The sequence below is a fragment of the Streptomyces glomeratus genome, from assembly GCF_021462825.1.
Taxonomy (GTDB): Bacteria; Actinomycetota; Actinomycetes; order Streptomycetales; family Streptomycetaceae; genus Streptomyces; species Streptomyces glomeratus.
Genome location: NZ_JAKEEB010000035.1, coordinates 1 through 55,883, shown reverse-complemented (window position 1 = coordinate 55,883; position 55,883 = coordinate 1). Strand labels below are relative to the sequence as shown.

Here is a 55,883-nt window from a genome sequence, read left to right as displayed (position 1 = left end):
ACGCCCTGGTTCGTCTGGTGCAGCTCCTCACGGTGGAAGGCGACCAGCGCCTCCTGTTCCGCCAGCGTGTCGAGCACGCGCGCCGTGTCGTCGTCGGCGCCGAACAGGGCTTCGGCGAGGGCCGTCGTACGGGCGGGGACCACGGCCGTGCCGGCCCGGCCCTCCCGCTCCGTCGCCGGGGCCGAGGCCTGCCACGTCAGGTCGGCGTCGGAGCGGTCGTCCGGGTCGGGGTGGAGCGTGATCCACAGCCGGGGCCGGTCCTGCGACGGGGACGGGGCAGTGGTCGTGAGGGTCAGCCGCCAGGCCCCTCCCTTGGTGAGGCACTGCCGCAGCTGTGCGGTGAGCGCGGTGACCAGGCGGGTGCGGTCCAGGACGGGAACCCCGTGCTCGGCCGCGAGCCGCGCGGTGGCGATCCGGGCCCGGGCGGCGTCGACGACGGTGGTGATGTGCCAGGTGTGGGTCATGATTCACGATTCGGCGTTATGGGGGACAGCACGGCCACGGTGGTGTCGTCACGGACCGGCCGGGCCGAGCTGCTGGAGTCGCGCAGGATCAGAGCTGCCGTCACCCCGGGATCCAGGACCGCGGCGGGCACGTCCGGGCGCAGCGACCAGCGGCTGGGCAGCCCGTCGCTGTGCAGGACGAGGAGGCAGCCGGGGTTCCAGGGCAGTGTCTGGTGGGGGATGTGCGCGGGGCGGTGGGCGCCGACTATGCCGGGATGGGACACCAGCGGCTGCCAGTCGTCGCCGGAGCGGAGCCGGGCGCCGACATTGCCGATGCCGGAGAACTCCAGGCGCTGCGCGGCGAGGTCGAGCTGGGCGACCGCGACGGCGGCGCCCCGGGTCTCGCGCAGCGCGGTGTGCAGCGTGCCGAGCAGCTCCGGCGGCGTCAGATGAGGGCTCAGCCGCAGTTGCCGTACGGCGGCGTCGGAGGCCTCGGCCGCGCGCGGGCCGTGCCCGAGGCCGTCGGCGAGGAGCAGCGTGAGGCGCTCTCCGGAGCGTACGCAGGCCCAGGCGTCACCGGAATGACCCTCGACCAGAGGGATGTTGACTCCTCCGGCGCGCACCGGTGCCCCGGCGGGCCGGTCCCGCGGTCCGCGGCGCCGGCCGGACGAGGGACGTATCCGGGCCAGGGCCACGGTGCCCCGCCCGGGCGTGCTGTGCAGGTCGAAGTCGTCCGCCACACGCCGGCACGTGCCGAGCCCGGCACCCAGCGACGCCGTGGTCGAGAAGCCGTCCTGCAGCGCGGCCGAGAGGTCCCGGATTCCGGGGCCGTGATCGATCGTGACGATCTGCAGAGCGGACCGCTCGCGGGCCGCCTCGGCACCGGCCGGCGCGTCCACCGTCTCGAGCAGTATCTGGCCGCCGCCCGCGTGTTTGAGCAGGTTGGTGGCGAGTTCGGTGGCGACGAGCACGGCGGCTGCCGCCCGCTCCTCGCCGAACCCGGCGTGATCGCAGGCCTGCTCCACCGCCACCCGGACGTCCCGGACCCGGGTCGCGTCGTGCACGGGTACGTCCCAGATTCGGCTCATCGCGCCTCCTTGCGCGGGCGCGGCGCTCCGGCCGCCCAGCAGACGACGGTGACGCAGGTGCCATGTCCGGGCCGGGTGTCGATCGAGAACTCGTGGACCAGCCGCCGGGCTCCGCCGAGCCCCAGGCCCAGCCCGCCGCCCGAGGTGTAGCCGTCGGTGAGTGCCCGCTCGACGTCGGCGATTCCCGGCCCCGCGTCGGTGAAGGTCAGCCGCAGGCCACGGGCCCGGCCGTTGTCCAGGACGACGGACTCGACCTGTCCGCCTCCGCCGTGGACGAGTGTGTTGCGGGCGAGCTCGCTGGCCGCGGTGATCAGTTTGGTCTGTTCCACCAGGCCGAAACCGATTTCGGCAGCCGCCTGCCGCACATGCTGTCGTACCCACGCCAGATCCATGTCCGAGCGGATGGGCAGGCATGCGGCGAGTCGGCCCGATGTCTCCGTCACGCGTTCTCCCGGCGTCCTGGAACGTGGGACAGGTAACCGGACGCCCGGGTCAGCATCCGCAGGGCCTCGTCGGCGTCCAGCGCGGTGCGAAGACCCGGGAGGGTGAGCCCGAGTTCCACCAGGGTTATGGCGACCGCCGGGCGCATGCCCGCCACGACGGTCTCCGCGGCGAGCAGGCGTGTGCTCGCGGCGATCTCGGCGAACACGCGGCCCAGGAAGGAGTCGACGATCTCGACTCCGGAGACGTCGATGACGACTCCGCGCGCCGAGCGGTCGGTAATGGCCGCCGCGATGTCCTGCTGGAGCTGTTCGGCCGCCTTGTCGTGCAGTTCGCCCTGGAGTGTGACGAGCAGGACGTCACCGAGCATGAGTACGGGGACATGGGTGCCGTCCGGGATCCCGGGACCGCCGGTCACCGCGGGCCCCCGCCGGTGGCCGCCCGGTCGACGATCACGGCGCCCAGCTGGTGGAGGGCGTAGGCGAGGGCGTCGGCGAGGCTCGCGCGGGTGACGACGGAACCCAGGTCGATGCCCAGGTGCACGATGGTCTGGGCGATCGCCGGCCGGATACCGGACACGATGCACTCGGCCCCCATGAGGCGGGCGGCGGCGACCGTCTTCATCAGATGCTGGGCCACGAGGGAGTCGACGGTCGGCACGCCGGTGATGTCGAGGATCGCGTACCGCGCCTGCTGGGTGACGACGGCCTCCAGCAGGCTCTCCATCACGACCTGGCTGCGGGCGCTGTCCAGGGTGCCGATCAGCGGGACGGCGACGATGCCGGTCCAGAGCTTGATCACGGGGATGGCCACTTCGAGCAGTTGCAGGCGCTGTCGCTCGATGATGTCCTCGCCCGCGCTGAGGGCCGTCTCCATGACGACCAGGCGCAGCGTGCCGAGCAGGACGGCGAGGGTCACCTGGTGCGCTCCGGTGCCCTCCCCGTCCGCCTCGGCCAGATCGGCGGTCAGCAGCTCGCTGATGGAGGGGTGCAGCGCCGCCACCTCGTCGGCGATACGGGCGGGGGTGGCTCCCGCCCGCGCGCGGGAGGCGGCCATGCGGGCGAGCTGTTCGCGCACCCCGGCGAAGCCGGGGGCCTGGACGTCTTCGATGCGACCGGTGGCGGCCACCACGGCGAGTGCCTCCACCAGGGCGCCGGCGGCTTCCACCGTCTCGTCGCGGGAGACCGTGAACACCGTCCGGAACAGCGTCTCGTCGGCCCAGCGCTGGGAGATCTGTTCCCGGCGGCGTTGCAGGAAGTCCCCGACGACGCGCGCTGACGCTCCACGGTTCGTTGCCGACTCCTCCGTCACGTCCCTGTCTCCTTCGTACGTTTGCTCCCCCGGCTGCCAGGGAGCCACCTCGGAGAGCGCGGTTCATTGTCGCGCGACAACTGTAATCATGGGAGATCGCACCCGACACCCGCGGCCTCCCGGAAGATCGTCCAACGAATGGGGGACCCGGCCGACTGCCGTCCGTATCCGGGGCGGCGGGCGCACCGGGGCGGGAAGCCGACGCGGGCGGGAGCCTAGGAGTCCTGCTGACGCCCGAACCAGTCCAGGCACACCACGAGCGCGTCGTCCTCCGGAGCGGGCCCGCCCCGGTGGCCCGACAGCTCCCTGAGGACCGCACGGGGCACGTCGGCGGCCGGGAGCAGCCGCGTCGCCGCGATCGCCTTGGCCAGCGCCTGCTCGCCGTAGGTCTCGCCGCCCGGCGCGGCGACGCTGTAGACGCCGTCGCTGACGAAGACGAGCCGGTCGCCCGGCGCGACGGAGAACTCCTGTGCGACGTAGTCGGTCTCCTCGAACATGCCGAGGGGCAGCTGGGCCTCGAAGTCGACCCGTTCCACGGTCCGCCCGCGCAGCCGCAGCATCTGCGGGGAACCGGCGTCCACGACCTTCACCCGGCCGGTGGACAGCTCGAAGTCGAGCAGGAGCACCGACAGATAGGAGGCACCGCGGTACTGGGCGTAGACGGCCTGGTCGGCGAGGACTGCCTGGTCCTCGATGGGGACTCCGGCACGCCGGGCGTTGCGCAGCGCGTTGATGCCGAGGTTGGTCAGCAGGGAGGCCTCGATGCCCTGGCCCATGCCGTTGGTGATGTACAGCATCAGCCGGTCGGGCCCGGCGGACCAGTCGAAGTTGTCGCCGAAGATCCCGTAGGCGGGCTCCAGCTGGGCGCCGAGCGCGTACTCCGGCCGGGCGCACGACCGGCCGGGAAGCAGCTGCCACTGCATCTCGGCCGCGAGTGTCAGCCGGTCCCGGCGTCGGGCCCGGGTGTACAGGTCCGTGTCCCGTTCGGCCACGATGATCTCGTGGCCGAGGACCTCCGCGATGTCGACGAGTTCGGCAAGGGCTCCGGCAGCCGTCTCGGAGGGCAGGGTGATGGTCAGCACACCGAGCCGGTCACCGCGTACCGTCACGGGCAGATGAGCCCGGGTCAGGTCGCCGGTCTCCTCCATGACGGGGTCCTGCGCGCCGAAGGCCCGGCCGGCCGTGGAGCCGTGCATCGCCACGGGTTCGCAGGTGTCGGGCTGAGCGGAGACCGGCTGCAGGAAGGAGAGTCCGTAGTCGGCCATCAGAAGTTCGACGGACTGCGCCGCGTACTGGCCCTGCAGCACTTCCCGGAGCGCCTCCATCAGCCGGTGGGGGGCCGCGTTCCGGAGCGCCCTCTCGGCTGCGACGAAGCTGTTCACGATGTCGGATACGCCATTCTTCCACTAGTACGATTCCGGACCCACGCCCTGGACGGCTGTGTGGCCGTGCTCGTATCTATCGTTATGCGTGAGCTGTCGCCCTGGCAGGCCGACAGGATTCGAGAAGCCTGGGAGAATGCGAAGGTGATTTCCTCCGGCCCGCGTCCCGAGCCCAGCGAGGTGGCGCGTGTGACCTCTGAGGCGGCGGAGCTGCTGGAAGTCCTGTGGGGGCGCGCCTCGACGGCCCCCGTCTCGGCCTCCCAGCTGCGGGTGCTCTTCATGCTGGAGCACCACGAGGGCATCAATCTGCGCACGCTCGCCGACGCGCTGGGATCGACCCCGCCCTCGACCAGCCGGCTCTGTGACCGCCTGCAGGCCGTCGGGTACGTCGAGCGCGCGGCCAGTTCGACGAGCCGGCGCGAGCTGCGCCTGTATCTGAGTCGTCGGGGCAGGTCCTTCCTGGCCGAGCTGCGCGAACGGCGTGAGTGGGCGCTGGAGTCCGTCCTCGCCCAGATGCCGGCGGCCAAGCGGACGGCGCTCCTGCAGGGCCTGGAGGCCTTCTGCGCCGCTGCGGCGGCGCAGCTCCACGAGGAGGACGACGGAACCGGTGCGCGGACGGCCTGAGCCGCGGGCGGGCAGACGCGCCCCGCGGATGCACCGGGCGCTTGCCGCGGTCGGCCGGCGCGCGCAGCCGGCTCCGCCCACCGCAACATCCCAGTCCCCTCCGTACTTTTGATGGCCTCACTTTGTTGCCTGATGGCTACAGTTGTCAAACGGCAAGTATTGTGCCTGACAAGGGGACTGCGGGGGTGTACGCCCACGCAGGGACGCCCCCCAGCCAGGAGGCCCAGCGCCCGAGCCCGGCCCGGGACGGGTCCGGCCCGGGCCGGGTCCGCGCCCGGCCGTCGACGTCTCCGTTACGGACGGCTCAGCGCGTCGCAGGTCCCGTCGAGCGCCTCGTCCGCGTTCCGATAGGACGGCACCGTCAGGCTCACCCCCGTCAGATCGAGGATCCGCTGGACGGCCGGGGCCGGATCGATGACGCCGACCGAGCCGCCGACCTGCCGGGTCTCCTTGTAGGCCTTGAGAATGATGTTGATGCCGGACGAGTCCATGAACGGCACCGACGAGAGGTCGAGCAGCAGATGGCGACGCCCGTGGTGCAACTGGTTGGCGAGGTGATGATGCAACTCCGTCGCCGTGTCGACGTCCAGGAAACCCTTCACGATGACCAGCGCCACGTCCTCCCGGGGCATCGTCACTTCGATCGACAGGGGGGTCTGCTCAGCCGACACAATGTCCTCCCATACGTACGGCGTGCGGGGCTCGCCTACCCCGGGGCGGACCGCGGATGCACCGCGGGACACGCTCCGGAAGTGATCAACCTCTCGCCGCCGGAGCGGGGCCCCGACGGCGAGTCGGGCCGCGAGTACCCCTCAAACGCATTTCCACACCGACGGATTGAGGACGCGCGCCATGCGTACGGGACGGGGTGTGGCGCACGGGGACGGACGGGCCCCGCGGCGGCTGCCGACGGACCGACGGACCGACGGACCGGCGCACCGGCTACTGCCGGCTCCGCCCGTCTCCGTCGGCCGATCCCGTGGCGCGCGAATCCTCGGCGCCCGGCGGGCGGAGCCCCTTGGCGCCGTCCCGGACGCGCTCCAGCGACTTCGCCAGGGTGCGCAGGGAGAAACCTTCCCGCTTGTGCGGCGCCTGCCGCGGTGAGGGCAGCATCCCACCCGAGTCGCGGTAGGCCGCCAGCGCCTCGTGGGCCAGCTCGGCAGCCTCCCGGTACAGATCGCGCGACTTCGTCATGGCGTCCAGGGCCTCGGCGTAGGCGGCGAGCTGACGGCGCGCGTCGGCCAGCTCCTCCTCCAGGGTCGTCAGGTGCCATTGGGCGCGCAGTTCGGACAGCGCTTCCCCGGCGCCCTCGGGCAGTGGCCTGGGCTCCTGGGCGTAGCGGCACACGGTCTCGATGAGCTCCACCGGTTCGGAACCGTCCAGGAACACGGTGCGGACGGCGAAGTCGTCATCGCCGACACCGGGGGCGGCCGGTGCCGAGGGCAGCACCACGGCACCTCCGCGCGGTACCCGCGCGCCCAGGTCGTAGAGCGCCCAGTTGACCACCTGGAACTGCTCCGGCGCGGCCCGGTGCTCCACGATCCGGTGGCGCAGGCCCGGCGGCAGCAGCGGCGCGAGGGGACGCAGCCCGCGCTCGCCGGGGGTCATCGCCTCGTGGACGATCACGTGGATGCCCCATGAGCGACGCGCGCAGTCCCTCAGCAGGCGCCGCAGTGCACGGTCCTCCGCGGGCAGCGGGTTGATCCCACGGAAGCGCAGGCTCCCGACCACATCGTGGTCCCACGGCGTGTCGGCGTCCTCGGGCCAGAAGACGGTGGCGGGCGAAGGCCAGTGCGGTTCCCAGGGCCGGTCCGCCTCCGCCAGGAGCACCCACTCCTGTGTGCCGTCCTTCTCATGGGGTGCCTCGACGTTCAGGCGGGCCCGCACGACGACGTCGCCGCCCACGAGCCAGCGGGCCTCGAAGGCGCGGTGGGGCACATCGCCCCGGGAGCCCTCGAACTCGAGGTGGTCCTGGATGACCCCGTCGCTCTTCAGCTCCCGCAGCCGGTGCCGGACGGCGTCCTCGGCGCCCGGGCCGAGGTGGCGCCCGCGCGCCGGCCAGACGGTGTCGGGAGCCGTGACAGGGGCGGTGGGGGACTTTGCCATGAGGTCACTCTGTGTGGAATCGGGACGGATGCGCTACCCGGTGTGGTCGCGCACGTCGCGGGTCGTGGACGGGGGTGGCGGTGGTCATGATCGCTTCTTCCCACCGTATGCCCCGGTGACCGGCGTCGGCGCACCGCATCGCCGCATCGATTCACCTTCAGTCCGTGACGCACGAATCGGTCGCCTCCACAGCGGATTCGGCGGCATCGTCTTGATATTACGCTCGATTCGGTCGTACAGTCCCAGTCATCATGTGTTGCCGGACCTAGGGGTACGCCATGGACCGCGCCCGTCTGCATCAGCTCCTCGCCCGTGAGAGCGCCGAGGCCGAGCGGCGGAACCCGCGTTCGCGGGCCGCCTACGAACGCGCCGAGCATCTCTTCGGCCGGGTCCCGATGACCTGGATGAACAAGACCGCGGGCGCTTTCCCCCGCTATCTCGCCACCGCACGCGGCGCCCGGGTCACGGACATCGACGGACACGACTACATCGACTTCTGCCTCGGCGACACGGGCGCGATGGCCGGTCACTCCCCGGACGCGGTCGCCAGGGCCGTGCACCGGCGGTTCGCGGACCTGGGTGGTGCGACGGCGATGCTGCCCACGGAGGACGCCGAGTGGGTCGGCGCGGAACTCACCCGGCGCTTCGGGCTCACCCGGTGGAGTTTCTCGCTGACCGCGACCGACGCCAACCGGTGGGCGATCCGGCTCGCGCGGGCGGTGACGGGCCGCCCGAAGATCCTCGTGAACAGCTACAGCTATCACGGCAGTGTCGACGAGTCGCTGATCGTGGTGGGACCGGACGGGCGTGGCACGGCCCGCCCCGGCAACGTCGGGGCGCCCTGCGACGTCACCCTGACCAGCCGGGTCGCCGAGTTCAACGACCTGGACCAGCTCGAGGGCGAACTCGCCCACGGTGACGTGGCCGCCGTCCTCATGGAGCCTGCCCTCACCAACATCGGCATCGTGCTCCCCGAGCCCGGATACCTCGCGGGCGTAAGGGAGTTGACCCGGCGGACCGGCACCCTGCTGATCAACGACGAGACACACACCTTCTCGGCCGGCCCCGGTGGCTGCACCGCCGCCTGGAGCCTCGAACCGGACCTGCTCACCATCGGCAAGGCGATCGGCGGCGGCATCCCGGCCGGTGCCTACGGGCTGTCCGCCGAGCTGGCGGAGCGCCTGCTGGGCCGTGAGGACCTGGACCTCGTCGACATGGGCGGTGTCGGAGGCACCCTAGCGGGCAACGCGCTCTCGATGGCCGCGACCCGGGCCACCCTGGAACACGTCCTCACGGACGAGGCGTTCGCCGGAATGGCGAAGCTGTCCCGGCGTTTCGAGGCCGGCGTACGGTCGTGCATCGAACGCCGGGAGCTGCCGTGGTCGGTCAGCCGGCTCGGCGCCCGCACCGAATACCGCTTCGCGAACCCGGCGCCGCGCACGGGCACCGAGTCGGCGGCCGCCTCCGACACCGAGCTGGAGGACTACCTCCACCTCTTCCTGGCCAACCGGGGCGTGTTGCTCACGCCGTTCCACAACATGGCGCTGATGTGCCCGGCGACCACAGAGGAGGATGTCGACACCCACACCGAGGTGTTCGACGCCGCCCTGTCCGAACTGGCCGGCTGACCGGCATCGGTAGGCTGGGCGTCGACCGCCGGGAAGGAAGAGCGTGGACGAGATCGACCGGGCCATTCTGCGTGAGCTGCAGACAGACGGCCGTATCGCGTACGCCGACCTCGGTCCGCGCGTCGGTCTCTCCCCCTCGGCGGCCCGCCAGCGTCTGCAACGGCTCCTCGACACCAAGGCCGTCCAGGTCGTCGGGGTCACCGATCCCATGCGGATGGGCGGCCAGGCGATGGCCCTGCTCGGCGTCACGGTGGACGGCGATCCGCGGGCCGTGGCCGACGAGCTGGCCGCGCACCCGGAAGTGGTCTACTCGGTCCTGACGTCGGGCGGATTCGATCTGTTCGTGGAAGTCGTCTGCGCCGGGCCGCGCGAACTGCTCGACTTCGTGGGCGACGTGGTCCGGGTGACCGAGGGCGTCGAGCGCGTGCAGGCCTTCCCCTACTTCGGCATCCACACCCATCGGTTTCTCTGGAACGTGGGATAGGAACCTTTCGGCAGGGGGCCCTCCGGCTCACTCCCTCTCGCGTCTCCGGGCGTAGAGATCGTGCCAAGAAAGCGTCCACGTGGGAGGAGTTGTGCATGGTCCGTGCCTGACTGGGCACACGGCTCGAAAATCGAGAGAGAGGGCCTCGCTGTGCTCGTTCCGGATCCGAAGGTGGTCAGAGGACTGCTGACCCGGTACGCGTCCTTGCGGATCGCACTCGCCGAGAGGGAGACGCCCGAAGGGGCACGAGAACTGGAGGACGTCAGCTACACGCTGTGCGTCATGACGGGGACCCGCACCGTGGACGAGGCCGTGCAGGCCGCGGACGCACTGCTCGTCGCGGGTGCAGGGAAGGAAACCGTGCAGCAGGCGGAAACCGTGCAGCAGACGGAGGGGGAGAGCGGTCTGCCGGTGCCCGTCTGACCCGCGTCGTCGCCGCGGGCTCCGCGCCTCGCCCGCGCGTCGGCCCAGGGGCTCGGACGGTCCAGAAAGTCACCGCGCCGGAACGCTCGTGTCTCCGGCGCGGTGACTTTCGGACCGGGATCACTAAGGCAGCAGCTTGTCGAACGCCGCTCGCCCCTCGGAGGCGAGCTTGCGCTCCGCCCATGCGAGGGTGCTGGGGGTGATGTCCCTGCCCGAGGCGAGGACCAGATCCTCCGCCGTGGTCTCCGCCGGAACGTCGTGCAGCAGTTCGTCCGGCGTGGCCCGGTCATCGGATGGACGACGTGACGCGTCAGGCTGTGACGTCGACATGGTGTCTCCTATGCGAGTCGGTCCGCAGTGGTGGCACCCGTGCTCTTCGGAAGGCGGGACGCCACCTCTTCCCTCACCTTTCATCGAGATGTCGCCGCGCGCATCCCGAGAGGCGCAGAACAAGCCACGACGGGCCCTGCCTCCGGCTTTTGAGCACGAGGAGCTACGGTCCATTCACACGAGGTGACCGCGACCCCGGGCGGTCAGCCGCGGCGCGACTCCTGGGAGGCCTTGACTGCGGGGCGGGGCCGGACGATGTCGAGCACGGACATCATGCCCGCGTCCTCGTGATTCAGAATGTGACAGTGCAGAACGGTCCTGCCGGTGAAGTCGCGGAAGTGGATGCGCAGGACGACGACGCCGCGCGCGGGCACGTTCACGGTGTCGTACCAGCCGTGGGAGGGCGGATGGGCCTTCCCGTTGGTGCTCATCAGCTGCATGTCGTTGGTGGGGACGTGGAAGCTGTGGGCCTCGTCGGTGTCGTTGCGGACCGTCCACTCCTCGACCGTGCCCAGAGCGGAGGTGAAGTCGGTCCGGTGGGGGTCGTAAGCCTTGCCGTTGACGAAGAACTTCGTCCCCGCCTTGTTCTCCGTGTAGATCATGGTCTTGCGGGCCGCGATCGCGGCGTGGGTCAGGTCCTCGTGCGGGGCGAAGTCGGTCGGCAGGGTGGCCCGCGCCACGGGCATGCCACTGGTGACGACGGTCGCGAGATCGGCCCGGGGGAACTTGTTCCCGGCCTTGCCGCTGTTGTAGGGGAGGGTCTCCAGCCGTGTGGTGCCGGGACCGCCGCCCTGGACGAGCACGTCGAAGCGCGCCCCCGCCGGGATCAGCAGCGTGTCCCCGGCGTAGACCTTGCGCACCGGGATGCCGTCCTGGGCGATCACATGGAAGCGGGTGCCCGGGAGGTGGAGCCGGTAGTAGATGTTGGCGCCGATGTTGGCCAGCCGCCACAGCTGTGTCTCGCCCGGCCGGATGGTGATCACCGGATTCTGCTGGCCGTTGACGGTGCGCTGGGTGGGTGCCCCGATGCTCAGGGGACGGGTCTTGATCGAGTCGCCCTGGACCTGGAAGTCCTTGAGCGCGATCGTGTGCTCTGTGATGCCGTGCAGCGATGGCGGCAGGTACTGCTGGAGGCTGTCGACGATGAGGATGCCCGACTCTCCACCGGCGACCTGCGCGGCGGAGCGCATGGCGGCGTGTGAGTGGTACCAGTAGGTGCCGATCGGGTGGTTGCGCGGGAGCTGGTACGAGTAGTGGTACGACTGCTTGTGCTTGATGGCGACGAAGATGTCGTCCGCGGGGGGACGCGGTGAGATGTGCAGCCCGTGGGTGTGCAGATCGGTGTCCTCGTCGATGTTGTTGGTCAACGTGAGGTCGATACGGTCGCCGGGCCGTACGCGCAGGGTGGGCGGCATGTAGGCGCCGTTGTAGGTGGTGGCGTACAGCCGGCGGTTGCCGACCTGCACCTTGCGCCGTTCCACGACGATGCCGGCCTTCAGCACGCCGTCGTGGCTGACCAGTTCCGGAGGATCCTGCAGCCGTGGGCCCAGGCCCGCGGCCGCGGGGCCGTCCTGCGCCGCGGGCTCGTGCGGTCCGTCGACCGGCGCCGTCGGGGACCCGCCGGTGCAGCCGGCCAGCCAAGCCGAGGCGAGGGCCAGGCCGAGCACCGACCGGATCAGCGGAGAACGAGTAGTCGGCCCGAACACATCTCTCCCCAGACAAGCCGTGCGGCCGCGCGACGGACGCCCGGCCCGAGGGTGATGACGGTACGTTGATGGCCCGTCAGCCGGAGCGTAGGCAAGAGCACGACTCCCATCGCGCCGCCGACGCGCGGACGGTGGCGGCATCCACTCGACAGCACTACGGCGAGACCGGGGCGGTGAGGCCGAAGAGAGGCGCACGGAGCCCTGGGCGGACCCTCACGCCTTGCAGGACACGGCGTCGACCAGGGTGGCCAGCGCCGCCGCGAGGCGGATGAGCCCCGGGCCGGCGGCTCCGCCCGGCTCCGCCATATAAGTGTCGCGGCGGATCTCCACCATCAGCGCGGACACCTGCGGCCGCGTGCCGTGGAACTCCAGCGGTACGTACGCGCCCGCGAACGGGCTGTCGATGCCCGTCCCCCCGAACTCCGCGAACGCGCCCTGGGCCAGGGCGACCAGCCCGGGCGGCGTGTGGAAGGAGTCTGTGCCCAGGCAGACGGGTGGGCGGGGGCCCTGGCCGTGCAGCTCGTAGGGCAGACGTGCGGTGGGATAGGAGTGCACGTCGAGGACGACGGCACGCCCCGTGGCGGCCAGCCGCTCCGCAACCGCCGCCGTCATCGCCCGGGCGTACGGGTGGAAATAGCCACTGAGCAGCGGCTCGGGATCGGTTCCGGCCGCTCGCAGGGGCCGGCGGTGTGTGGTGCGTGTGTAGACGGCCCCCATCCCCACGGCCAGCATCTCCTCCCGCTCGTCCGGGAACCGTTCCGGGTCGACCACCAGCCGCGACAGCCGGTTGACGAACCGCCAGGGCGTGACCGTGGAGGCTTCTGCGGCAAGGGACGCGAGTTCCGCGGTGTGTGCGTCCGTGATGTGGTCCAGTTCGCGGGCCAGTTCCGGGTCGTCGAGCAGGATGTCCGCACGCACGGCGGGCGGTATCCGGCGTGCGGAGTGCGGCACATGCAGGATCACGGGCGAGTCGTCGGCACCGGGCAACAGCTCGAAGGGTGCGGCGGCGTGGGACATGGGACTCCTTCGGCACGGGGACCGGGCGACCGTACAGGCGGTGGACGAGGCGGCGTACGCGCGGTGGGGCAGGCGGCCGTACTCGTGGCGGGGCAGGTGGCCGTACACGGGTGGGGCAGGCCGCCCAAGGGTTCGTCAGCCTGCACCCTGCCCCGGGACCGCCGAGTGAGCGGGCGGATCACGGCCGTGGTCGGGTCACCGGCCGAGCGCCGCCCGTGCCGCCGCGAGTGCCTGCTCGCCGTAGCCGCGGCCGAAGAGCACCGAGTGGACCAGCAGCGGGAACAGCTGGTGCAACGGGACGCGATCCGCCCAGCCGTCGGCCAGCGGCGCCGCCTCCTGGTAGCCCTCCAGGACCCGGCCGAGATGGGGGCACCCGAAGAGATGGAGCATCGCCAGGTCGGTCTCCCGGTGACCGCCGTGCGCCGCCGGGTCGATGAGCCAGACCTGCTCGTCGGCGCCCCACAGCACATTGCCGTTCCACAGGTCGCCGTGCAGCCGGGCGGGCGGCTCGGCGGGACCGGCCAGTTCGGGCAGCCGTTCGCAGACCTCTTCGAACACGCCCGCCTCGGCGGGGCGCAGTGTGCCGTTGTCGACGGCACCCCGTAGGTAGGGCAGCACCCGGTGCTCCGCGTACCAGTGCGGCCAGTCGGTGCCGGGAACGTTCCGCAGGGGCGCCAGACCGATGAACGCGTCCTCGGGGCCGCCGGGCGGCGGCGCGCCGAACGCGGGCGCCCCGGCGGCGTGCAGTGCGGCGAGGCCGCGGCCGAAGCGGAGCGCCACGCGGGCGTTCGGCCGGCCGGGCGGAACACGGTCGGTCACCAGCCGGTGCCGGTCGTGGCCGTGCACGGAGGGGACACGGACCGCACCCGCGTCCGCGAGCCAGCGCAGCCCCGCCGCCTCGGCCCGCAGCGCGTCCGGGTCGTTGTAGGGCGCCGCTGCCCCGGCCCGGAGACGAAAAGGGGAGTGGGCGCCGACGGGCGGGGAACTCGTCAGCGTTGTGTGCGCGAGGGTTCTGCTGACCGGGTGGTTCAGCTTCCTGGAAGGTGAGGCCACCGCGGGGGACGTACTGGCCCTGCGGCGGGTCGAGGAGGTGCTGCGTCGCGAGGGCATCGACTACGACGTGGCCTGGAGCGCGGGTTTCCGGCCCTCGGCACTGCACCTGGACGAGGTGCGGCCGCCCGCGTACACGCACCTGGTCTTCGTCTGCGGTCCGTTGCACGGACCCCGGGTGGAGGAGCTGCACCAGCGGTTCGCGCACTGTGTGCGTATCGCCGTCGGGACCTCGGTCCTCGACCCCGAGGACCCGGCGGTCAGCGGATTCCACCAGGTGCTGGCGAGGGACGCGCCGGCCGCCGAGCCGGGGCCCGACCTCGCCGCCCACGCACCCGTCGAACCGGCGACGCCCGTCGTCGGGGTGATCCTCACATACGGGCAGCAGGAGTACGGGGCGAGGCGACGGCACGCTGAGGCGGCCGAGGAACTCACGGGGTGGCTGAAGGAGAAGGACTGCGCCTGCCTCGAGTTGGAGACCCGACTCGACAGCAGTGACTGGCGGCTGTGCGCCACTCCCGGCCAGGTGCAGTCCGTGCTGGCGCGAATGGACCTCGTGGTCACCGATCGGCTGCACGGGCTGGTGCTGGCGCTGCGCGGCGGGGTGCCCGCGCTGGCCGTGGACCCCGTGTCCGGCGGCGCGAAACTCACCGCCCAGGCCGAGGCCTGCGGCTGGCCCGCACTGGTGCCCGTCGACCGTCTCAGCACCCGGCGGCTCGACCACTGGTGGCACTGGTGCCTGACCTCCGGCCGGGTGGCGGCCCGGCAGGTACGCCGCGAATTCCTGGAGGATCCGGAGTCGGACAGCGCCGCCGGTCTGGTCGCGGCACTGTCCGAGCGGCCGGAGACCGCCGGGACCCGAGGAGGGCAGGTGGACCGGGGGACGACGCCTTCTCCGGGAGGCGGCCGCTGAGGCGGGGCCGCGACGCCCGACGCACGTGGAGTGTGGGCGCGCTCCGTGAACGCCCCCTGTGGCGCGGGCGCAGCCCCCGTCGGAGCATGAAAGGGACCCGCTGGGGCACTCGGCGTCCTCCCGGGAGCCCGGCCGGGCGCGGGCGCACAGGAGCCGGCGCCGTGTGCAGGCATCCTCATCGGCGGAAGGAAGAGCGCGCTCATGACGCCGACGACGTTCTCCGCGCTGTGCGGGGCACGGCCGCACCGGGGCCGTGCCCCGACGACGCCCGAACCCCGGGCTGCCGCCGGTACAGGGCCGGCCGGTGGTCCCGTATGACACGCTGTCCCCTCCCGCAGGAGCCCATGCCAGGGCCCGCCGGCTGCGCTCCTCCCGCACCCGATGGGCGGTCGTGCCGGGTCACCGTCGCGATGATCACCCGCAATCGCCTCCGGAGCGTGCTGCGCACCCTGGACCGGCTGGCCGCGCTGCCCGAGCGGCCGCCTGTCATCGTCGTGGACAACGGCTCCACCGAGGCGACCGTAGCCGCGGTGCGGGCCCACCCGCTCGGCGCACGTGTCCTGACCCCCGGGCGGAACCTGGGAGCGGTCGGCCGCAATCTCGCGGTGCGGCACGCCGCCACCCCGTACGTCGCGTTCAGTGACGACGACTCCTGGTGGGCTCCCGGTGCCCTGGAGACCGCCGCGGACCTGTTCGACGCACACCCGAGGCTGGGCCTGCTGGCGGCGCGCACCCTGGTCGGCCCGGACGGTGCCGAGGACCCGCTGAACTCCGTACTCGCGAACTCGCCGCTGCCGACCGCCGCTGACCTGCCCGGCCGCTCCGTACTGGGGTTCCTCGCCTGCGCGGCGGTGGTCCGCCGCGGGGCGTTCCTCGACGCCGGCGGCTATCACCGCGTGCTGTTCTTCGCCGGCGAGGAGACACTGCTCGCCTACGACCTGGCGGCCCGGGGCTGGGGGGTCGTGCATGTGCCCTCGGTTACGGCCCATCACCACCCCGAGCCGGGCGGGCGGCCCGGCCGCTCGGCGGTCCAGTGGCGCAACGCGGTGCTCACCGCGTGGCTGCGGCGGCCCGTCGCGGTCGCCCTGCGCCACACCGTCGACCTGGCCGCGGCGGCGGCCCGCGGCGAGCGCGGCGCCGGGGCGGCCCTGCGCGGCACGCTCGCCCGGCTACCCGCCGCCCTCAAGGAGCGGGAACCGCTGCCCGAACGCATCGAGCACGCGGCTCGCCTCCTGGACCGGGCCGCGCCATGACTGACGACGACAACCGACGACACCGACGAGCAAGGACGAGTGGAGGGCACATGAACCACGAGGCCCCCCAGCGACGCGCCAAGCCCGCCCGCGACGACGGCGCACGCCCCGGGCGCGCGCGGGAGACCCGGGCCGGTCCCGGCGACGGCCGCGCGGACCCCCGTACCACCGTCGTCGTGATCACCCGTGACCGCTGCCCCGAACTGCTGCGGACCCTGCGCATCCTGCGGGAGCTCCCGGAGCGCCCCGACGTGATCGTGACGGACAACGGGTCGGGCGACGGCACCCCGGAGGCCGTCACCCGGCAGTTCCCCGAGGTACGGCTGCTACGGCCCGGGCGCAACCTGGGCGCCGTCGGCCGCAATCTCGCGGTGCGGTGCGCGCGGACGCCCTATGTGGCGTTCTGCGATGACGACACCTGGTGGGAGCCCGGCTCGTTGTGGCGAGCGGCGGACCTCCTGGACGCCCATCCGGGCCTCGCCGCCGTGACGGCTCGTATCGTGGTCGAGCCGTCGGGGGAGGAGGACCCCGTCGTCGCGGAACTGAGTGACTCGCCCCTCACCGGTCCCGACTGGCTGCCCGGCCCCGCCCTCGGCTCGTTCCTCGCCGCCGCCACGGTGATGCGCGCCAGCGCCTTCCGGTCCGTCGGCGGCTTCCATCCGGGGCTGTGGCTGGGTGGAGAGGAGGAACTCCTCGCGACGGACCTCCTCCGCCGGGGCCACTGGCTGAGCTACGTACCCGAACTGACGATCCACCACGCGGCGTCACCGGTCCGGGACAGCACCGAACGACGCGTCCTCGGCCTGCGCAACACGCTCTGGTTCACATGGTTGCGCCGCCCCTGGCCATCGGCAGCGCGCCGCACCTGGCACCTGGCGCGTACCGTGCCCCGCGACGGGGCGTCGGTGCGGGCGTTCGGACGGGCGCTTGCGGGACTTCCCTGGGTGCTCCGGCAGCGCGATCCCGTACCGGCCGAGCTCGAGGCCCGGTTGGTGGCCCTGGAGCGGGCCCGGCGCCACTCCCCGGCTCGCAGGTACGTCGGCTGAAAGAGCGTCGGTGCCCCGCCCGCACGGCGGACGGGGCACCGGGGCCCTCGACAGCACGGCGGACGGGGCACCGAGGCCCTCAACAGCGCGGCGGCCGGGGAAGCGAGTCCCCGGCCGCCGTCTTCCCCGTCTTCGGGTCACTCGTTCTCGAATACGGCCTTGCTCACCTCGGCCGGATTCTGGAACTTCTTCTTGCCCAGGTGGGAGATGCGCTCGGTGATCTCCTTGGGCGCATGGTTCTTCTGGGCGACCTTCTCGAGTTGCCGAGTGTCGGCCGGGTACTCCGCGCCCGACAGTGCTTTCTGCAGATCGGTGGGGCTGACACCCGCCATGGCTCCTCCAGGGCGGTGAGACGGTTCGTATTCCGGTTGAGCCGGCGCCGACAAGAGCGCCGGCTCAAGCGAGTACCCGTGCCTCGCCGGGACGATGCGGAAAGAGTCAGTCGTTCTTTCCCCGGCCGGTGAGCGCGTCGCGGACCCGGTCGACGAGCCCCGCTCCGGGGGCGAGCAGCTTGTTCGCCGGCGGTGTGTCGGGCGCGGCCGGGTGCGGACGGGTCGGAGCCGTCTTCTTGGCCCTCCGCACCTTCTCGCCCAGATCGTTCAGCGCCTCGGCGGAAGCCACCTTCTGCAGCTTGGGGAAGAGGTTCTCCTCCTCGTCGGTCACATGCGCGCGGATCTCACTCATGAGCATGCCGATCAGCCGGTCGAACTCGGGATCGTCGGCCTCGTGGCTCTCCAGATCCTTCATGATCCGCTCGGCCTTGGAGTGGTCCTCGATCTCCTTGTCGGCGATGGCGTCCCCGTCGGGCAGGTACTCGCGCACCGCCGGGTAAAGGTAGGCCTCCTCGGCCACCGAGTGGCGCACGAGCTCCATGGTGACCTGGTCCGCGTGGATCTTGCGGTTCTTGTCCCCGGGCGGCAGTGCCTCGATACGGCCGAAGAGCTCCTCCACCTCCCGGTGGTCCGTCACCAGCTCGTTGACGACGTTTCCTCCGTGTCCCACGTTCCGCACCTCCGCTGCGATACGAACGGCCCTGCAACCGGGCCGACCCAGCACGCCGGGTGCCCCGGTCGGTGGCCGACTAACGGGTCGTCCCGTCAAGGCGCTCGTACGGCCGATGCGCGAGGCCGGGGACCGGCGGTGCCCCAGCCGGTCTCAGGAGCCGCGCCGGTCCTCCTCGGGGGCGGGGCGGCGCTGGAACAGGGAGTACAGCCACAGCAGGGACGGGACGAGCAGCACCGCGCCGACCGCCAGGACGCCGAGGCTCGTGCCGAGCACCGAGGGTTCGGAGGCGCTGGCGCCGATGGTGACCGACGGGGGCAGCATGGCCGGGTACTGGGCGACCCCCCAGCTCCAGAGGATGGCTGCGACGGCGGCCGCCGCCGTGACCCGCACGAACGTCATCTCGGCGCGCAGCAGCAGCACCAGACTAACCGCGCCCAGCACGGCGGACACCAGGACCACGGGCAGCGCCCGGTGCGTGAGACCGTGGAACAACTGCGGGGCGTCCGCGTGCAGAATCGCGATGCCGGCCAGGGCCACGACCCCGGTCACCACTCCGGTGGCCAGGGCCCGGTGCCGGAAGTAGGCCGCCAGATGAGCCTCGCCGGACCGGGCGGCGTCCCCGCTGAGATACACGGCCGCCAGATAGGCGCAGGTGAGGACCGCCAGCACACCGCCGAGCGCGGAGGTGGGATTGAGCCAGCCGGTGATCAGGTTCCCCTTCGCCAGGCCCGGCGGGACGCGCCCGGAGGCCACCGCTCCGGCGACCGAGCCGAGGAAGTAGGGCGTGACGACCGACGAGAGGGCGAAGCAGCCGCCGAACAGCCGCTGCTGCCACACCTCCGTGCTGACCTTGCGGAAGGCGAACGCGGCGCCGCGCGCGATGATCCCGAGGGCGGTCAGGGTCAGCGGGATGTACAGGGTGGACATCACGGCCGCGAACACGGGGGAGAAGCCCGTCCACAGCAGGACCACGACGAAGATCAGCCACACGTGGTTGGCTTCCCAGACCGGGCCGATGCTGTGCTCGATGAGCCGGCGGGGCGCCCTGCCGCGCTCGCTGCCTCCGGCGAGAAGGTCCCACAGGCCCGCCCCGAAGTCGGCGCCCCCGAAGAGGGCGTAGCAGGTCACACCGATCCACATGACGGCCAGCGTCGTGTCGGCGAGCATCAGCGTCCCCCTGTCTCGGTGGTGCGGGCCGATCCGGTGGTGCCGGTGGTGGGGCGGACGGATCCGGTGGGGCGGACGGGCCCGGTGGGGGAGTGGTCAGACAACGGGGTACTCCTCCACATCGCTCTCCTGGGGCGCGACGGGGACGGGCCGGTCCCGCGTCAGCCGGCGGAGCACGTACACCGTGCCGACGGTCATCAGCGCATAGACGGCGACGACCAGCCACAGGCCGGTCGCCAGTCCCGGAGCGACGTTCACGGCGTCGCGAACGCGCAGCAGGCCCCACACCACCCACGGCTGACGCCCCTCCTCGGTGACCGTCCAGCCGCACTCGAGGGCCACGACCGCCGCGGGGCCGGTGAGGGCGCCGAGCGCCAGGAAGACCCGCAGTGGACGGCCCGTGCCCTCCAGCCACGGGCCGGGGCGGCGCCTGTGGCGCAGCGCGAGCACGAGCAGCCACACGCCGACCGTGAGCAGGAACATGCCGCAGCCGACCATCAGGTCGAAGGCGAGGTGAACCCCTGTGACGGGAGGCCGGTCACCGGGCGGCACCCGTTCGAGCCCCTGGATCACCGTGTCCGGGCTGAATCCGACCAGCAGGGACAGCCCGTTGGGAATCTCCAGCCCGTACCGCAGGCCGTTCTTGCCGGCGATGCCGCCCAGGGTCAGCGGGACATGGCTTCCGGTGCGGTAGACCCCTTCCATCGCGGCGAGTTTCACCGGCTGGTAGTGGGCGACGAAGCGGGCGGCCCAGTCCCCGACGACCAGCTGGGCGGGGGTGACGATCGCGCCCAGGGCCAGGGGAACGGTGAAGCCCAGGCGGTGGTAGCGGTCCCGGCGGCCACGCAGCAGCGCGACCGCGTACACGCTGCAGGTCAGGAAGCACGCCACCATCAGCGCCGCCAGGATCATGTGCGTGGTCTGCGGCGGTGTCGCCGGGTTGAACATGGCCGCCCACGGATCCACGTGGACGACCCTGCCGCCGCGCACGGTGAAGCCCCGGGGCTGGTTCATCCAGGCGTTCGCCGAGACGACGAAGAAGGCCGACGCCACTCCGGCGACGACGATCGGCACGCCCGTGAGCAGGTGCAGGCGATGAGGCAGCCGGTCCCACGCGTACAGGTAGATGCCCAGGAAGATCGCCTCGATGAAGAAGGCGATGCCTTCCAGGGCGAACGGCAGCCCGATCACCTGACCGTAGATGCCCATCAGACCCGGCCACAGCAGACCCAGCTCGAAACTGAGGATCGTGCCCGACACCGCGCCGACGGCGAAGAGCACTCCCATGGCCCGGGCCCACCGGCGCGCCAGCAGCCGGCACGAGGGGTCCTGGGTGTGCCCGCCCCACCACTCCATGATCAAGGTCAGCAGGGGAAGTCCGACACCGAGGCAGGCCAGCACGATGTGCCAGGCGAGGGAGAAACCCATCTGGGCCCGAGCGGCGTCCAGGTCGCCCGGGCTGGCGCCGCCGGCGGTGGCGGTCAGTGCTCGCGGCAGCACGGTGACCGGTTCCATCGGACACTTCCTCTCTCACCCGGTGCCACCGACCGACGGCAGCCCTGACACGGTTGCCCTTCTCGCGGTCCGAAGCGCGGCGCGCCGCGCGTGACCTGTCGGTTTTCCCCGCAAACGGAGCATCACCGGAGGCAGCCGGGCCGCCGTACCTCCGCGGGGGCGGCGAGGGAAGGAGCCCGGACGGGCGGGTGGGCGCAGGTGGCGCGGGTACTCGACGGGTCCCGCGTCCACCCGCGGACACGCCGCGGAGAAAGGGATGAGGCGCGATGAGCGACGCACGGACCGACGGCGCGGCCGCCCCCCGGGCCCGCCGGACCCGGACCGACCTGCTGGGCATCTACCTCAACGACCACCTGGCCGGCTCCACCGTCGGGACCCGCCGTGCCGCGTACCTGGCCAGGTCGTTGCGCGGCTCGCCGTTCGGAGCGTCGCTGCAGCCGATCGCGGACGAGATCGCGGAGGACCGCGAGGCCCTGCTCGAGAGCATGAGGAGACTCGGCGTCCCGGCGCGCCGCTACAAGGTCTGGACGGCAGCCACGGTCGAGCTGGCGGGGCGCCTGAAGCCCAACGGCCGTCTCGTCGGCCGCTCCCCGCTCACCTCATTGGCCGAACTGGAGCTGCTCCGGCTGGGAGTCGAGGGGAAGGCAGCCGGATGGCGGACGCTGCGCCGGGTCGCGGAGAGTGACGGACGCCTCGACCCGGCGCAGCTCGACGACCTCGTCGCACGGGCCGAAAGGCAGCTGAGCACGCTGGAGCACCTGCGTATGCGGCAGTCGCAGGAGACGTTCCTGGCCACCTGACACGCCCCGGAGGAGACACGGATGAGCGAGAGCACACCCTCCCAGGCGGAGGGCGAGCGGTTCCCCGACGAGATGGGCGACGCCGACCAGCCGCCACGCACCGAGGGAGAGGACGACGAGGCCGAGGAGGAGGATGTCGGCCCCACGACGGACGACGCCCGGGGGTGAGGAGTACCACGGGGGCACACGTAAGGACATGCCGCGGTGAGTGCTCCCGGGAGAACCGGCCCAAGAGGGACACCACCGACGACGTGGTCCTGAAGCCGGCGGACGAACAGCGAGGGCGGCAAACCGGTGCTGCCGCAGTACCTGTGTGAGGCACCCAAGCCGCCGATCCAGGAGGAACAGGAGGAACCGGAGGGCTGAGCCACGGCGGTCGGCCGGCCCCTGTGAGCAAGTGCACAAGCAGCGGCAAGTCCCCGACGGCGTCGGGGACTTGCCGCTGTCCGGACGTCCTGGCCGAGAGCACTCGGTGGACGACTCGGCGGTCCTTTCCCCACGATGAACAGGTCGATTCGCCCGGGCTCCCTGAGGGACTCCGGGCGGAGCACGGCACACCGCAAGATCCGGTGGAGCGACCGCGCAGCGCAGCCCGGTTCCCCGAGCTCCCGCCGATTCCTCTCTGTGAGTCCTCCGGGACCCGGACCGTATCCGAGTCATCACTGTGCCTTCCTCCTCTGCCGCTTCCGTACCCACCCCTGTCTCCACTCCGGACTCCGCTTCCGTTCCGCCGCCGACCGAGTCCGCCTCGCCGTGGCGTTCCCTGCGTTACCGCAGCATGCGCTGGTGGTCCCTCGCGAACTTCGTGTCGAACTCCGGCACCTGGATGCAGCTCACCGTGCAGAACCTGCTGGTGCTGAAGATCACCGGGTCCGCCGCCGCCACGGGGCTGTCGATCTCCGTACAGGCCGCTCCCGCCCTGCTGGTGAGCCTTCTGGGTGGTGCCGCCGTCGACCGCTGGCCCCGGAAGCTCACCGCCACGGTCAGCCAGGCGCTCCTCGGCACCGTCGCCTTCGTGACGGCCGTCCTGGTCGCCTGCGGCCGGCTCGACCTGCCGGTGCTGCTGGCGCTGGCCGCCGTCACCGGTCTCGTCGCCACCGTCGACGCTCCCGCGTGCGCCCTGCTGGGCAACGATCTGGTCCGACCCGAGGACGTGCCCTCGGCCATCGGGGTGGGCTCCCTGGTGCACAGCGCGGGCCGGCTGACCGGTACGGCGCTCGCCGGTGTGGCGGTCGCGGTCTTCGGTACGGCCGCCGCCTATGCCGCAAACGGGCTGTCCTTCCTTTTCGTGGCGTCGGTCATCCCGTTCCTCCGTCCGGTCCCCGGCGCCGGCCGGCCCGCCGAGCGCCGAGCACCCGCGGTCCCCGCGCAGCGCGGCACCCGGGCCCCGGCCAAGGAGATGACCGTGCGTGAGGGACTGGGCTTCTTCATGCGCCGCCCCCGGCTCGTCGCCCTCGCCGGTATCACCGGCCTCAGCGCGGTGTTCGGGCGGAACTACGGCCTGACGCTCGCCGTGCTGGTGACCGGGCCGCTCGCAGGCGGCGCCGGAGCGTTCGGCACGGTGTCCACCGTCCTGGCCGTGGGAGGCATCATCGGCGCGGTCCTCGGCGCCCGGCTGCGCCGGCCCTCCGTCCGACTCGTGTGCACCCTGGCGGCCGCCGGCGGCCTGCTGCAGGTCGTGGCCGGGCTGTCGCCGTCGCTGGCCGTCCTGCTGGTACTGGTCCTGCCCATGGCCGTGGTGGAGACCGTCTCCGACACCGCGGGGACGACCGTGCTGCAGACCGACCCGCCCGCCCATCTGCGCGGACGTGTCCTGGGCGTGTGGGGCACGATCAGCACGGCCTGGGGCCTCGGCGGTCCGCCCGCGCTGGGCTTGCTGATGGAGACGGCCGGTGCGCGGGGCGCCCTCGTGGCCGGCGGGCTGATCATCTCCGGTTCCGTCGCAACGGGCTTCGTTCTGCGCCGCCGCCGCGCCGCAGCGCCTGTGCTTCTGCACACCGAGGTGCGCGACGCCGTCACGTCGCAGCCGGCGCTGAGCCAGGCCGCCTGATTCAGCCGGGGCGGGGGCGGCAGGGTTCCGCATCCCCGCCCCGGGCGGGGATGCGGAGAGGGCGCTGCGGGATACCCCGGGCCCCGGCCCCGGTGCCGGTGCGCGACGCCCCGGCCCCGGCCCCCGGTGTCGTCACCCGGGAGTGCGCAGGCCGCGTGCCAGGGCGGAGGCCTCCGTGTCGGAGGCCTCCGTTGCGGACTCCGGGTTCACGCACCGGGTGCCCGCGGCCGGGCCTTGCGGGCGTTTCAGCAGCTCGCCGATCGCCCCGACGACCTCGCCGACGGTGATCCTGAGCAGCCGTTCGTCCGGCACCCGCCCGTGCGCGTCCCCCGGGCGGGCCGAGTCGTCGCCCGCCGGATGCCACAGCACTCGATGACGGGCGTCGACAGGCGGCCCCCACAGCCGAGGGGCGACCGGGCCGAACAGCACCACCGACGCCGTGCCGAGCGCCGTGGCCAGATGGGCGAGCCCCGTGTCCCCGACCACGACACAGCGGGCCTCCGCGACCAGGGCGGCCAGCCGGTCGAACGGCACGTCCTGCGCGCCTCCCAGCACCGCGGCCGGCGGCAGTCCGGCCTCCGCCGCCACGAACCGTGCGAGCGAACCCTCCCCGGCGCCCGCGGTCACGACGACCTCGTGACCCCGGCGGCGCACCTCCCTCGCCACGGCCGCAAACCGCTCCTTCGGCCAGCATCGGGCGGCGGCGTCGGCGCCCGGGTGCACGACGACGGCGCCCGGCGCGGGAGAGGGGACCGAAGGCGCCGGGATCCGTACCTCCTCCGGATCGGCCGCGATGCCGTACCAGTCCAGCAGCCGGCACCACCGCTGCCGTTCGTGTTCGTCCTCCCGCCATCGGGGACCGGCGATGCCGGGCGTCCCCGGATGTGCGTAGGCGAGGAGCCGCCCGGGCCGCAGCCGCTGGAGCAGCAGATGGCTCGGTGGTCCGTTGCCGTGCAGGTCCACGGCGAGATCGGGAGGCTGCCCGGTCCACGCCAGGTCCGCGGGCACCGCCCGGCCCGCCGCCGACGCCGGCAGCAGCCGGTCCACGAGGCCGGTGGCGGCGGCAGCCTCGGACAGCCGCTCGGGTGCGGCGAGCACGATCTCGTGCCGGGGCAGATGCCTGCGGAGCGCCCTCAGGGCGGGCACCACGGTCAGCAGATCCCCCAGCCCGAGCGCCCGCAGCACCAGCGCCCGGGGCCGGCCGGATCCCGGTGGTGTGCCGTGCCGGGCCGTTGTGTTCACGGCGGTGAGCCCGGGGGTACGGCGGCCCGCGCCGCGCGCAGCGCCAGGCGGGTGGTGGAGCGGCCGTCGAGGTAGGGAAGGACCACCGCCTGCCCGCCCCACGCCCGCAGGGCCTCGGCCTCCGGCAGTTCCTGTACGGAGTAGTCGCCGCCCTTGACCCACACATCGGGCCGCAGCCGCTCCAGAAGTGTCTGAGGCGTGTCCTCCTCGAAGACGGCGACGGCGTCCACGCTGCCGAGCGCCTCCAGGACCCGGACCCGGTCCGCCACGGGGTTGATCGGGCGCCCGGGGCCCTTGAGGCGGGCGAGAGAGGCGTCGGAGTTGAGACAGACGATGAGGCAGTCGCCGATGCGCCGTGCGCTCTCCAGCAGGCCGACGTGCCCGGCATGCAGCAGATCGAAGCAGCCGCCGGTGGCCACCACCGTGCCTCCCCGCGCCCGCACGCGCTCCGCGAGGGCGAAGGCGTCGGTCTTCGGCGCGTCCAAGTGCGGCGACGGCGCCGTCCGCCACAGCGCCGGGTTTCCGGCACCGCCCGCCGCCACGAACGCGGCGGCCTCGGCGACGGCCCGCTGCACCGCCTCCTCCGGGAGCGCCCCGTCGGCCAGCGCCGCCGCCGTCGTGGCGGCGAAGCAGTCGCCCGCGCCGCATGGATCCCCCTGGGCCCGGTAGGGCGCCGGGACCAGCATCGGCGTAGCGGTGCCCGGCCTGGCCAGCAGGGCTCCGCGTTCGCCCAGGGTCACGGCCACACCGGCCGTCTGCCAGCGCTCGGCGAGTTCCGCCCCGCGCTCGGCGTATGCGCGCAGCGATTCGCCCTCGCCCGGGCACAGGGCGCGTGCCTCGGCGGCGTTCGGGGTGACCAGCCGGGCTCCCGGCACGGGCGTGTCGCCCCGGGGGTGCGGGTCCCACACCAGGGGCGTGCGGGCGGCCACGGCCGCCAGATGCTCCCGCACCGCGCTCGCCGTGCGTCGCCCGTAGTCGGCGACGAGCACGGCATGCGCCTGGGCCAGTGCGTCGCGCACCGCGCCGTCCGGTTCGCCGGGTGTGCCGCCACCGCGGTCGATCCGCACCAGGGGCCGGCCGCTCGCCAGTACCCGGGTCTTCACCGGCAGGCTCCCCTTCAGGGGTATCTCCACCAGCCGGACCCGGCCGCGCAGCGCACGGCGTACGGCCTCACTCGCGGAGTCGTCGCCGAGCGCGCTGACGAGGATCACCTCCCGGCCGTCCCGGGCGGCCAGCGCGGCGGCCAGCCCCGCTCCGCCGGGATGGCGCCGGTCCTCGGTGACATCGACAACGGGTGCGGGGGCGTCCGGGGACAGGCGGCTGGCGACGCCCTCGATGTCCTCGTCGAGCAGCACGTCCCCCACCACGACGAGCGGCCCCGGCCCCTTCACGACGCCCTCCGGTGGGCCCCCACCGTACGGTGCGCCGCCTGGTGGCCGGCGCCCCCCGCGGGCCCGGCCAGTGCCGCGTCGAAGCCCTCGCACAGCAGGTGGACCGCGACGAGGTGCGCCTCCTGGACGGTCGCCGTGCTGTCGGCGTCGATGCACAGCGCGTCGTCCGCCGCCTCCGCCAGCGGATTCGGGCCCGGCCCGGTCAGCGCCCAGACGCGCAGCCCGCCCGCCCGGCCCGCCATGGCCGCGGTGATCAGATTGGTGCTGCGGCCGGAGGTGGACAGCAGCACGAGCACGTCCCCGGGCCGGCCGTGGGCCGTCACCTGCCGTGCGTACACGTGATCGAAGCCGTAGTCGTTGCCGATGGCGGTCACACTGGAGGTCTCCGCGTGCAGGGAGATGGCCGAGAAGGCCGGCCGCTCCCTGCGGTACCGGCCCACGAGCTCGGCGGTCAGATGCTGGGCCTGCGCCGCGCTGCCGCCGTTGCCCGCCGCCAGCAGCCGGCCGCCGGCGGGGAGGACGGCCGCGAGCCGGGCGCCCCAGTCCGCGATCCGATGCAGTCCGTCCCGGCGCAACCGTACGAGCGCCCGCTCCAGTGACCGGCAGTGCAGCTGTGCGGCATCGAGTGCAGGGGATTCCGTTGGTTCCGTCATGCTGATCGGGCGTACCGCGTCGCAGGCGACGGCGGCCGGACCCGCACCTCCTTCGGACGTCGGTGCTGCGCGGTCGGTCGGGAAGGCTGTCGTGGGCCGGGCGCCCGGCCCGGGCCCGGGCGGGCGGGGGCCGTGTCAGACCACCCCCTTGACGGCGGGCTGGGCATCCAGGACGGCGCAGTACGCCGCCTCGGTGGCCGCGGCTACCCGGCCCCAGCCGTACCTGCGCAGCACGCGACGCCGGCCCGCCGCACCGCACGCCCGACGTGCCTCGGGGTCGGCGAGCAGCTCGCCGACCGCCCGGGCGAGGGCGTCCGGGTCGCGGGGCGGCACCAGCCGCCCGGTGCTCGGGTCCGCGACCGTGTCCAGCTGGCCGCCCACCGCGCTGGCGACGACCGGCTTGCCGCACGCCATCGCCTCCAGCGGCACGATCCCGAACGGCTCGTAGTCTGCAGGGCACACCACCACATCCGCCCCGCGCAGCAGCGCCGGAACCTCGCGGCTGGGCACCCCGCCGATGAAGCGGACCCGGTCGGCGACGCCGGCGTCCGCGGCGATACGGCGCAGCCGGCGTACCTCCGGATCCTCGTCGAGGCGGTCCGCCGGAGGCCCCCCGACGATGACGAGCTCGGTGCCGGGGAGCAGGGCCAGCGCGTCGATGGCGACCGCCGCGCCCTTGCGCGGAACCAGACGGCCCAGCTGGAGCAGCCGATGCCGGGCGGTACCGGGTGCGGCGGCCGGTCCGCGCGGGGTGAACAGGGCGGTGTCGACCCCGCACGGCACGACGGTGATCCTGCCACTGGGGATGCCCATGCGGCCCAGTTCGACGACCTCGTCCCGGCAGGTGGCGATGACCCGGTCGCAGCCCAGGCCGACCTCCGTCTCGTAGGCGATGCGCTTCGGGGGGCTGGTGTCCGCCAGCTGCTGATGCCGTCGCTTCACGGTTCCGAGCGCGTGGTACGTATGCAGCAGGGGCAGCCCCAGCTCGCGCACGGCCCGCAGGGAGGCGATCCCGGACATCCAGAAGTGCGAGTGCACCACATCGGGAGGGCTCACCCGCCAGGTCCTGGCGAGGTGGCGTCCGAACTCCTTCATGTGCGGCAGGAGTTCGTCCTTGGGTATGGGCTCGGGCGGACCCGCCGGGACATGGCGCACCTCGACCCCGTCGCGCAGCGCCACCCGGTCCGGCAGGCCGGGGTCGTCGCGGCGGGTGTAGACGGTCACCCGGTGGCCCCGGTCGGCGAGTGCGCCTGCGAGATGGGCGACGTGGACGTTCTGCCCGCCGGCGTCGACCCCGCCGAGCGTGGCGAGGGGGCTCGCGTGTTCCGAGACGAGGGCGACCGAGAGGGAGCCGGGGCCCTCCGGGTCGAAGGTTGCGGCGGCGAGGGGGCGGAGGGACGAGGTCATGAGCGGACCTCCGTCATCACGCGCTCCCAGTCGGCGAGGAAACGCTTGAGCCCGTACCGTCCGAGGGCCGCCTGCCGGGCGCGCCTGCCGTCGGCGGCCGCTGCTTCCGGTTCGTGCAGATAGTGCCGGGCGGTACGGGCCAGGACGTCGGGACGGGTGGAAAGCGTGCCGGCGCCGGGCGGCACCGCCTCGACCACCTCCGTGGTGGCCAGCGCCACCACGGGCATCCCGAGGTGCATGGCCTCGAGCAGTGACAGGCCGAGGGACGTCCAGCGCACCGGATGCAGATAGAACCGGCGCTCCGCCATCGCCCGGTGCAGCTGCGCCTGCGCCAGGTCGGCGCCGCGGCACCGCTCCTCGGGCAGGCCGAGGCGGGCCGCCAGGCCCTCGGTGCCCATGCCGAACACATCCAGCGGGGCGGCCTCGGCGAGGGCGGGCAGCAGGTCCGTACCGGTGTGACGGCCGCGCCGCACCGGTTCGTTCACGACGACGGCGGCGCGGGCCAGCCGGCCGGTGTACTGGTGACCGGGGTCCACGACGCCGTGTTCGATCACCTCGGTGCGGGTGGTGCCGGAGTCCCAGAACAGCCGGTTGAAGTGGGTGACATGAATCAACGTCAGGTCCGAGCGGTCGGCGAACGGATGCCGGGTGAGGGGGACGTCATCGTCCGGGGCGTTGTGCTCGAGGTAGACGGCGGGCAGGTCACGACCGGGACGGCGGCCGCCGAGCCACCGCTCGGCCAGCTCCGGCTCGTGCGGCCGCTGCAACAGGACCAGGTCCACCTCGGTGTCCCGCAGTTCATCCGGCGTCACCTCCCGCACCGAGGCGGGCCAGGAGAAGGTACGGGCCCGCCCGAGCCCGTCCGGGTCGCGGCCTGGTGTCACGGGAACGAGGTAGGTGTGGGGGCCCTGGACGAACGCAGTCGTCCAGGAGCCGTGCACATGCCACAACAGGATGTTCATACGGTCGCTCCTCGTTCCGTTGCTGACCCGCCGCCCGGGCCGGGCACATCCCCCGGCCCCGGCGGCACATCCACGTCGGGATTCGCCCGGTTCGCCTTTCGTGTCCGGTCCGAGTGGAGGGTTCCGGCCGGTCGGTTCTCCCGGAGTGCGGCCACGGCGGCGAGCACCTCCGCGTCGCTCACCCCGTCGAGACACGGATGACCCGGTACGAGACACCGACGTGCCCTGCTGCCCGCGCACTCCGCCTCCTGGTCCCCGAGCAGCACATGGGGCACGCCGTACGGGCCCCACCGCTCCGCGGGTACGACCGGCGCGAACACCGAGACCACCGGTGTCCCTACCGCGGCGGCCAGATGCGCGGGGCCGGTGTTGCCCACCACCGCCACCCGCGCACCGGCCAGGATCCCGGCGAGGTGGCGCAGATCGGTGGCACCGCCGAGGTCCAGGCCGTGCTCTCCCGCCACCTCGGCCGTCAGGTCCCGCTCCCCGGGCCCTCCCGTCACCACGACCCGGTGGCCCTCGGCGGCGAGGGCGGCCGCGGCCCGCGCCGCGCGCCCGGGGCTCCATGCCCGGGCCGGGACCGCCGCACCGGGGTGCACCACCACATACGGCCCGGACCCCGTGAGGTGCGTGGTGTCCGGCGGAGTCCTCACACGCAACGCCGCGTCGTCGCCGGGCGGCAGAGCGAATCCGGCGTCGCGCGCCAGGTCCAGCGCCGCAAGAGCCTCGTGCCGGTGCGGCAGCCGGCGGTGACGCAGATCCAGTAGGGCGCCCGGGTAGTCCTCGCTGTCGGCCGCCGTCCAGCCGATCCCCGCAAGCTTGAGCAGCAGCGCGATCGGCAGCGGGCTCTGGTGGTACGAGACCAGCACCAGAGCCCGGTCGAAGCGGCGGGCGGTCAGCGCCTCCAGCACCCGCCGCGTCGCCGTACGGGAGACCGGCGGCGGCTCGAGCCCCACCCAGGGGGCGTCGTACTCGAGCACCTCGTCCACGCCGGGCAGCATTTTCCCCGCCTGGACCCCCCGCGGGCCGCAGAGCAGCGCGGTGTACGCGGATCCGGCCGCCACGGCACGCACGGCGGGCCCGGCCAGCAGCACGTCCCCGGCGCTGTCCAGCCGGACGACCAGGGTGCGGGGGAGCACACGGGAGCCGGTCATCGTGTCCCACCCCCGCTCGGGCCGGGACCGCCGGCGCCCTCCCCGGTCTCCCTCGTCCGGCACGCCGCCCGCGCGCCCTCGGCCCCGTACGGCACGGCACCCGCGGCGGCCGCCGCGGGCCCCGCCCACGGGACGATCCCGGGCTCGGGATCCAGCACTAGGCGCACGGCCGTGAGCAGGTCGCGGGCCGTGACACCGGCGGCCTCGATCTCCTCGGGCAGGGTGACCGGCGTCGGGACCAGCACCCCCCGGGCGCCCGCCGCGCGTGCGGATGCCACGTCGGCGCCGATGTCACCGATGACGACGGTCGCCTCCACCGGGACGCCGAGTCGGGCGCACGCGGCCGCGACCAGGCCGGGAGCGGGCTTGCGGCAGCCGCAGCCGTCGTCCGGGCCGTGCGGACAGACCGCCCAGACGTCGAACGGGCCGAGCAGTTGTTCCACCCGCAGCCGCACCGCCTCCACCTGGTGGCGCGTCAGCAGTCCCCGGGCCACTCCCGACTGGTTGCTCACGACCCCGACCGGGACGCCCCGGGCCCGCACGGCGTCCACGGCCTCCCGCGCACCCGGCATGGGCTCGACCCGCGCCGGGTCGCCGTTGTAGGGCACATCGCGGACGAGCGTGCCGTCGCGGTCGAAGAGCACCGCGGCCGGGCGGGCTCCAGGCGGGGCGGGAGCCCGCCGTGGCCCGCCGAACAGCCAGGGCCCGGTCACCGGGCGCGCGAGGGGCGTCCGGTGCCGGGGCATCGACGAAGGTCCGGTCATGGGCGCACCCTCTCCCTCACCGGCCGGTGCCGGGCCCGCGGCGGTGCACCGGCCTCGTAGGCGACGAGCGCCGGTGTGTGCCGGTGCGCGACCTGCCCGCGCAGCCAGTGCCAGACGGCGGTCGGCGGGATCGCCACGCTGGTCAGCGCCATGGTGGCGACCTCGTCCCGGGTCCGGGGTCCCGGCGCGATCCGCGCCAGGGCGAATTCGGCGGTCCCGGCCAGCCAGGCCGCCGCGCACACCGCGGCGGCTCGCGGCCGGCCCAGCACGGCGCACGAGAGCGCCGCCGCGGCCGTCGCCGTCACCGCGAGATGCCCCGGCAGGCGCCCGCGCGGCGCGCCGGCCCGGCTCCACCAGCCGGGGCCGTGCAGCCGCGTCATCAGCACGTCGTCCGCGTTGCCCGCCTGGAGGCGCACGGAGACCCAACGGTCGGCGGGGCGCACCGGGTGCGTCGTGCTGCGGGCACCTGTGTTCACCGTCCAGCCGGCGCCGATCACCCGCAGGGCCAGGTCCGCGTCCTCCCGGAAGGCGCGCTGGAACCGTTCGTCGAAGCCGCCGACGGCCTCCAGGGCCGCGCGCCGGTACGCCATGTCGGCGGTGATCCAGCGGGCGGTGGCGAGCCCGGCGGTGCTGCGCTCCCAGTCGGTGGGCCGCCGGTCCGGCGGAAGCGGCACATCGATACGGGCGGTGATCGCGGCCGTGTCGTCCGTCGCCTCGGCCAGGTCCAGGGCGAGGTCGTCGCCCCAGGTGGGGCCCGGCACCACATCGTCGTCGAGAAAAACGATCCAGGGCACGTCACCGGCCGCCCGCCACCCGTCGTTGCGGGCCGCCGCCGGTCCCCGGGCACGGCCCCGTACGACGCTGGTGACCCCGCGCAGGGGTGCGGGCACGTCGACCGTGAGCGGTGCGCCCCCGGTCCCGTGACGATCGTCGACGAGAACCACCCGGACCGGCCGCGGGCCGCCGGCCTCGGCCAGCGCCCGCAGACAGGCGCTCAGGCTGGGGCGGCCGAGCGTCGGTATCACGACGGCGTACGCGTCGTCGGCATGGCCGGAGCCCGTCACCCGCTGCCCGCGCCCGCCCATCACGCCTCCCTCTCGCAGGCGCCGCGGAAGAGATCGCCGCGCCGGATCGCGTACGGGCCGATGGCGAGGAGGTCGACGGGGGAGGAGCCGAAGCACTCCAGTGCGTCGCGGGGATCGTCCACCATGGGACGGCCCGCCGTGTTCAGGCTGGTGTTGACCACCACCGGCAGCCCCGTCAGCCGCTCGAACTCGCCGAGCATCCGGGCCAGCAGCGGCTCCGCCGCCGGATCCACGGTCTGGATGCGGGCCGTTCCGTCGACGTGCACCACGGCCGGGATGCGGTCCCGCCACGCCTCGGCCACGTCATGGACGAACAGCATGTAGGGGCTGGGCAGGGGGCCGTCGAAGATCTCGGCGGCGCGGGCGGCCGACACCATGGGAGCCACCGGCCGGAACTGCTCCCGGCCCTTGACGTCGTTGAGCCGTTCGAGATTGCCCGCGTGGCCGGGGTGGGCCAGCAGCGAACGGTGTCCGAGGGCGCGCGGCCCGTATTCGGAGCGGCCCTGGAACCAGGCGACGATCCCGTTGTCCGCAAGCACCCGGGCCACGGTCGTGGCGATGTCCGGCGGACGTTCGAAGGGCACGGCCGCCGTCTTCAGCCACGCCCCGAGCTCCGCGTCCGACCAGTCCCGGCCCAGATCGGCGCCGGTCATGGGCTGCGGGCCGTCACCGTGGCCGGCCGCCAGCAGCAGTGCGCCGCCCAGTGCCGTCCCCGCGTCGCCGGCCGCGGGCTGCACCCACACCCGGGCGAAGGGCCCCTCACGGGCGATCCGGGAGTTGGCGACACAGTTGAAGGCGACGCCTCCGGCGAGCGTGAGCACCCGGTGGTGCGTCTTCCCGTGCAGCCAGCGCACGAGATCCAGCACCGTCTCCTCCAGCACCGCCTGGGCGCTGGCGGCCACGTCCGCGTGATCCTGTGTCCACGGCTCCTCGGCACCGCGCCGCGGGCACAGCTCGGGCCAGGGCACCGCGGTGGCCCGGAACCCGCCGTCGCCCGTGGGATACACATGGCGGCGCAGCTCCTCCAGCATGCGCGGCCTGCCGTGCGAGGCGAGGGCCATCACCTTGAACTCGTCGGAGGACCGCAGGAACCCCAGATGGTCGGTGAGTTCCTCGTAGACGAGCCCCAGCGAATGGGGCAGCTCCTGCGCGTACAGGGGTTCGAGCCGGTCTCCGGCACGGCGGGCGGCGAGATGGGACGCGCACTCCCCGCGGCCGTCCAGGACCAGTACGGACGAGTCCTCGGCGCCGGGCGCGGCGAAGGCGCTGGAGGCGGCATGGGCCATGTGGTGGGGTACGAAGCGGACGATGCCGGGATCCAGGCCCGGCAGCGCGGCCTGGAGGAAGCGGGGTGCCTCACGGGCGTAGGTCTGCCGGAGGTGGTCCCAGGGGTCGTCGAGCCCCATCGCCTCGGTCGGCCGGGCCAGCTGCGGATCGTAGGAGTAGGCGACGGCGTCGAGGTCCTGGGGGCGCAGGCCGGCCCGGCGCAGACACCAGGCGGCGGCCTTCTCGGGAAGCTCCCAGGCGGAGAACGGCACCGGTCGCTTCCCGTGCTTGCGCCGTGAGAACCGCTCCTCCTCGGCGGCGGCGACGGTCCGGCCGTCGATCACCAGGGCGGCGGCGGGGTCGTGGAAGAGAGCGTTGATTCCGAGAATGCGCATAGGGGGATCCCAGGTCTTTCGACGATGCGGCGAAGCGGTGCGGGAATCGGGTCTCGGCGAGGTGGGCGGGGTCGGTACGGGTCCGGGGCGGGGAGCGTGGTTGCTGGTCCGGGTGCGCGGCCGGATCGGACGGCGGCCGGCCGGCTTCCGAAGCGGGCCGGCGCCGGCCGGCGACCGGACGCTGGCGCCGGATCAGCGACCGGTGGCGGCACGGAACCAGTCGATCGTGCGGCGCAGGCCCTCGGCGGCGTTCACCTGGGGTTCCCAGCCGAGCTTGTCGCGGGCCAGCGTGATGTCCGGGCAGCGGACGGCCGGGTCGTCCGTCGGCCGTTCCACGAAGCGGATCTCCGACCGGGACCCGGTGAGCTCGATGACGAGGCGGGCGAGGTCGAGCATGGTGATCTCGGTGGGGTTGCCGATGTTGACCGGGCCGCGCATCCCGTGCGCCGCGGCCGCGAGAATGCCGCGGACGGTGTCGTCGACGTAGCACAGCGACCGGGTCTGGCGTCCGTCGCCGGTGACCGTGAGGGGATCCCCGTCCAGGGCCTGGCGGATGAAGGTGGGGACGGCCCGGCCGTCGTGGCCGCGCATCCGCGGACCGTAGGTGTTGAACAGCCGCACGATGCCGGTGTCGGTGCCTTTGGCCTCGGCGTGGGCCGTGGTGAGGGCCTCGCCGAACCGCTTGGCCTCGTCGTAGACGCTCCGCGGGCCGACCGGGTTCACATGGCCCCAGTACCGCTCGTCCTGGGGGTTCTGCTGGGGATCGCCGTAGACCTCGGAGGTCGAGGCGAGAAGGAATCTGGCTCCGCTGTGCCGGGCCAGTTCCAGCGCGTGCCGCGTGCCGAGGCTTCCGGTCTCCATGGTGTGCAGGGGCAGCCGCAGATAGTCGGTGGGGGACGCCGGCGAGGCGAAGTGGAGGACGAGATCGGGCGGGCGCTCGACGTCGAGCCCCTCCGCGACATTGGCTTGCATCAGGGTGAAACCCGGGCGGTCGAGCAAGGCGGAGACGTTCTCGCGCCGCCCGGTGCTGAGGTCGTCCACACAGGTGACCGCGGCGCCCGAGTCCAGCAGCGCGGCGCACAGATGCGAACCGAGGAAGCCAGCGCCGCCGGTGACGACGGCGTGTTCCCACTTCCGTGAGAGAGCGGTGGCCATTCCTGTCTCCTTCCTGTGGGGCGAACGCGCATCGGGCCCCTGTTGCCGACGCCGGCTCACTGGTGTCGCGGAAGGCTGTGCGGTACCCCGATCAGCGTCCGTCGGCCGGGCGCCGGTGGCTCGGTGGTGTACGGCATCCGGGTGATTCACGCAGAGCGAGGAGTCCCCCCGGCAGCGGTGACGTCAGGCCTCGGCCTTCTGCGCCGTCAGGCTCCAGGCGTACTGGAGCATGTCCGCCATGGTGATCGCGCTCAGGCCCGCACACGCCAGGCGTGTGGCCCGTGGAGCGGAGGCGTAACAGCAGATCAGGGCCCCGGCCACCCAGGCGGAGAGGCAGAACGGACAGGACACCAGGTCGCCCACGGCGCGTCGGACGCCGCTGCCCCGCGGCTGGTCCAGCACCTCGTTGGCCGTGGTCTCGGACTCCCGGCGGGTGAACGGCGCCCGCAGGAAACTGGTGACCTTGTCCTTGCCGAGCAGGCGCGACGCCTTGAATGTCGCCGTTCCCAGGAGGGCCACGTCCCAGGGCGGCACCCGCGCGGGCAATCGCACCCCGCGGCGCCGTGCCGCCAGTGCGAACAACGCGACCCCCGATGCGAAGACGGTGGCGAGCAGCGCATAGCCCCCGAGCGGCACATCACCCGTTCCGTCGTAGCGCGACTCCTCCCCGCTCATGCGACCACCTCCTGCGCCTCCGAGTCCCCGGACGCCCCACGGGCAAACTGGACGCCCCACGGGCAAACTCGCGGCCTCGGCACCCGCGCCGGAGGGGCCCGGCCGGCGGCAGCCCGGGACCGGACGCGCGGCGGTCCGCTCACGACGCGACGGGCGGCGTGCGGCGCAGCCCGTCCCCGGTGTCCTGCGCCTCTTCCCGGATGCTCGTCACCACGTGGCTCAACCGCACCACACCCCACACGATGAGCCCGACCCCGACGGCCTCCGGCAGGAACCACCAGCCGGTGCGGATCCGCTCGTCGAACAGCGTGATGCCGAGCAGCAGACTCACGGTGGCGTCCCCGATGGTGAGCGCCGGCTGGGACGCGGCGAGAGAGCCCGCCTGGAGCGCGTTCTCCAGCAGCAGGACGGCGCAGACCCCGGTCAGCGCGAAGCCGTAGGTCTGCCACGAGGTCAGGAACGCGGGCAGACCGCCCGCCGTGAACCTGCCCGTCGCGGACTTGAGCAACGCGGCGGTCAGGGCGTTGCCGATGGCCGAGGCCGTGGCCAGCACGGCGGCCCGGAACAGCGGCGGGCGCCCGGGGCGGCCCAGGGCGACCGCTGCCGCCATGCAGCCCAGGCAGAGCACCAGGGCCGGGAACCAGCGATCCATGGGCGCCTGGTCCCGGACGCCGGAAGGTGCGGCGGACCCGAGGACCAGCGCGAGGCCGCTCACCACGCAGGTGATCGCCCACCAGCCCGTGTTCGGCAGGCGCCGGTGCATCAGAGGAGCGGCGATCAGCAGGGCGAACGGCAGTTCCAGGACGAACAGGGGTTGCACCAGTGCGATCGGCCCGTTCACCAGGGCGAGCGCCTGGAACAGCGCCGCGCCGGCGACCCCGGTGATGCCGAGCAGCCAGGCGGGCCGGTGGGCGAGCTCGACTATCAGCCGCAGGCCACCGCCGCGTGCCACCGTGGACGCCGCCTTGCGCTGGAAGGCGGTGCCCATCGCGTTGCTGGCGGCCCCGAGGACCGCGAACAGCACGGCGAGAACGATCACCTCTCCAGGATGCCCCGGCACCGTGGGCCCGGCCTCTGGGCTGCGGCGACCTCGGCCCCGCAGAGAGCCGGTGCCCGCCGGGTGAGTGAGGACGGGGGACTGGGATACCCGGCGAGACATGACACGGCTGCCGAAACGGGGATTGAAGGATCACACGACGCGTCACGGCCGAGAGCCGTCCGGGGCGGACCCGGCGCACGACTCCGGGTCGGCGCACGACTCGGCGCACGACTCCGGCCCGGCGCACGACACCGGGCCGGCGCACGACTCAGTGCGTGCCTCAGGCTCGGCGCACGACCCGGACCCGGCCCCCCGGTCCGGAGCGGAGTCCACGGCCGCACCGCCCGGCCCCGGTCCGGAGGTCGAACGCAGGGCCCCGGACGCGCCCACCGAGCTGACCGGGCGGTCCTGGTGGGCGGTACTCAAGGGCACCCTGCGCGAGTTCCGGAACGACGAGCTGACCGACCGGGCCGCGGCCCTCACCTACTACGGGGTGCTGTCGCTCTTCCCGGCGCTGCTGGTGCTGGTGTCCTTGCTGGGTGTCGCGGGCAGATCGACGACCCACACCCTGCTGGACAACCTCAAGCGGTTCGCGCCCGGCTCGGCCCGGGACATCGTCACAAGGGCCGTGGAGCAGCTCCAGGGTCACAGCGGCACCGGGTCCGTGATGGCGGTCGTCGGCCTGGTCCTGGCGGTGTGGTCGGCGTCCGGCTACATCGCCGCGTTCATCCGCACCGCCAACGCCGTCTACGACATTCCCGAGGGCCGGCCGATCTGGAAGGTGCTCCCCATCCGAGTCGCGGTCACCGCGGTGCTCATGGTGCTGGCCGTGGTCAGCGCGCTGATGGTGGTCTTCACCGGCGGGCTGGCCCGCCAGGCAGGCAGCGCGCTGGGCATCGGGCACACGGCGCTCACGGTGTGGTCGATCGCCAAGTGGCCCGTCCTCGCCGTGCTGGTGACGCTCATGATCGCGATCCTCTACTGGGCCGCGCCGAACGCCAAGGTCCCCGGCTTCCGCTGGATCACCCCCGGCAGCTTCCTGGCCCTCGTGATCTGGCTGGCCGCCTCCGGCGGATTCGCGGTCTACGTCACCCACTTCGCCGCCTACAACAAGACCTACGGCACCATGGCGGGCGTCATCGTCTTCCTGGTCTGGCTGTGGATCGGCAATCTGGCCATCCTGCTGGGCCTGGAGTTCGACGCCGAGACCGCGCGGCAGCGGGCGATCGCCGGTGGCCTTCCCCCCGATCGGGAGCCGTACACCGAGCCGCGCGACACCCGTGCGTGGGACGAGGAGGACCGACGCCGCCTGGAGTGACCCCGCCTGAGGTCAGGGGGCCCGGCGACCCGGCGGGGGGATCGCCGGGTCCGGCCGCGAAGCCGTCCCCGTCACAGGCTCGCCGCATGGTCGGGCACGTAGGTCTGCAGATCGCGCGGTGTGCGCTGGTAGCCGGTCGACGACGGCCGTTCCGGCAGCTCGAGCACCGGTGGCAGCACATCGCGGTAGGGCACGGAGGCGAGCAGATGGGCGATCATGTTCAGCCGCGCCCTGCGTTTGTCGTCGCTCTCGACGACGTACCACGGGGCCTCCGGGATGTCCGTGTGCACCATCATCTCGTCCTTGGCCCGGGAGTACGCCTCCCAGTGGGTGATCGACTCCAGGTCCATCGGCGAGAGCTTCCAGCGCCGTACGGGATCCTCCATACGGCGGCGGAAACGCTCCTGCTGGACGGCGTCGCTCACCGAGAACCAGTACTTGCGCAGCAGGATCCCGTCCTCCACCAGCATCCGTTCGAAGATCGGGCACTGGCGCAGGAAGAGCTGGTGCTCCTCCTTCGTGCAGAAACCCATCACGTGCTCGACGCCGGCCCGGTTGTACCAGCTGCGGTCGAACAGCACGATCTCCCCGGCCGCCGGCAGATGCTCGACATAGCGCTGGAAGTACCACTGGGTGCGTTCGCGCTCGGTCGGCTTGGGAAGTGCGGCGATCCGCGCCACCCGGGGGTTGAGGTGTTCCGTGACCCGCTTGATGGTGCCGCCCTTGCCCGCCGCGTCGCGCCCCTCGAAGATCACGACCAGCCGGGTGCCCTCCACCCGCACCCATTCCTGGAGCTTCACCAACTCCGTCTGCAGCCGCAGCAGTTCCTGTTCGTAGGTCTTGCGCGGCAGCTTCGCCGTCTGCTCGCCGGCCATGCCGCCTCCCGAGGTCGATGACGTGCGTCCCCGTCCGCCCGGCGGATGGCAGGGCCGGGCGGGCCGCACATCAGGACGCCACCGTACTGATCGGCCCCGTACCCCGCACGCGTACGGTGCACGCCCGTCCCGCCGCGGCCAGGCGCCGGCCCCCCGGCGGGTCCTGCGGTGGGGCTGCCCGAGGCGGTGACCCTCGCCGTTGCCCGGCGGCACCGTGGCACAGTGGCCGTATGTGTGGCCGTTACGTCTCCAGCCGCGCTCCCGAGGATCTGGTCCGGCTCTTCCACGTCACCGACTGGCGCCCCGAGGAGGCCCTGGAGCCGAGCTGGAACGTCGCCCCGACCGACGACGTGTGGGCCGTCCTGGAGCGTGTCCCGCGCACCGCGGGCGCCGAGGAGCCGGTGAGGCGGCAGCTGCGGCCGCTGCGGTGGGGTCTGGTGCCGTCCTGGGCCAAGGACGTGAAGACCGGCGCGCGGATGATCAACGCACGGATGGAGACCGTGCACGAGAAGCCGGCCTTCCGCCGCGCCTTCGCCAAGCACCGCTGCCTGCTCCCGGCCGACGGCTTCTACGAGTGGCAGCAGACGCGGGACCCGGACACGGGCAGGACCCGCAAGCAGCCGTACTTCGTCCACCCCGAGGACGGCCGGGTCATGGCGCTCGCCGGGCTCTACGCGTACTGGCGCGACCCCGCCGTCCGGCACGACGACGACCCCGCCGCGTGGCTGACGACCTGCACCATCATCACCACCGAGGCCACCGACGCGGCCGGCCGGATCCACCCGCGCATGCCGCTCGCCATCGCCCCGGACCACTACGACGCCTGGCTCGACCCCCGCCACCAGGACCCCGACGGTCTCCGCGCCCTGCTCACCCCGCCCGCGGACGGCCGGCTCGACGCCCGCCCGGTCTCCACGGCGGTCAACGACGTGCACCACAACGGCCCCGGGCTCCTGGACGACACCGCCTCCTGAGCACCCGCGCTACGACGCCCCGGAGCGGACGATGACGACGGGACACGGCGCGTGGTGCGAAACCTGCTGGCTGACCGAGCCCAGCAGGGCGCGGGTGAAACCGCTGTGCCCCCGGCTGCCCACCACCAGGGCCTCGGCTCCTTCGGCGGCCTCGACGAGGACATCGGTGGGGTTGCCCCGGGTCAGGTGGGCCCGCACCGAGGCGGCCCCCTCGTCCCCGAGCACCTCCCGCAGCTCCTGGGCCTGTCTGTCCTTGGCGCTCTCCACGTCCAGGTCGGTGTCCATGGGCGGGGCGAACCAGCCGTAGGGCACCTCCCAGGCGGTCACCGCCTCCACCGAACCACCGATCAGCGCCGCGTACCGAACAGCCCAGCGCAGTGCCTCGAAAGAGGAGGACGATCCGTCGACACCCACGACGACGCGCGGAGCGGTGCCGTTCTGCTCCATGTCGTTCCGCCTTTCGTCCGTGTACCGCCGTGACCGTTTTCCCGCTCGTTGCCGCCTCGCTTTCCACTTCACGCTGCGGGATCGACCGATCGTCCGCCAGAAGAGTGCGCCCGGGCGCGTGACCCGCCCGCCCGCGGGCGGGGCCGCGCCGCACGGGCCCCACCTCGGGTCCGGGCCATGGCCACCCGGGATCACCAGTGCTAGAAAGGTCCCATGGCGGACCGATTCGCCCGGTTTCGACGCGTGTCGCTGCGGTCACTGATGGGCAAGAGCCCGCGAAGCGTCGCCGGGCAGGTCTTCGTGCTGCAGGTGGCGCTGGTCGTCCTGCTCGTCGCCTGTGCCGTGTTCGCCCTTGTGCTCCAGTCGGAGCGGGACACCAGCTCCGAGGCCAAGCGCCGTTCCGTGGCCGTGGCCCAGACCTTCGCGCATTCGCCGGGGCTGCTCGCCGCGCTGCAGACACCCGACCCGTCGAAAGTGCTCCAGCCCATGACCGAGGCCGCGCGCAAGAGCGCCGGCGTCGACTTCATCGTGATCATGAACACCAAGGGCATCCGTTACACCCACCCCCTGCCCAGCAAGATCGGACAGCGGTTCGTGGGGACGATCGAGCCCTCGCTGGAGGGCAAGGTGTACATCGAGAGCGTGCACGGCCCACTCGGGCACGAGGTCCAGGCCACGGTTCCCGTCAGGGACCACGCCGGAAAGGTGGTGGCCCTGGTCTCCGCGGGCCTCAAGGTCAAGAACGTGGTCAGCGAGGTGGACCGGCAGCTGCCGATCATCTTCGGCGCCGGGGCCGGGGCGCTCGCCGTGGCCACCGGCGGGACGGCGCTGATGGGCAGGCGGCTGCAACGGCAGACCCACAGCCTCGCCCCGGACGAGATGACCCGGATGTACGAGCACCACGACGCGGTGCTGCACTCGGTACGCGAAGGTGTCCTCATCCTCGGTGAAGACGGGCGGCTGGTGCTGGCCAACGACGAGGCCCGACGGCTGCTGGAACTGCCCTCGGACGCCGAGGGACGCAATGTGGCGGAACTGTCGGGCCTCGACGCGGAGACGGTCGCGCTGCTCGCCTCCGGACGGGAGGCCACCGACGAGGTGCACTTCGCCGGGGAGCGGCTGCTGGCGGTCAACCAGCGGCCCACGGACCGCGACGGAGGCCCCAAGGGAACCGTGGTCACGCTGCGCGACACGACCGAGCTGCAGGCGCTGTCGGGCAGGGCGGAGGTCGCACGCGAGCGGCTGAAGCTTCTGTACGACGCCGGGCTGTGCGTGGGCACCACCCTCGACGTGGTCCGCACCGCCGACGAGCTGGCCCGGGTCGCCGTCCCCCGCTTCGCCGACTTCGTCAGCGTGGACCTCGCCGACGCCGTACTGCACGGAGAGGAACCGGGCGGCGCGGCCACGGCCATGCGGCGCGTCGCCGTGCACGGCGTGCGCGACGACCATCCGCTGTACGAGAAGGGCCGGCTGATCGACTTCCTGCCCTCCACACCCCAGGCGCGTGGCTACGGCAGCGGCCGCTCGGTGCTGGTGACGGATCTGTCGATCGCCACGGGCTGGCACGCGCAGGACCCCACCCGCACCAAGGAGATCCTGGACTACGGCATCCACTCCCTGATCGCCGCGCCGCTCCAGGCCCGGGGTGTCGTGCTCGGTATGGCCAATTTCTGGCGCTCCAAGCAGCACGACCCGTTCGACGACGAGGAGCTGTCACTGGCCGAGGAGCTGGTCGCCCGTGCCGCGGTGAGCATCGACAACGCCCGCCGGTACACCCGTGAGCACGCCCTCGCGGTCACGCTGCAGCGCAGCCTGCTGCCGAGGGCCCTGCCCGAGCAGACCGCCCTCGAGGTCGGCTACCGCTACCTCCCCGCCCAGTCCGGTGTGAGCGGCGACTGGTTCGACGTGATCCCCCTGTCGGGGAGCCGGGTGGCGCTGGCCGTGGGAGACGTGGTCGGCCATGGTCTGCACGCCGCCGCCACGATGGGCCGGCTGCGTACCGCGGTGCACAACTTCTCCACCCTGGACCTGCCGCCGGACGAACTGCTGGGCCATCTGGACGATCTGGTCGGACGCATCGACCAGGACGAAGCGGGTACGGACAGCGCCGCGGGCGTGGTGGGTGCCACCTGCCTGTACGCGATCTACGACCCCGTGGCGCGTCGCTGCGCCATGGCGCGCGCGGGTCACCTGGCGCCCGCGCTGGTCCACCCCGACGGGAGCGTCACTTTCGCGGACCTGCCCGCCGGGCCGCCGCTCGGCCTGGGCGGCATGCCGTTCCAGACGGCCGAGGTGGACGTGGCGGAAGGCACCCAGCTCGTCCTGTACACCGACGGCCTCATCGAGGACCGGACCCGTGACCTGGACGTGGGCATGGAACTGCTGCGCGACGCGCTGGCGGGCCACCCCGAACGGTCGCCGGAGGAGAGCTGCCAGGTGGTCCTGCACGAGCTGCTGCCGGACCGGCCCAAGGACGACGTGGCCCTGCTCATCGCCCGTACCCAGCCGCTGTCGCCCGACCGGGTCGCCGACTGGGACGTGCCGCTCGACCCGGCCGCCGTCGCGCGGATGCGCGAGGCGGTGACCGAGAAGCTCGACGAGTGGGGCCTGTCCGAGCTCGGCTTCGTCATGGAACTCGTCCTGAGCGAGCTGATCACCAATGCGATCCGCTACGGCTCCGAGCCGATCCATGTACGGCTGATCCGTGACCGTACGCTGATCTGCGAGGTGGCCGACGGCAGCAGCACCTCTCCGCATCTGCGGTACGCCGCGACGACCGACGAGGGTGGCCGGGGCCTGTTCCTGGTCTCGCAGATGACCGAGCGCTGGGGCACCCGGTACACGCCGCAGGGCAAGGTGATCTGGGCCGAGCAGGCGCTGCCGCGGAGCTTCGGGGAGCCCTGAGCGCACCACGGGACCGGGGCCCTCGCCGACGAGGACGCCTCCCGGGCGCCGGAATCCCGGAACGACGCGTAGACCCACCGCCCGGGTCAGCCGTCCGCGGTGGCGGCAGTCTCGTTTCCCCGCCCGGAGTGCAGCGCCTGCTCGCTCCAGATGGTCTTGCCCCGGTCGGTGTGGCGCGTGCCCCAGCGATGCGTGAGCTGGGCGACGAGCAGGAGTCCACGACCGCCCTCGTCGGTGGTGCGCGCGTGGCGCAGGTGGGCCGCGCTGTTCCGACTCCCAGGTGTCGAACGGAGGACCGCCGTTGCCCAGGGGAGGACCGGGAGATGTCTCCACCGGCTCCGCATGTCCGTCGGGATGCAGGAGAAGCGGCGGCAGATGCCCGGCGCAGGCCGCGTCGACCCGGCGGCTCACGGGATCGTAGATGACATAGGCGCAGCCGGCGGTGGCGGGCTGACCGTCCGCGGGATTGCCGACCTCGTCCGGCCCGCCTTCGTCGACCAGGCGCATCATCAGATCGTCGAGCCCCGCCAGCATCTCATCGGGTGTCAGATCCAAGGCCGCCAGGCTGTGGGTGGCGGCGCGCAGCCGGCCCATGGTGGCCACGGCGCACAGGCCCTGGCCCGCCACGTCCCCGACCTGAGCGCCACGCGCGCGTAGGAAAGCCGTACGAGGCCTTCTCGCCGACCGGCCCCCATCGGCCCGGACGCCGGACGACCGGTACGTCTCTCAGCCTGACAGGCGACCGCGCCACCCGCTCGACGGCACACGTCCGGTGCCCGGTGGTGACGCGTCTCACCCACATAGTTCATTGTTCAACTACCTGGGTGGTGCCTAGCCTGAACCATGCCGGAACAACGGCATGGCGCCGGCGTCCACGGTGGTGGAACGCCCGGCGGTGCAAGGAGGAAAGACCATGAACAAGCTTGTGCGGCGCATCATCACCGCGAGTGCTTCCGCGGTGTTCGTCGGCGGCGCTCTCTTCGCCACCGGCGGCCTCGCCTCGGCGGCCACCCCTCATCCGGCCGGGCCCACCCCTGCCCCGGCCGTCGTGGTCCAGGGCGGCCACGGTGACTTCGCCGGGAACGCGACGGTGAACGGTCGCGTCGACCCGTGGATCACGGACCAGCTGACGATGTTCGATCAGTGGGCCGGGCACCGGCCGGGGACGTACGACGCCTGGATCACGGACCAGCTGGCCCTGTTCGCCGCCGCCCCGGGCGCCGCCGGTCAGCCCTCTCTGGGCTGACCTCGGGCCCCGACGCCGTATACGTGTGGCCGGTCGCCCAATCGTGTGCGCGTCGATGCGCCGGCCCCGCCGAACATCCAGATCCAGACCATCAGACATGGACACCGGCTGCCCCAGAGCCGGTCTGTCCGTCGCCCAGGCCGTCCAGGGGCTCTCTGCCCGCCACTGCCCGCGCGCTCCGGCGCCCTGGAGGCCGCCCCCCTCTCTCGCGGCCCGGGACGATGCCGCCGTGGGCGGCGATCTCTTCGTGGCCGCCCGCATCACTTTCAGCGCCCGTCTGCTGGTCGCCGACGTGCGGGGCAGGGGACTTGCGGCGATCGGCCGGGCCGCACTGCCGTCCGGGGCCTTTCGCGCCGCCTTCCGTCCCTGCTGCTCCTGGACACCGGCGGCGTACCGGCCGACGAGTGCCTCGAGCGGCTGCCGGGTGTCTGTGCGACGGCCTGACCGCTTCCCCTCCTGCCTGCGTCCGCCGCCTCGGCGCCTCGGCTCCGGCCGTGTCGAAGGGGGTGGACCGGGTACTCAGAGGAGCACCCAAGCGGTCCGGGACCGGACAGCACCGGCAGGGGGCTGCCCGGTGCGGCATATGGAGTGGTCATGACGCAGAACGGGGACGATGTGGAGCCTGCCCGGCAAGCCGAGACACCGGAACTCCGTCTGGCGCCGGCACCGGCGGAGCAGTGGGCGGCGTGTCACCCGCAGCCGCCGCAGCAGACCCTGCCCCCCGATCACAGTCAGGCGATCCTCGAGGCGACCAAGCGCGTGGGCGCCCTGCTGAAGCGGGAGGGGCACATGTTCGCCCTGGCCGGAAGCGTGGCCGTCTACGCCCACGGCGGCAGCGAGAACCTTCAGCACGACGCGGACTTCTGTGTGCGGCCCGAGGACGCCGAGGCGGTGGCCGCCACGCTGCACAACGCCGGTCTGAGCGTCTACAAGCCGCCGGAGGACTGGCTTGTGAAGGCCAAGTGCTTCGACCAGGACATCGACGTCATCTTCGAGCTGGCGCACCGGCCGGTCACCACGGACATGCTCGGCCGGGCGCGGGAACTCTCCGTCGCCTCGGTGCGGATGCCGGTGCTGTCGCCGACCGATCTGCTGTGGAGTCTGATCGCCGCATTCTCCGAGCACCATTGCGACTTCGGAGCGGTTCTCCCCGTCGCCCGCGCGCTGCGCGAGAAGGTCGACTGGGAGCAGGTGCGGCGGCACTGCGGGGACGAGCCCATGCCCGCCGCCTTCTTCTTTCTTCTCGAACGCCTGAACGTCATCGCTCCGCAGAAGGAGGCGCCATGAGCAACCACGGTGCAGGGCAGGCGCACGCCGGTGCCCCGGCGGCTGGGAGCGCCGGGAGCGCCGGGAACGCCGAGAACACGGAGTACCGCGTCGCCCATCTCATCGAGCACCTTGCCGCCGGGCACCTGGGGGAGCTGGGCGTCCGGGTCGAGGTCCGCGGTGAGTCGGTGCAGCTCACCGGCACGGTCGCCTCCGCACAGTGCCGCGAGGAGATCCTGGGCATGGTGCGTGAGGAACTCGCCGGAGTCCCGGTCCACAGCGACATCCTGGTGGCGGAGAATTCCGCGCCCGGCCACGCGGAGGAGCTCTCATGATCCGGGTGGCGGCGGTCGGGGACATCCACATGGGGCCGGAGAGCAAGGGCGCGCTCCGTCCCGCCTTCGAGTCCCTTCCCGAGTGCGCCGATGTGCTGCTGCTGGCCGGTGACCTCACCCGCCACGGCACCACGGAGGAGGCCCGGGTCGTGGCACAGGAGGTCCAGGACCTGGGGGTTCCGGTGGTGGCCGTGCTGGGCAACCACGATCACCACGACGAGCGGCCGGACGAGGTCGCGGCGGTACTGGAGGACTCGGGCACCCGGGTTCTGGAGGGACGCGGAACCGTCCTGGGCGTCGGGGACATCCGGGTCGGCGTGGCCGGTACCAAGGGATTCGGCGGCGGCTTCGTCGGTCGCAGCGCGGGCGAATTCGGTGAGCTGCTGATGAAGGAGTTCGTACGCTGCTCACGGCGGTGCGCCGATGCCCTGCGGAGGGCCCTGGAGGAGCTGGACGGGCAGGGCTGCGACGTGCGGATCGCTCTCACCCACTATTCCCCCGTGCCGGAGACGCTGGCCGGTGAGCCGCTGGAGATCTACCCGTTCCTGGGCAGCTATCTGCTGGCCGAGGCGATCGACACGGCGGGTGCGGACCTCGCGGTGCACGGGCACGCCCATGCCGGGACGGAACACGGCATGACCAGTGGCGGCGTCAAGGTGCGGAACGTGGCCCAGCCGGTCATCGGGCAGGCCTTCCGCGTCTACCACCTGCCCGTGCGCGAGCCGCTGCCCGCCGGTGCGTCCGGCCCGGCACCGGACTGAGCGGACCGCCCGCCGGACAGGGCCGCGTCAGGTCCGTGCGCGCACAGCCCGCCCACCGGTCCGCTCACGGGCCGGGCCGGAGGCCGGAGCCGGGAAGCCCCCCGGTGGCGCGGCCGATGGCGGTCCGGTGCCCTCAGGGTGCCGTCCTGGCTCCGGACTGGGCCCGGCCACCCTGCTGCGGGATTTTCGGCCGCACCGGAGCGGTGTGCGGGGCGCCGGCCTCCTGCCGACGGGCCTCCTGCCGACGGGCCGCGGGCCGGCTCTTCGCCCAGGCCACCAGATCGGGGTCCTCCAGCGTGTCCACCCACAGATCGGCCAGGGCGAGGGCCTCCGGCCTTGGATTCCGGCCGACCCCGATCACCCGCAGACCCGCTCCGGCGGCCGCCTTCAGCCCGTTGAGCGAGTCCTCGACCGCCAGGGCGTTGCGGCACTCGGCACCCAGGCGCCGTACGGCTTCGGCGTAGGTGTCGGGAGACGGCTTGGGGCGAACTCCCGGACCCGGGACGACGATGTGCCGGAAGCGCTGTCTCAGGCCCACCGACTGGAGGCTGAACTCCACCACGTCGGCGGGACAGTTGCTGGCGACGGCGAGCGGCGCGGACCGGCTCAGGCTTGTCACCAGGCCCGGTGCTCCGCGCACGGCCACCGGGCACTGTGCCACGAGTGCCCGGAACGTTGCCAGAAGGTGCCGGGTCATCTCCTCGCCGGCGTCCGGCCTGCCGGCGAGGCGCGCCATGAGGGCGCCGCACTCGGTGTAGTGCAGGCCCTTGCTGCGTTCCGTGAATTCAGGGTCAGGCGCGGCACCGTTCTCGCGCAGAACGATGTCGCGTGCCTGTTGCCAGTGGCGTTCGGAGTCCACCAGGGTGCCGTCGCAGTCGAAGACGACGGCCTGGGGTGTCCAGTCGAAGATGCGTTGGGTCGTCATGTGCTTGCTTGCCGTTCTGGTGCAGGACGGAACTGCCGAAAGGCGGCGCGATCCGCCAAGGGAGGTTCCGGTGACGCCGATTGGACTTCGATCCACAGCGAAAAGGAGTGAAGTGCGGTGCCGAGGAGGCCTGTTCGCCGATGCGACGTTCGCGCACCCCACACTGCCGTGGTCGGAGCTTATCCGGAACCAGAAACATAATGAACGCTACGCTCTGTTTGACAGGTTGGGGAGATTTGCCGACGCATTACGCACGTGTGGGTGACATCTCAGCGATAGCGCAGCATTCCCCGGGCTGTCCGCTCGGCGCCCTGGTGGCAATGGAAGAGGACGGAACGGCCGTATTCGGCGCAGTGAATGACGGCGGGCGGAGCATGCTCCGTGAATCGCAGGGCCGTCATGCGGCAGGAGAGCGGCCGGATCAGCCGCCCTCCGCTCCGCAGGGCTACGGCCTGCCGCGCCGCCTCCAGCACGGCCATTCCGGGCACATGGTCCGTGCCGTGGTCGAAGAGGAAGGGGTGACGGGGGTCCGCGGGATCGAGCAGGACTTCGCCGCCCTCCAGTGAGATGACGAGGTCCGACGCCGACTCGAGCCCCAGCAGGGCCGGTTCGGGCCGGGGCCGTCGGCTCGCCGCCATGGCCGTGACGGCGCCGGACCGCAGGGCCGCGTAGCGCGCCGCGTCGAGGAACCGCGCGCCGCCCGCGGCCCGCGCGAACGCCCGGTCCCCGGCGAGGAATACGACCCGCATCCGCAGGCCGGTCACCGTCGTCCCGCTCCGGTCGGTGCGCACTTCGCCGACGGATGCCAGACAGGTGATCTCGCTGGCACCGTGGGGCGCTCTGGGCTCCGCCGCCGGGTCGAGTTCGTAGGCCACGTCGCCGATCAGAAAGCGGGCCGTGGGGGGCACGTCGAAGTGGCGCAGCGGAATGCAGATGCCGAGTTGGCGCAGTGTCTCGACGAGCATCCACGGGCTGTGCCGGTCGTCACGCCCCCGGGGGAAGGAAGGATGCGAGCGTGTCCAGGCGGCCGCCGCGCAGAAGCTGAGAGGCCCGCAGCGGCGGACATCCGTCAGCAGGACCTCGGCCACCGAGATCCGGTGCACCCAGGCGCGGTCCACGGTCCTGGACCAACTCAGCGGGGCACAGCAGGTTCCGGCAGTGTGCCGGGCACACTCCTCGGCCCATTCCTGCATGCCTCGCATCCGCCGCCGAGAGTCCATGTAATACAGCTAATAAGACAATTGGTGGTTCCGCATGCGCGGCCTCGTTTCCGGGCGGCGGGAGGGCTACATTCCTCTCGCGCTCCACCGACAGACAAGGGAACACACGTGCAGGATCGGGCAGAAGAAACCCGCCGAGCCGTACTGCAGGCGGCGGCTCACCTGTTCTTCGAACGGGGATACGCAGCGACCAGCATCAGTGACATCAGCGAACGGTCCGGCCGCACCAGCGGGGCCATCTATTTCCACTACACCAACAAGGAACAGCTCGCCCTGGCCGTGGTGGAAGCGCACTTCGCCACCTGGCCCGCGCTGGTGGCGCACCACGCGGCTGCCCCCGAATCCACTCTCCGGAAGCTGGTGCGTCTCAGCTTCGCGGTCGCGCGCGCCTTCCGTGACGACGTCCTCGTCCGCGCGGGCGCCCGGCTCTGGGCCGAACGCAGATCCATCGCCGTCCAGATGCCTCCGCCCTTCGTGGACTGGATCGCCACGGTCGAGGGCATGCTGACCCAGGCGCGCGCGGAAGGGGATCTGGCCCCCCACGCGGAGCCCGGCCGAGACGCCCCCACCCTGGTGGCCGCGTTCTTCGGATTGCACACCCTCTCCGATGCCCTCGACGAGCGAGTGCTGATCGAGGACCGGCTGACCGACCTCTGGCTGCTGCTTCTCCCCGGCCTCCAGGCCGATCCCGCCCCACAGGCGCTGCTCGCCGAGGTGAGCGGCCGTGCCACGGGCCGGGACGACGGACACCACGGCGACCGCATCCACCGCGCGGCCGGGCCGCACCGCCCGGCGTCCCGCCCCGGAGTGATCAGCGGTTGAGAAAGGCCTCCCGCGGGAGCAGCCTGGACGCAGTGCCGCGGATGGGCCCACCGACGACTCCCGGTGGTGCCCGGACGACAGAGCGAGGGCGGCGACATGGAGAAGGGCTCCGCGATACCGGACAGGCACCGCTCCACCGGGCGGGAGCCCGCGCCAGGCGCTGGGGTCATGCTGGATCCCCGGGGCATGGTGATCGCGCTGAGCCCGGACGTCGGCCGCCTCCTCGGCTACGAGCCGCGGGACCTGGTCGGCCGGGCCGCGAGGGAGCTGCTCGCCGAGGCCCCGCCGGCGGCCCTCCAGCGCCGCCACGCCCGGCGTGAGTACTGGAGCGGCCGGGTCACCCTCCGACACCGGGACGGCCACCCGGTGTCCTGGGCGGTGCGTGCCCATCCGTTGCGGGACGCGGCCGGGGATGCGTACTGGTTCCTCGCGACCGAGGATGTCGAGCCGTCCGGACCGCCACCCGGGGAAGGCGGGGAAGCGGACACCGCACTCCTCAAGCAGTGGGCGCTGGACCAGCTTCCCCTGCCCATGGCCCTGTACGACCGCAGGGGTGTGCGGGTGGAGGTCAACGCCGCCATGAGGCGCGCGTCGGGAAAGGCGGATCACGAACTCCTCGGCTGGCCCATAGGGGAGTCCCGCTCCGGGAACACACTGATGGGCCTGCAGGGCATCGGCGAGGCCATGCGGGAGGTCCTGCACACCGGGAACACGGTGACGTGCGAGGCGCACTCGCCCGGCACCGGCACCACCGGCCGGCGTGTCTGGCTGCTGTCGCTGTATCCCGTGCGCGACCCCGACGGCCAGGTCTGCGGCGTCTCGGCGGCGGCCGTGAACACCACCCAGCAGGTCCGTGCCCGTCGGCGACTGGCCGTCCTCAACGACGCGACACTGCGCATCGGCACCACCCTCGACCTCAGCCGCACCGCCGACGAACTGGCGGAGGTCGGCACCGACCACTTCGCCGACTGCGTGCTCGTGGATCTGCTCGACAGCGTCCTGAGAGGCGATGAGGCGCTCCCGCCCCAGCACAGCCTCCTGATCTTCCGCCGAACCGCCCAGCGCTCCGTCCTGCCGGGGTGTCCCGAGTCGGTGGTCCCGATCGGGGGCACCTACACCTACCCGGAGGACTCTCCCCCGGGGCGCGCCCTCGCCGCCGGCCGGGGGGCCCTGCACCGCTCCGACGAGCTGCGGTGGTGGGTGGAGAGCACACCCGAGGGAGCCAGCATCATCCGCGACTACGGCATGCACTGCCTCATGGCCGTACCGTTGCGGGCCCGCGGGGTCACGCTGGGACTGGCGCTGTTCTTCCGCCACCGCACCCAGACCCCCTTCGAGGTGGACGATCTGCGTCTGGCCGAAGAGCTGACCGCCCGTGCCGCGGTCCACGTCGACAACGCCCGCCGCTACGGGCAGGAGCGCTCCACCGCACTCACCCTGCAGCAGAGCATCCTGCCGCATCCCGCGCTGCACCATCCCGCCGTGGAGATCGCATCCCGGTATGTGCCCGCCCGCTCGGGTCCCGGTATCGGCGGCGACTGGTTCGACGTCATCCCACTGTCCGGCGCCAGGGTGGCCCTCGTCGTGGGGGACGTGGTCGGCTACGGCATCACGGCCTCGGCGACCATGGGCCGACTGTGCACGGCGGTACGCACCCTCGCCGATGTGGACCTGGCCCCCGACGAACTGCTCACCCATCTCGACGACCTCGTGCTGCTCATGGACCGCAGCGACACCGCCGACCCCGCCGATCGCTCGGCCCCCGGCTCGGGCGAGGTCGGCGCCTCCTGCCTGTACGCGGTCTACGACCCCGTGTCGCGGCGCTGCTCCATGGCCCGGGCCGGCCATCCGCTTCCCGTCCTGGCCACGCCGGACGGCTCCGTGCGTTTCCTGGACCTGCCGGCCGGACCGCTCCTCGGCCTCGGCGGCCTGCCGTTCGAAGCCGCGGAGTTCGCGGTCCCGGAAGGCAGCGTCCTCGCCTTCTACACCGACGGGCTGATCGCATCCCCGGCGCTCGACGTGGACGAGGCGTGCGACCTGCTGCGCGCGACCCTCGCCGAAACCGGCCGTCCGCTGGAGGAGACATGCGACCGCGCGCTGGGGAGTCTGCTCTCCGACACCCGCACCGACGATGTCGTACTCCTACTGACCCGGACCCGGGCCCTGAGAGCCGACCGCGTCGCCACCTGGGAACTGCCGTCCGAACCCTCCGTCGTCGCGCTGGCCCGCGAACTCGCCGGCGAGCGGCTGGCCGCCTGGCAGCTCGAGGACGCGGCCTTCGTCACCGAACTCGTGGTGAGCGAGCTGGTCACCAACGCGATCCGGTACGGCTCCCCACCGGTGCACCTTCGGCTCATCCGCGACACGGCCCTGATCTGCGAGGTCGGTGACGGCAGCAGCACAGCGCCCCATCTGCGGCGCGCGCGCCTCTCCGACGAGGGCGGCCGCGGTCTGCTCATCGTCGCCCAGCTCTCCCGGCGCTGGGGCAGCCGCCACACCCGCTGCGGAAAGACCATCTGGGCCGAACTCCCGATCACGCCGCCCCTGCCGGCCATGTGAACGGCTCCGGGCCGGCCGCGGCGGTCTCCCGGTGTCGTGGGCGGCGGTGGCCCCGTCGGGTGCCGGTGCACAAGGATGTCGGCATGACGCGAGGGCAGGCGGTGACGGTCGGTATCGATCTGGCCGCCAGCGCACGGCGTACCGCCGTGTGCCGGGTGGTGTGGCAGGAAGCGGGCGGCCCGGCGGCGGAGTTCCTCGTACCGCACGACGACGGGGACCTGCTGGACATCGTCCGGACGGCCGGCAAGACCGGCCTGGACTGTCCTCTGGGCTGGCCGTCGCACTTCGTGGACACCGTGGTGGCCCACCACCGTGGAGAGCGGCTGCCCGCTCCCGCCAGGTTCGGGGTGCGCACGGACGGCAGACCCGGTCTGGACGCGCTGCGCTTCCGGCTGACGGACGACCTGACCTGGAGGACGACCGCGATGAGGCCCCCGCTGTCGGTGTCCACCGACCTCCTCGGCGTCGTGGCGCTACGCGCGGCCCACCTGCTGGATGCTCTCGCGGCGGACGGTGTCGCCGTACCCCGGGACGGGTCCGGCACGATCGCAGAGGTCTATCCCGCCGCGGCGCTGAGACGGTGGGGGATCCGCCCGCCCGGCAGCTACAAGAGCGGTACGGCCGAGGCACGTTCCGTGCGGGAGCACATCGTCGGCTCGCTCGAGTCGGGCCTGGGATCACCCCTGCCCGAGCCGGTGCGCGCGAGATGCACCGACAGCCACGACCATCTCGACGCACTGATCTGTGCCCTGGTCGCCCGCGCCGTTCTGACCGGGGACACCCGGTGGCCGGGCTCCGCGGACGAGCGCGAGGCCGCCCGGCGGGAGGGCTGGATCCACCTGCCCGGCACGGATCTCGCCGCCCTGTGCCGCTGACCCGCACCGTGCCGGTCCGGCGGAGCACGCAGCACGACAGGCCCTAGCGGGCCCGGACCGCCAGCAGGGCCACGTCGTCGTGGTCGTCGGGGTGACGAAGCCCGTGCAGCAGAAGGTCGCAGGTCTCCTCCAGGGGACGGTCCGGTTTGTCGAGCAGGGCCAGGAGCATGTCGAGACGGTCGTCGATGGGGTGGTGGCGGGTTTCGACGAGACCGTCCGTGTAGAGGATCACGAGGTCGCCCGGGAGCAGGTTCACGGTGGTGGTCTCGAACGGGACGCCGCCCACGCCGAGCGGCGCGCCGGGGGGCAGGTCCAGCAGTATGGGTTCCTTCCCCTGGCGGGCCAGCGCAGGCGGCATATGGCCGGCATTGGCCAGATGGCACTGCCTGCGACGGGGGTCGTACGTCGCGTAGACGCAGGTGACGATGTAGTGCTCCAGATCGCAGGTGACGTTGTCGAGGTGCCGGAGCACGGTGCCGGGGGCCAGATCGAGGTCCGCGTAGGCGCAGGTGGCGGTGCGCAGCCGGCCCATGGTGGCGGCGGCGTCGATGCCGTTTCCCATCACGTCGCCGACGACGAGCGCCGTCTTGTCGTCGGCGAGGGGGATGACGTCGTACCAGTCACCGCCGACCTCGCTGGTGGCCTGGGCGGGCTGGTAGCGGTAGGCGATTTCCAGTCCTGGGTGGTACGGCGGGTGGTCGGGCAGCAGGCTGCGCTGGAGGGTGAGGGCGGTGTTGCGGACGCTCTGGTACCAGCGGGCGTTGTCCATGGCCACGGCGGCGCGAGCGGCCAGCTCACAGGCGAGGACGACGTCGTCCTGGTCGAAGGGGAGCGGGTTGCACGTGCGCTTGAGGTCGAGAGCGCCGAGGACTTCGCCGCGGGCGATCAACGGCACCGCCAGATAGGAGTGGACGCCGGCGCTGGCCAGCAGCGAGGTGGCCTCGGGATCGCGGGCGATGCGGCGCAGGTCCTGTTCGGCGACATGACGCACCAGCACGGGCCGGCCGGTGTGCACGCACAGGGTGACCAGCCGGTCCCCGTCGTAGGCGGCGAGGTCACCGGGCGGGTCTCCCGCGCGGAGGGCCACGGTGGGCTGGGTCGCCTTGAGCGCCAGGGAGCGGAAGAGTTCAGGGCCGCTTTCCAGCCGGCCCGTACGGCGGAAGGCCAGAGCGGAGTCCAGGACGTCGACGGCGACCACGTCGGCGAGTTCGGGGGTCGCGACCTCGGCCAGTTCGCGCGCGGTCTGCTCCACCTCCAGGGTGGTGCCGACGCGGGCGGAGGCGTCCGCGATCAGGGCCAGGCGGCGCCGGGCGCGGTCGGCCTCCGTGGCCGCGCGGTGCCGCTCGGTGACGTCGACGACCGAGGCGGCCGCGCCGAGAACCCGGCCGCCGGGGTCCTCCAGCCGGTAGAACGACAGAGACCAGGCGTGGTCGTTGTCGGGGTCGGCAGGTGTGCGGCCCACCGCGTACTGGTCGAGGAGCGGGGCACCGGTGGCCAGCACCTGGTGCAGGGCGGACTCGATGGTGTCCACGTCGGGAAACGGCAGGGTCTCCCGCAGATGGCGGCCGATGTGCTCCGCGGCGGGTATGCCGTCGATGCGCTCCAGTGCCGGGTTGACCAGGAGATAGCGCAGGTCGGGGTCCAGCAGGGCCAGCCCGATGGGGGACTGGTGGATCAGCCGCTCGCACAGCGCCACGTCGGTCTCGACGCGATGCAGCCTCTCGTGGTCCGCCGCGATACCCAGCGCGTAGACGTCACCGGCATGGTCGAGGAGCCGCATGTTGCGGAACTCCGTCAGACGGGTGCTGCCGTCCTTGTGCCGGATCGGGAACGCACCGGCCCAGCTGCGGCCCGACTCCATCACCTCGGTGAACAGCCCGAGAACGGTCTGCAGATGTTCCGGGTCGACCAGCAGCCGCCCCGCGAACTCGCCGAGGGCCTCCTCCGCCGAGTAGCCGAAGAGGTCCTCGGCCTGGGGACTCCAGAACACGATGCGCCCGCCGGTGTCCAGCACCACCGCGGCGACGCTGAGGACGTCCAGCAGGCTGGCGGGCCTGGACTGCCCGGGGCCGGACCAGGCGCCGTCGGCCTGGAAGGATTCGGCTGTCATCCCACGCTCCCTCCGCCTGCCGGCGCGACCGCCGCCCGCTCATCGGTGCTGTTCCACGCCCGGGTCCCGGCTGCCGGTACTTCCATGCTGCCCCGGGCGGACTGGGCTGCCCAGACGGGAACACAGCAGGTGTTCGGGCGCTACGTCGTGGCGCGGTCTCGGCCTCCTCCTCGAGCGGCGCGGGCGCCTCGACGACCGTGTCCTCGGCCGCGGCCGGCTCGGCCTCGGCGTCCTGCCGGGACTTCGGAGCGCGCTCGTCCTTGCGCGACTTCGGCG

53 protein-coding genes and 1 pseudogene (1 of these 54 running past the window's edge) are annotated in these 55,883 nt (G+C 72.8%); 20 read left to right on the top strand and 34 right to left on the bottom strand.

The window, feature by feature from the left end:
• The 6 genes from LZ604_RS29150 to LZ604_RS29125 all read right to left on the bottom strand — a co-directional run.
• Window positions 1–464 carry the 5' end (the start) of a PP2C family protein-serine/threonine phosphatase gene (locus LZ604_RS29150; protein ID WP_234518738.1) on the bottom strand. It extends 1,297 nt beyond the left edge of the window, so 464 of the gene's 1,761 nt are visible here — the first part of the coding sequence; the start codon lies at window positions 462–464; its stop codon lies off the left edge, out of view.
• The gene (locus tag LZ604_RS29145; protein WP_234518737.1) at window positions 461–1,531 is read right to left on the bottom strand and encodes an ATP-binding SpoIIE family protein phosphatase; all 1,071 of its coding nucleotides are present in this window, start codon (window positions 1,529–1,531) and stop codon (window positions 461–463) included. Before LZ604_RS29145 ends, LZ604_RS29150 begins: the two co-directional genes overlap by 4 nt.
• A complete protein-coding gene (locus LZ604_RS29140) occupies window positions 1,528–1,923 on the bottom strand; it encodes an anti-sigma regulatory factor (RefSeq protein ID WP_234518782.1) in 396 nt (131 codons plus the stop codon). Before LZ604_RS29140 ends, LZ604_RS29145 begins: the two co-directional genes overlap by 4 nt.
• A 47-nt stretch (window positions 1,924–1,970) precedes the next feature.
• Complete coding sequence (locus tag LZ604_RS29135) at window positions 1,971–2,342, bottom strand: STAS domain-containing protein (protein ID WP_234518781.1); 372 nt, start codon at window positions 2,340–2,342, stop codon at window positions 1,971–1,973.
• Window positions 2,343–2,386: 44 nt separating this feature from the next.
• A complete protein-coding gene (locus tag LZ604_RS29130) occupies window positions 2,387–3,283 on the bottom strand; it encodes an STAS domain-containing protein (RefSeq protein WP_234518736.1) in 897 nt (298 codons plus the stop codon).
• 215 nt (window positions 3,284–3,498) lie between these two features.
• Window positions 3,499–4,665: a PP2C family protein-serine/threonine phosphatase gene (locus tag LZ604_RS29125; protein WP_234518735.1), complete on the bottom strand. Its 1,167-nt coding sequence runs from the start codon at window positions 4,663–4,665 to the stop codon at window positions 3,499–3,501.
• A gap of 189 nt (window positions 4,666–4,854) precedes the next feature.
• Between LZ604_RS29125 and LZ604_RS29120 the strand changes: the two genes are divergently transcribed.
• Window positions 4,855–5,289 (top strand): MarR family winged helix-turn-helix transcriptional regulator, encoded by a 435-nt coding sequence (locus tag LZ604_RS29120; protein ID WP_234518734.1) that lies wholly within the window; start codon window positions 4,855–4,857, stop codon window positions 5,287–5,289.
• A 293-nt stretch (window positions 5,290–5,582) separates the two neighbouring features.
• On the opposite strand, the gene LZ604_RS29115 is transcribed toward LZ604_RS29120, so the two are convergent.
• Window positions 5,583–5,960: an anti-sigma factor antagonist gene (locus LZ604_RS29115; RefSeq protein WP_372482221.1), complete on the bottom strand. Its 378-nt coding sequence runs from the start codon at window positions 5,958–5,960 to the stop codon at window positions 5,583–5,585.
• A 271-nt stretch (window positions 5,961–6,231) separates the two neighbouring features.
• Complete coding sequence (locus LZ604_RS29110; RefSeq protein WP_234518733.1) at window positions 6,232–7,395, bottom strand: hypothetical protein; 1,164 nt, start codon at window positions 7,393–7,395, stop codon at window positions 6,232–6,234.
• 278 nt (window positions 7,396–7,673) lie between these two features.
• Here LZ604_RS29110 and LZ604_RS29105 point away from each other — a divergent pair, with 278 nt between their 5' ends.
• From LZ604_RS29105 to LZ604_RS29095, 3 genes are all read left to right on the top strand, one after another.
• Entirely contained in the window at window positions 7,674–9,023 is a 1,350-nt protein-coding gene (locus LZ604_RS29105) for a transaminase (protein ID WP_234518732.1), read from the top strand.
• A 43-nt stretch (window positions 9,024–9,066) separates the two neighbouring features.
• A complete protein-coding gene (locus LZ604_RS29100; RefSeq protein ID WP_234518731.1) occupies window positions 9,067–9,507 on the top strand; it encodes an Lrp/AsnC family transcriptional regulator in 441 nt (146 codons plus the stop codon).
• Window positions 9,508–9,657: 150 nt separating this feature from the next.
• Entirely contained in the window at window positions 9,658–9,930 is a 273-nt protein-coding gene (locus LZ604_RS29095) for a DUF5133 domain-containing protein (protein ID WP_234518779.1), read from the top strand.
• Window positions 9,931–10,053: 123 nt separating this feature from the next.
• Here LZ604_RS29095 and LZ604_RS29090 read toward each other — a convergent pair whose 3' ends face one another.
• From LZ604_RS29090 to LZ604_RS29075, 4 genes are all read right to left on the bottom strand, one after another.
• Complete coding sequence (locus LZ604_RS29090; RefSeq protein ID WP_234518730.1) at window positions 10,054–10,260, bottom strand: hypothetical protein; 207 nt, start codon at window positions 10,258–10,260, stop codon at window positions 10,054–10,056.
• A gap of 203 nt (window positions 10,261–10,463) precedes the next feature.
• A complete protein-coding gene (locus LZ604_RS29085; protein WP_234518729.1) occupies window positions 10,464–11,966 on the bottom strand; it encodes a multicopper oxidase family protein in 1,503 nt (500 codons plus the stop codon).
• A gap of 213 nt (window positions 11,967–12,179) precedes the next feature.
• Window positions 12,180–12,983: an N-formylglutamate amidohydrolase gene (locus LZ604_RS29080; protein ID WP_234518728.1), complete on the bottom strand. Its 804-nt coding sequence runs from the start codon at window positions 12,981–12,983 to the stop codon at window positions 12,180–12,182.
• Window positions 12,984–13,178: 195 nt separating this feature from the next.
• Window positions 13,179–14,036, bottom strand: coding sequence for a fructosamine kinase family protein (locus LZ604_RS29075; protein WP_234518727.1), 858 nt, complete (start codon window positions 14,034–14,036; stop codon window positions 13,179–13,181).
• On the opposite strand from LZ604_RS29075, the gene LZ604_RS29070 reads away from it, so the two are divergent.
• The 3 genes from LZ604_RS29070 to LZ604_RS29060 all read left to right on the top strand — a co-directional run bounded on the left by LZ604_RS29070 (window position 13,981) and on the right by LZ604_RS29060 (window position 17,245).
• A complete protein-coding gene (locus LZ604_RS29070; RefSeq protein WP_234518726.1) occupies window positions 13,981–14,946 on the top strand; it encodes a polysaccharide pyruvyl transferase family protein in 966 nt (321 codons plus the stop codon). The two genes, LZ604_RS29075 and LZ604_RS29070, sit on opposite strands and share 56 nt — an antisense overlap.
• A 410-nt stretch (window positions 14,947–15,356) precedes the next feature.
• Window positions 15,357–16,199 (top strand): glycosyltransferase, encoded by an 843-nt coding sequence (locus LZ604_RS29065; protein WP_372482220.1) that lies wholly within the window; start codon window positions 15,357–15,359, stop codon window positions 16,197–16,199.
• Window positions 16,200–16,249: 50 nt separating this feature from the next.
• Entirely contained in the window at window positions 16,250–17,245 is a 996-nt protein-coding gene (locus LZ604_RS29060; RefSeq protein WP_234518724.1) for a glycosyltransferase family 2 protein, read from the top strand.
• A gap of 137 nt (window positions 17,246–17,382) precedes the next feature.
• Here LZ604_RS29060 and LZ604_RS29055 read toward each other — a convergent pair whose 3' ends face one another.
• The 4 genes from LZ604_RS29055 to LZ604_RS29040 form a co-directional block, all read right to left on the bottom strand.
• Window positions 17,383–17,577 (bottom strand): DUF2795 domain-containing protein, encoded by a 195-nt coding sequence (locus LZ604_RS29055; protein ID WP_234518723.1) that lies wholly within the window; start codon window positions 17,575–17,577, stop codon window positions 17,383–17,385.
• A gap of 106 nt (window positions 17,578–17,683) precedes the next feature.
• Entirely contained in the window at window positions 17,684–18,247 is a 564-nt protein-coding gene (locus LZ604_RS29050; protein WP_234518722.1) for a hemerythrin domain-containing protein, read from the bottom strand.
• A gap of 153 nt (window positions 18,248–18,400) precedes the next feature.
• A complete protein-coding gene (locus LZ604_RS29045) occupies window positions 18,401–19,417 on the bottom strand; it encodes a cytochrome d ubiquinol oxidase subunit II (RefSeq protein ID WP_234518721.1) in 1,017 nt (338 codons plus the stop codon).
• Between the two features lie 96 nt (window positions 19,418–19,513).
• A complete protein-coding gene (locus tag LZ604_RS29040) occupies window positions 19,514–20,932 on the bottom strand; it encodes a cytochrome ubiquinol oxidase subunit I (RefSeq protein ID WP_234518720.1) in 1,419 nt (472 codons plus the stop codon).
• Between the two features lie 266 nt (window positions 20,933–21,198).
• On the opposite strand from LZ604_RS29040, the gene LZ604_RS29035 reads away from it, so the two are divergent.
• From LZ604_RS29035 to LZ604_RS29025, 3 genes are all read left to right on the top strand, one after another.
• Window positions 21,199–21,732: a hypothetical protein gene (locus LZ604_RS29035; protein ID WP_234518718.1), complete on the top strand. Its 534-nt coding sequence runs from the start codon at window positions 21,199–21,201 to the stop codon at window positions 21,730–21,732.
• A 21-nt stretch (window positions 21,733–21,753) separates the two neighbouring features.
• Entirely contained in the window at window positions 21,754–21,900 is a 147-nt protein-coding gene (locus tag LZ604_RS29030; RefSeq protein WP_234518717.1) for a hypothetical protein, read from the top strand.
• Window positions 21,901–22,510: 610 nt separating this feature from the next.
• Window positions 22,511–23,782 carry an MFS transporter gene (locus LZ604_RS29025; RefSeq protein ID WP_234518716.1) on the top strand — a complete coding sequence of 424 codons (1,272 nt, stop codon included), beginning with the start codon at window positions 22,511–22,513 and terminating at the stop codon, window positions 23,780–23,782.
• A 132-nt stretch (window positions 23,783–23,914) separates the two neighbouring features.
• Here LZ604_RS29025 and LZ604_RS29020 read toward each other — a convergent pair whose 3' ends face one another.
• The 12 genes from LZ604_RS29020 to LZ604_RS28965 all read right to left on the bottom strand — a co-directional run bounded on the left by LZ604_RS29020 (window position 23,915) and on the right by LZ604_RS28965 (window position 36,970).
• Window positions 23,915–25,024, bottom strand: coding sequence for a glycosyltransferase family 9 protein (locus tag LZ604_RS29020; RefSeq protein ID WP_234518715.1), 1,110 nt, complete (start codon window positions 25,022–25,024; stop codon window positions 23,915–23,917).
• Window positions 25,021–26,415: a D-glycero-beta-D-manno-heptose 1-phosphate adenylyltransferase gene (rfaE2, locus tag LZ604_RS29015; protein WP_234518714.1), complete on the bottom strand. Its 1,395-nt coding sequence runs from the start codon at window positions 26,413–26,415 to the stop codon at window positions 25,021–25,023. The genes LZ604_RS29020 and rfaE2 overlap by 4 nt, the downstream gene beginning before the upstream one ends.
• Window positions 26,412–27,068: a D-sedoheptulose-7-phosphate isomerase gene (locus LZ604_RS29010; RefSeq protein ID WP_234518713.1), complete on the bottom strand. Its 657-nt coding sequence runs from the start codon at window positions 27,066–27,068 to the stop codon at window positions 26,412–26,414. The genes rfaE2 and LZ604_RS29010 overlap by 4 nt, the downstream gene beginning before the upstream one ends.
• Window positions 27,069–27,203: 135 nt before the next feature.
• The gene (locus tag LZ604_RS29005; protein WP_234518712.1) at window positions 27,204–28,475 is read right to left on the bottom strand and encodes a glycosyltransferase; all 1,272 of its coding nucleotides are present in this window, start codon (window positions 28,473–28,475) and stop codon (window positions 27,204–27,206) included.
• Window positions 28,472–29,437 carry a glycosyltransferase gene (locus LZ604_RS29000; RefSeq protein WP_234518711.1) on the bottom strand — a complete coding sequence of 322 codons (966 nt, stop codon included), beginning with the start codon at window positions 29,435–29,437 and terminating at the stop codon, window positions 28,472–28,474. The genes LZ604_RS29005 and LZ604_RS29000 overlap by 4 nt, the downstream gene beginning before the upstream one ends.
• Window positions 29,434–30,591 (bottom strand): glycosyltransferase family 9 protein, encoded by a 1,158-nt coding sequence (locus tag LZ604_RS28995; protein WP_234518710.1) that lies wholly within the window; start codon window positions 30,589–30,591, stop codon window positions 29,434–29,436. The genes LZ604_RS29000 and LZ604_RS28995 overlap by 4 nt, the downstream gene beginning before the upstream one ends.
• Window positions 30,588–31,355, bottom strand: a complete 768-nt coding sequence (locus tag LZ604_RS28990; protein WP_234518709.1) for a D-glycero-alpha-D-manno-heptose-1,7-bisphosphate 7-phosphatase — start codon at window positions 31,353–31,355, stop codon at window positions 30,588–30,590. The genes LZ604_RS28995 and LZ604_RS28990 overlap by 4 nt, the downstream gene beginning before the upstream one ends.
• Window positions 31,352–32,440 carry a glycosyltransferase family 2 protein gene (locus LZ604_RS28985; RefSeq protein ID WP_234518707.1) on the bottom strand — a complete coding sequence of 363 codons (1,089 nt, stop codon included), beginning with the start codon at window positions 32,438–32,440 and terminating at the stop codon, window positions 31,352–31,354. The genes LZ604_RS28990 and LZ604_RS28985 overlap by 4 nt, the downstream gene beginning before the upstream one ends.
• Window positions 32,440–34,101, bottom strand: coding sequence for a carbamoyltransferase family protein (locus tag LZ604_RS28980; protein WP_234518705.1), 1,662 nt, complete (start codon window positions 34,099–34,101; stop codon window positions 32,440–32,442). Before LZ604_RS28980 ends, LZ604_RS28985 begins: the two co-directional genes overlap by 1 nt.
• 192 nt (window positions 34,102–34,293) lie before the next feature.
• The gene (locus LZ604_RS28975; protein ID WP_234518704.1) at window positions 34,294–35,256 is read right to left on the bottom strand and encodes an NAD-dependent epimerase/dehydratase family protein; all 963 of its coding nucleotides are present in this window, start codon (window positions 35,254–35,256) and stop codon (window positions 34,294–34,296) included.
• Window positions 35,257–35,439: 183 nt separating this feature from the next.
• Window positions 35,440–35,931, bottom strand: a complete 492-nt coding sequence (locus LZ604_RS28970; protein WP_234518703.1) for a DUF1360 domain-containing protein — start codon at window positions 35,929–35,931, stop codon at window positions 35,440–35,442.
• A 139-nt stretch (window positions 35,932–36,070) separates the two neighbouring features.
• Entirely contained in the window at window positions 36,071–36,970 is a 900-nt protein-coding gene (locus LZ604_RS28965; RefSeq protein WP_234518702.1) for a DMT family transporter, read from the bottom strand.
• 118 nt (window positions 36,971–37,088) lie between these two features.
• On the opposite strand from LZ604_RS28965, the gene LZ604_RS28960 reads away from it, so the two are divergent.
• Complete coding sequence (locus LZ604_RS28960) at window positions 37,089–38,288, top strand: YihY/virulence factor BrkB family protein (protein WP_234518701.1); 1,200 nt, start codon at window positions 37,089–37,091, stop codon at window positions 38,286–38,288.
• A gap of 71 nt (window positions 38,289–38,359) precedes the next feature.
• Here the strand turns inward: LZ604_RS28960 and ppk2 are convergent, their stop codons facing one another.
• Complete coding sequence (ppk2, locus tag LZ604_RS28955; protein ID WP_234518700.1) at window positions 38,360–39,163, bottom strand: polyphosphate kinase 2; 804 nt, start codon at window positions 39,161–39,163, stop codon at window positions 38,360–38,362.
• Window positions 39,164–39,393: 230 nt separating this feature from the next.
• Between ppk2 and LZ604_RS28950 the strand changes: the two genes are divergently transcribed.
• Window positions 39,394–40,137: an SOS response-associated peptidase gene (locus LZ604_RS28950; RefSeq protein WP_234518699.1), complete on the top strand. Its 744-nt coding sequence runs from the start codon at window positions 39,394–39,396 to the stop codon at window positions 40,135–40,137.
• A gap of 9 nt (window positions 40,138–40,146) precedes the next feature.
• On the opposite strand, the gene LZ604_RS28945 is transcribed toward LZ604_RS28950, so the two are convergent.
• A complete protein-coding gene (locus tag LZ604_RS28945) occupies window positions 40,147–40,584 on the bottom strand; it encodes a universal stress protein (RefSeq protein WP_234518698.1) in 438 nt (145 codons plus the stop codon).
• A 213-nt stretch (window positions 40,585–40,797) separates the two neighbouring features.
• On the opposite strand from LZ604_RS28945, the gene LZ604_RS28940 reads away from it, so the two are divergent.
• Window positions 40,798–43,488: a SpoIIE family protein phosphatase gene (locus LZ604_RS28940; protein WP_234518697.1), complete on the top strand. Its 2,691-nt coding sequence runs from the start codon at window positions 40,798–40,800 to the stop codon at window positions 43,486–43,488.
• An 86-nt stretch (window positions 43,489–43,574) separates the two neighbouring features.
• Here the strand turns inward: LZ604_RS28940 and LZ604_RS36595 are convergent.
• Window positions 43,575–44,079: pseudogene (locus LZ604_RS36595) on the bottom strand (ATP-binding SpoIIE family protein phosphatase); the annotation flags it as partial.
• A gap of 322 nt (window positions 44,080–44,401) precedes the next feature.
• Between LZ604_RS36595 and LZ604_RS28930 the strand changes: the two are divergent.
• The 4 genes from LZ604_RS28930 (at window position 44,402) to LZ604_RS28915 (ending at window position 47,096) form a co-directional block, all read left to right on the top strand.
• Entirely contained in the window at window positions 44,402–44,734 is a 333-nt protein-coding gene (locus LZ604_RS28930) for a hypothetical protein (protein WP_234518695.1), read from the top strand.
• Window positions 44,735–45,328: 594 nt separating this feature from the next.
• Window positions 45,329–46,021, top strand: a complete 693-nt coding sequence (locus LZ604_RS28925) for a nucleotidyltransferase family protein (protein ID WP_234518693.1) — start codon at window positions 45,329–45,331, stop codon at window positions 46,019–46,021.
• Entirely contained in the window at window positions 46,018–46,335 is a 318-nt protein-coding gene (locus tag LZ604_RS28920; RefSeq protein WP_234518691.1) for a BON domain-containing protein, read from the top strand. Before LZ604_RS28925 ends, LZ604_RS28920 begins: the two co-directional genes overlap by 4 nt.
• Window positions 46,332–47,096 carry a metallophosphoesterase family protein gene (locus tag LZ604_RS28915; RefSeq protein WP_234518689.1) on the top strand — a complete coding sequence of 255 codons (765 nt, stop codon included), beginning with the start codon at window positions 46,332–46,334 and terminating at the stop codon, window positions 47,094–47,096. Before LZ604_RS28920 ends, LZ604_RS28915 begins: the two co-directional genes overlap by 4 nt.
• 133 nt (window positions 47,097–47,229) lie before the next feature.
• Here the strand turns inward: LZ604_RS28915 and LZ604_RS28910 are convergent, their stop codons facing one another.
• Together LZ604_RS28910 and LZ604_RS28905 are read right to left on the bottom strand one after the other, a co-directional pair.
• Entirely contained in the window at window positions 47,230–48,021 is a 792-nt protein-coding gene (locus LZ604_RS28910) for an HAD family hydrolase (RefSeq protein ID WP_234518686.1), read from the bottom strand.
• Between the two features lie 269 nt (window positions 48,022–48,290).
• Entirely contained in the window at window positions 48,291–49,214 is a 924-nt protein-coding gene (locus LZ604_RS28905) for a ScbA/BarX family gamma-butyrolactone biosynthesis protein (protein ID WP_234518684.1), read from the bottom strand.
• 135 nt (window positions 49,215–49,349) lie between these two features.
• On the opposite strand from LZ604_RS28905, the gene LZ604_RS28900 reads away from it, so the two are divergent.
• The 3 genes from LZ604_RS28900 (at window position 49,350) to LZ604_RS28890 (ending at window position 53,497) form a co-directional block, all read left to right on the top strand.
• Entirely contained in the window at window positions 49,350–50,063 is a 714-nt protein-coding gene (locus LZ604_RS28900) for a ScbR family autoregulator-binding transcription factor (protein WP_234518682.1), read from the top strand.
• A gap of 96 nt (window positions 50,064–50,159) precedes the next feature.
• Complete coding sequence (locus LZ604_RS28895) at window positions 50,160–52,622, top strand: SpoIIE family protein phosphatase (RefSeq protein ID WP_267971958.1); 2,463 nt, start codon at window positions 50,160–50,162, stop codon at window positions 52,620–52,622.
• Between the two features lie 83 nt (window positions 52,623–52,705).
• Window positions 52,706–53,497, top strand: coding sequence for a DUF429 domain-containing protein (locus LZ604_RS28890; RefSeq protein WP_234518678.1), 792 nt, complete (start codon window positions 52,706–52,708; stop codon window positions 53,495–53,497).
• Window positions 53,498–53,540: 43 nt separating this feature from the next.
• On the opposite strand, the gene LZ604_RS28885 is transcribed toward LZ604_RS28890, so the two are convergent.
• On the bottom strand, window positions 53,541–55,607 hold the full coding sequence (locus LZ604_RS28885) for a SpoIIE family protein phosphatase (RefSeq protein WP_234518677.1): 2,067 nt from the start codon (window positions 55,605–55,607) through the stop codon (window positions 53,541–53,543).
• Window positions 55,608–55,883: the final 276 nt, after the last annotated feature.

Bases quoted from the DNA above. Each gene is read 5' to 3' on its own strand.
- LZ604_RS28960 (WP_234518701.1), top strand. From the start codon at position 37,089: ATGACACGGCTGCCGAAACGGGGATTGAAGGATCACACGACGCGTCAC.
- LZ604_RS29010 (WP_234518713.1), bottom strand. From the start codon at position 27,068: ATGACGGAACCAACGGAATCCCCTGCACTCGATGCCGCACAGCTGCAC.
- LZ604_RS29045 (WP_234518721.1), bottom strand. From the start codon at position 19,417: ATGCTCGCCGACACGACGCTGGCCGTCATGTGGATCGGTGTGACCTGC.
- LZ604_RS28910 (WP_234518686.1), bottom strand. From the start codon at position 48,021: ATGACGACCCAACGCATCTTCGACTGGACACCCCAGGCCGTCGTCTTC.
- LZ604_RS29000 (WP_234518711.1), bottom strand. From the start codon at position 29,437: ATGAACATCCTGTTGTGGCATGTGCACGGCTCCTGGACGACTGCGTTC.
- ppk2 (WP_234518700.1), bottom strand. From the start codon at position 39,163: ATGGCCGGCGAGCAGACGGCGAAGCTGCCGCGCAAGACCTACGAACAG.
- LZ604_RS28950 (WP_234518699.1), top strand. From the start codon at position 39,394: ATGTGTGGCCGTTACGTCTCCAGCCGCGCTCCCGAGGATCTGGTCCGG.
- LZ604_RS29055 (WP_234518723.1), bottom strand. From the start codon at position 17,577: ATGGCGGGTGTCAGCCCCACCGATCTGCAGAAAGCACTGTCGGGCGCG.
- LZ604_RS28885 (WP_234518677.1), bottom strand. From the start codon at position 55,607: ATGACAGCCGAATCCTTCCAGGCCGACGGCGCCTGGTCCGGCCCCGGG.
- LZ604_RS29060 (WP_234518724.1), top strand. From the start codon at position 16,250: ATGAACCACGAGGCCCCCCAGCGACGCGCCAAGCCCGCCCGCGACGAC.
- LZ604_RS28940 (WP_234518697.1), top strand. From the start codon at position 40,798: ATGGCGGACCGATTCGCCCGGTTTCGACGCGTGTCGCTGCGGTCACTG.
- LZ604_RS29140 (WP_234518782.1), bottom strand. From the start codon at position 1,923: ATGGATCTGGCGTGGGTACGACAGCATGTGCGGCAGGCGGCTGCCGAA.
- LZ604_RS28895 (WP_267971958.1), top strand. From the start codon at position 50,160: ATGGAGAAGGGCTCCGCGATACCGGACAGGCACCGCTCCACCGGGCGG.
- LZ604_RS29105 (WP_234518732.1), top strand. From the start codon at position 7,674: ATGGACCGCGCCCGTCTGCATCAGCTCCTCGCCCGTGAGAGCGCCGAG.
- LZ604_RS29135 (WP_234518781.1), bottom strand. From the start codon at position 2,342: ATGCTCGGTGACGTCCTGCTCGTCACACTCCAGGGCGAACTGCACGAC.
- LZ604_RS28890 (WP_234518678.1), top strand. From the start codon at position 52,706: ATGACGCGAGGGCAGGCGGTGACGGTCGGTATCGATCTGGCCGCCAGC.
- LZ604_RS28920 (WP_234518691.1), top strand. From the start codon at position 46,018: ATGAGCAACCACGGTGCAGGGCAGGCGCACGCCGGTGCCCCGGCGGCT.
- LZ604_RS28915 (WP_234518689.1), top strand. From the start codon at position 46,332: ATGATCCGGGTGGCGGCGGTCGGGGACATCCACATGGGGCCGGAGAGC.
- LZ604_RS29145 (WP_234518737.1), bottom strand. From the start codon at position 1,531: ATGAGCCGAATCTGGGACGTACCCGTGCACGACGCGACCCGGGTCCGG.
- LZ604_RS28925 (WP_234518693.1), top strand. From the start codon at position 45,329: ATGACGCAGAACGGGGACGATGTGGAGCCTGCCCGGCAAGCCGAGACA.
- LZ604_RS29080 (WP_234518728.1), bottom strand. From the start codon at position 12,983: ATGTCCCACGCCGCCGCACCCTTCGAGCTGTTGCCCGGTGCCGACGAC.
- LZ604_RS28930 (WP_234518695.1), top strand. From the start codon at position 44,402: ATGAACAAGCTTGTGCGGCGCATCATCACCGCGAGTGCTTCCGCGGTG.
- LZ604_RS28990 (WP_234518709.1), bottom strand. From the start codon at position 31,355: ATGACCGGACCTTCGTCGATGCCCCGGCACCGGACGCCCCTCGCGCGC.
- LZ604_RS29005 (WP_234518712.1), bottom strand. From the start codon at position 28,475: ATGACCTCGTCCCTCCGCCCCCTCGCCGCCGCAACCTTCGACCCGGAG.
- LZ604_RS29035 (WP_234518718.1), top strand. From the start codon at position 21,199: ATGAGCGACGCACGGACCGACGGCGCGGCCGCCCCCCGGGCCCGCCGG.
- LZ604_RS28905 (WP_234518684.1), bottom strand. From the start codon at position 49,214: ATGCAGGAATGGGCCGAGGAGTGTGCCCGGCACACTGCCGGAACCTGC.
- LZ604_RS29040 (WP_234518720.1), bottom strand. From the start codon at position 20,932: ATGGAACCGGTCACCGTGCTGCCGCGAGCACTGACCGCCACCGCCGGC.
- LZ604_RS29090 (WP_234518730.1), bottom strand. From the start codon at position 10,260: ATGTCGACGTCACAGCCTGACGCGTCACGTCGTCCATCCGATGACCGG.
- LZ604_RS28985 (WP_234518707.1), bottom strand. From the start codon at position 32,440: ATGGGCGGGCGCGGGCAGCGGGTGACGGGCTCCGGCCATGCCGACGAC.
- LZ604_RS28945 (WP_234518698.1), bottom strand. From the start codon at position 40,584: ATGGAGCAGAACGGCACCGCTCCGCGCGTCGTCGTGGGTGTCGACGGA.
- LZ604_RS28995 (WP_234518710.1), bottom strand. From the start codon at position 30,591: ATGACCGGCTCCCGTGTGCTCCCCCGCACCCTGGTCGTCCGGCTGGAC.
- LZ604_RS29030 (WP_234518717.1), top strand. From the start codon at position 21,754: ATGAGCGAGAGCACACCCTCCCAGGCGGAGGGCGAGCGGTTCCCCGAC.
- LZ604_RS29110 (WP_234518733.1), bottom strand. From the start codon at position 7,395: ATGGCAAAGTCCCCCACCGCCCCTGTCACGGCTCCCGACACCGTCTGG.
- LZ604_RS28980 (WP_234518705.1), bottom strand. From the start codon at position 34,101: ATGCGCATTCTCGGAATCAACGCTCTCTTCCACGACCCCGCCGCCGCC.
- LZ604_RS29065 (WP_372482220.1), top strand. From the start codon at position 15,357: ATGATCACCCGCAATCGCCTCCGGAGCGTGCTGCGCACCCTGGACCGG.
- LZ604_RS28970 (WP_234518703.1), bottom strand. From the start codon at position 35,931: ATGAGCGGGGAGGAGTCGCGCTACGACGGAACGGGTGATGTGCCGCTC.
- LZ604_RS28975 (WP_234518704.1), bottom strand. From the start codon at position 35,256: ATGGCCACCGCTCTCTCACGGAAGTGGGAACACGCCGTCGTCACCGGC.
- LZ604_RS29025 (WP_234518716.1), top strand. From the start codon at position 22,511: ATGCGCTGGTGGTCCCTCGCGAACTTCGTGTCGAACTCCGGCACCTGG.